This window comes from Paenibacillus sp. FSL R7-277 (assembly GCF_000517965.1).
GTDB classification, from domain to species: domain Bacteria; phylum Bacillota; class Bacilli; order Paenibacillales; family Paenibacillaceae; genus Paenibacillus_AQ; species Paenibacillus_AQ silagei.
In genome coordinates this window covers 1-42,528 of record NZ_ASPX01000064.1, presented here as the reverse complement: position 1 = coordinate 42,528, position 42,528 = coordinate 1, and the positions used below count along the sequence as shown (strand labels likewise).

Annotated in this window: 37 protein-coding genes; 29 read left to right on the top strand and 8 right to left on the bottom strand. The window is 51.1% G+C overall.

Features of this window, described 5'->3' with window-relative positions; translation table 11 throughout:
- The first annotated feature begins 101 nt into the window (after positions 1-101).
- The 18 genes from C173_RS35670 (at position 102) to C173_RS35015 (ending at position 18,683) form a co-directional block, all read left to right on the top strand.
- Positions 102-347 (top strand): hypothetical protein, encoded by a 246-nt coding sequence (locus C173_RS35670; RefSeq protein WP_036727243.1) that lies wholly within the window; start codon positions 102-104, stop codon positions 345-347.
- Positions 295-1,140 (top strand): biotin--[acetyl-CoA-carboxylase] ligase, encoded by an 846-nt coding sequence (locus C173_RS18520; RefSeq protein ID WP_155991554.1) that lies wholly within the window; start codon positions 295-297, stop codon positions 1,138-1,140. Before C173_RS35670 ends, C173_RS18520 begins: the two co-directional genes overlap by 53 nt.
- A gap of 977 nt (positions 1,141-2,117) precedes the next feature.
- Positions 2,118-2,984, top strand: coding sequence for a 3-methyl-2-oxobutanoate hydroxymethyltransferase (panB, locus tag C173_RS18515; protein WP_036727241.1), 867 nt, complete (start codon positions 2,118-2,120; stop codon positions 2,982-2,984).
- Between the two features lies 1 nt (position 2,985).
- A complete protein-coding gene (panC, locus tag C173_RS18510) occupies positions 2,986-3,876 on the top strand; it encodes a pantoate--beta-alanine ligase (RefSeq protein ID WP_036727240.1) in 891 nt (296 codons plus the stop codon).
- Positions 3,869-4,252, top strand: coding sequence for an aspartate 1-decarboxylase (panD, locus tag C173_RS18505; protein WP_036727238.1), 384 nt, complete (start codon positions 3,869-3,871; stop codon positions 4,250-4,252). Before panC ends, panD begins: the two co-directional genes overlap by 8 nt.
- Before the next feature lie 138 nt (positions 4,253-4,390).
- A complete protein-coding gene (locus C173_RS18500; RefSeq protein ID WP_235191944.1) occupies positions 4,391-5,005 on the top strand; it encodes a tetratricopeptide repeat protein in 615 nt (204 codons plus the stop codon).
- 115 nt (positions 5,006-5,120) lie between these two features.
- Positions 5,121-7,982, top strand: coding sequence for an ATP-dependent DNA helicase DinG (gene dinG, locus C173_RS18495; RefSeq protein WP_036727234.1), 2,862 nt, complete (start codon positions 5,121-5,123; stop codon positions 7,980-7,982).
- A 149-nt stretch (positions 7,983-8,131) separates the two neighbouring features.
- The gene (locus C173_RS18490; RefSeq protein WP_036698060.1) at positions 8,132-8,782 is read left to right on the top strand and encodes a redox-sensing transcriptional repressor Rex; all 651 of its coding nucleotides are present in this window, start codon (positions 8,132-8,134) and stop codon (positions 8,780-8,782) included.
- Positions 8,772-10,073 carry an amidohydrolase gene (locus C173_RS18485; protein ID WP_036727231.1) on the top strand — a complete coding sequence of 434 codons (1,302 nt, stop codon included), beginning with the start codon at positions 8,772-8,774 and terminating at the stop codon, positions 10,071-10,073. The genes C173_RS18490 and C173_RS18485 overlap by 11 nt, the downstream gene beginning before the upstream one ends.
- Before the next feature lie 29 nt (positions 10,074-10,102).
- Positions 10,103-10,624 carry a cell wall elongation regulator TseB-like domain-containing protein gene (locus C173_RS18480; RefSeq protein WP_036727229.1) on the top strand — a complete coding sequence of 174 codons (522 nt, stop codon included), beginning with the start codon at positions 10,103-10,105 and terminating at the stop codon, positions 10,622-10,624.
- A gap of 300 nt (positions 10,625-10,924) precedes the next feature.
- Entirely contained in the window at positions 10,925-11,686 is a 762-nt protein-coding gene (locus C173_RS18475) for an aminoglycoside adenylyltransferase domain-containing protein (RefSeq protein WP_036727228.1), read from the top strand.
- 225 nt (positions 11,687-11,911) lie between these two features.
- Positions 11,912-12,454, top strand: a complete 543-nt coding sequence (locus C173_RS18470; protein ID WP_036727226.1) for a hypothetical protein — start codon at positions 11,912-11,914, stop codon at positions 12,452-12,454.
- Positions 12,447-13,949 carry an AAA family ATPase gene (locus C173_RS18465; RefSeq protein ID WP_036727224.1) on the top strand — a complete coding sequence of 501 codons (1,503 nt, stop codon included), beginning with the start codon at positions 12,447-12,449 and terminating at the stop codon, positions 13,947-13,949. The genes C173_RS18470 and C173_RS18465 overlap by 8 nt, the downstream gene beginning before the upstream one ends.
- Before the next feature lie 132 nt (positions 13,950-14,081).
- Positions 14,082-14,954 carry a 3-hydroxyacyl-CoA dehydrogenase family protein gene (locus C173_RS18460; protein ID WP_036727223.1) on the top strand — a complete coding sequence of 291 codons (873 nt, stop codon included), beginning with the start codon at positions 14,082-14,084 and terminating at the stop codon, positions 14,952-14,954.
- On the top strand, positions 14,951-16,159 hold the full coding sequence (locus tag C173_RS18455; RefSeq protein WP_036727221.1) for an acetate/propionate family kinase: 1,209 nt from the start codon (positions 14,951-14,953) through the stop codon (positions 16,157-16,159). The genes C173_RS18460 and C173_RS18455 overlap by 4 nt, the downstream gene beginning before the upstream one ends.
- A gap of 21 nt (positions 16,160-16,180) precedes the next feature.
- Positions 16,181-17,476 carry an asparagine--tRNA ligase gene (gene asnS / locus C173_RS18450; RefSeq protein ID WP_036727219.1) on the top strand — a complete coding sequence of 432 codons (1,296 nt, stop codon included), beginning with the start codon at positions 16,181-16,183 and terminating at the stop codon, positions 17,474-17,476.
- 24 nt (positions 17,477-17,500) lie between these two features.
- The gene (locus tag C173_RS18445) at positions 17,501-18,268 is read left to right on the top strand and encodes a DnaD domain protein (RefSeq protein ID WP_036727217.1); all 768 of its coding nucleotides are present in this window, start codon (positions 17,501-17,503) and stop codon (positions 18,266-18,268) included.
- 166 nt (positions 18,269-18,434) lie between these two features.
- The gene (locus C173_RS35015; RefSeq protein ID WP_036727215.1) at positions 18,435-18,683 is read left to right on the top strand and encodes a hypothetical protein; all 249 of its coding nucleotides are present in this window, start codon (positions 18,435-18,437) and stop codon (positions 18,681-18,683) included.
- A 13-nt stretch (positions 18,684-18,696) separates the two neighbouring features.
- Here C173_RS35015 and proC read toward each other — a convergent pair whose 3' ends face one another.
- The 3 genes from proC to proB are packed head-to-tail and all read right to left on the bottom strand — an operon-like array spanning position 18,697 to position 22,004.
- On the bottom strand, positions 18,697-19,563 hold the full coding sequence (gene proC / locus C173_RS18435) for a pyrroline-5-carboxylate reductase (protein ID WP_036727214.1): 867 nt from the start codon (positions 19,561-19,563) through the stop codon (positions 18,697-18,699).
- A 30-nt stretch (positions 19,564-19,593) separates the two neighbouring features.
- Complete coding sequence (locus tag C173_RS18430) at positions 19,594-20,841, bottom strand: glutamate-5-semialdehyde dehydrogenase (RefSeq protein WP_036727212.1); 1,248 nt, start codon at positions 20,839-20,841, stop codon at positions 19,594-19,596.
- A 59-nt stretch (positions 20,842-20,900) separates the two neighbouring features.
- Complete coding sequence (gene proB / locus C173_RS18425; protein WP_036727210.1) at positions 20,901-22,004, bottom strand: glutamate 5-kinase; 1,104 nt, start codon at positions 22,002-22,004, stop codon at positions 20,901-20,903.
- Positions 22,005-22,446: 442 nt separating this feature from the next.
- Here proB and C173_RS18420 point away from each other — a divergent pair, with 442 nt between their 5' ends.
- On the top strand, positions 22,447-22,644 hold the full coding sequence (locus tag C173_RS18420; RefSeq protein WP_036727208.1) for a hypothetical protein: 198 nt from the start codon (positions 22,447-22,449) through the stop codon (positions 22,642-22,644).
- A 79-nt stretch (positions 22,645-22,723) separates the two neighbouring features.
- Here the strand turns inward: C173_RS18420 and C173_RS18415 are convergent, their stop codons facing one another.
- The 5 genes from C173_RS18415 to C173_RS18395 form a co-directional block, all read right to left on the bottom strand.
- Positions 22,724-23,635 carry a LysR family transcriptional regulator gene (locus C173_RS18415; RefSeq protein ID WP_036727207.1) on the bottom strand — a complete coding sequence of 304 codons (912 nt, stop codon included), beginning with the start codon at positions 23,633-23,635 and terminating at the stop codon, positions 22,724-22,726.
- 541 nt (positions 23,636-24,176) lie between these two features.
- Positions 24,177-26,660: an ABC transporter permease gene (locus C173_RS18410; protein ID WP_036727205.1), complete on the bottom strand. Its 2,484-nt coding sequence runs from the start codon at positions 26,658-26,660 to the stop codon at positions 24,177-24,179.
- Positions 26,657-27,331: an ABC transporter ATP-binding protein gene (locus C173_RS18405; protein ID WP_036727203.1), complete on the bottom strand. Its 675-nt coding sequence runs from the start codon at positions 27,329-27,331 to the stop codon at positions 26,657-26,659. The genes C173_RS18410 and C173_RS18405 overlap by 4 nt, the downstream gene beginning before the upstream one ends.
- Before the next feature lie 58 nt (positions 27,332-27,389).
- A complete protein-coding gene (locus tag C173_RS18400; RefSeq protein WP_051478161.1) occupies positions 27,390-28,538 on the bottom strand; it encodes a HAMP domain-containing sensor histidine kinase in 1,149 nt (382 codons plus the stop codon).
- Positions 28,526-29,200, bottom strand: a complete 675-nt coding sequence (locus C173_RS18395; RefSeq protein ID WP_036727201.1) for a response regulator transcription factor — start codon at positions 29,198-29,200, stop codon at positions 28,526-28,528. The genes C173_RS18400 and C173_RS18395 overlap by 13 nt, the downstream gene beginning before the upstream one ends.
- Before the next feature lie 175 nt (positions 29,201-29,375).
- Between C173_RS18395 and C173_RS18390 the strand changes: the two genes are divergently transcribed.
- The 10 genes from C173_RS18390 to C173_RS18345 all read left to right on the top strand — a co-directional run.
- Positions 29,376-30,125 (top strand): LytR/AlgR family response regulator transcription factor, encoded by a 750-nt coding sequence (locus tag C173_RS18390; protein WP_036727199.1) that lies wholly within the window; start codon positions 29,376-29,378, stop codon positions 30,123-30,125.
- A gap of 170 nt (positions 30,126-30,295) precedes the next feature.
- Positions 30,296-31,720 (top strand): 3-isopropylmalate dehydratase large subunit, encoded by a 1,425-nt coding sequence (gene leuC, locus C173_RS18385; RefSeq protein ID WP_036727197.1) that lies wholly within the window; start codon positions 30,296-30,298, stop codon positions 31,718-31,720.
- 29 nt (positions 31,721-31,749) lie between these two features.
- A complete protein-coding gene (gene leuD, locus C173_RS18380; RefSeq protein ID WP_036727195.1) occupies positions 31,750-32,352 on the top strand; it encodes a 3-isopropylmalate dehydratase small subunit in 603 nt (200 codons plus the stop codon).
- A gap of 191 nt (positions 32,353-32,543) precedes the next feature.
- On the top strand, positions 32,544-34,121 hold the full coding sequence (locus C173_RS18375) for an N-acetylmuramoyl-L-alanine amidase (protein ID WP_036727193.1): 1,578 nt from the start codon (positions 32,544-32,546) through the stop codon (positions 34,119-34,121).
- A gap of 199 nt (positions 34,122-34,320) precedes the next feature.
- The gene (locus tag C173_RS18370; RefSeq protein ID WP_036727191.1) at positions 34,321-35,760 is read left to right on the top strand and encodes an N-acetylmuramoyl-L-alanine amidase family protein; all 1,440 of its coding nucleotides are present in this window, start codon (positions 34,321-34,323) and stop codon (positions 35,758-35,760) included.
- A 105-nt stretch (positions 35,761-35,865) separates the two neighbouring features.
- Positions 35,866-36,525, top strand: a complete 660-nt coding sequence (locus C173_RS18365; RefSeq protein WP_036727189.1) for a GerMN domain-containing protein — start codon at positions 35,866-35,868, stop codon at positions 36,523-36,525.
- A gap of 84 nt (positions 36,526-36,609) precedes the next feature.
- A complete protein-coding gene (locus C173_RS18360) occupies positions 36,610-39,366 on the top strand; it encodes an S-layer homology domain-containing protein (RefSeq protein ID WP_036727188.1) in 2,757 nt (918 codons plus the stop codon).
- A 212-nt stretch (positions 39,367-39,578) separates the two neighbouring features.
- Complete coding sequence (gene nth / locus C173_RS18355) at positions 39,579-40,286, top strand: endonuclease III (RefSeq protein ID WP_036697993.1); 708 nt, start codon at positions 39,579-39,581, stop codon at positions 40,284-40,286.
- A 2-nt stretch (positions 40,287-40,288) separates the two neighbouring features.
- Entirely contained in the window at positions 40,289-40,555 is a 267-nt protein-coding gene (locus tag C173_RS18350; protein WP_036697991.1) for a hypothetical protein, read from the top strand.
- Positions 40,556-40,888: 333 nt separating this feature from the next.
- Positions 40,889-42,528, top strand: a 1,640-nt coding sequence (locus tag C173_RS18345; protein ID WP_235191943.1) for a dynamin family protein, incomplete at its 3' end; no start/stop codon positions are given.

Sequence of the window (42,528 nt, the reverse complement as noted above, 5' to 3'; positions counted from 1 at the left end):
CCCCTGCCGCAGATGCTGGCGCCCCCGCCAGATCGGCAGGCGTCCCTGCCACGGCTCCAGTCGCACCCGCCAGATCGGCAGGCGTCCCTGACGCGCCTACAATGGCAAGCTCAATCCCCCCTGTAACCACCAGACTCCTGCGGTCCTGGACCGCAGAGATGCCGATCCGTACGCTCGCTGAGCTGGCGGTGAGCGGCCATGAGGTGACAGCGGCGCTGGAGAAGCGTCCCGGCCCGTGGCTGGGCGTATTGCTGAACCAGCTTCTTCTGGCTGTCGCGGCAGGTGACCTTGCCAATGACAACCAATTACTGCTGCAAGCAGCGCAAAGGATGGATAGAGATGAATAGCGGTCATGCGCAGCATTCCGGTGTGTTGAAGCGGGAGGCGTTCGTTCCCGGCTGGGCCAAAGACATTCAGCGGCTGGATACTGTCGGTTCCACACAGGAGGAAGCCAAACTACTCGCCGAGGGCGGCGCCCCGGAAGGAACAACGGTCATGGCCGAAGCGCAGACCGGCGGGCGCGGGCGGATGGGCCGTAAATGGCACTCCCCCCACGGCAAAGGAATCTGGATGAGCCTGGTGCTGCGTCCAGCTCTGCAGCTGGCCTTGACTCCGCAGCTGACGCTGCTCGCCGGAGTGGCTGTCTGCACAGCCATCCGTGAGGTTACCGGGGTGCCGGCCGGCATCAAGTGGCCGAATGACCTGCTGGCCGGCGGCCGCAAAATCTGCGGAATCCTGCTGGAATCCTCGCTTCGTGAAGGCGGGCTGCATTATTGCATCGCCGGTATCGGCATCGCTGCGAATTTGACGGAGGAAGACTACCCGGAGGAGCTGCGCGGGATCGGTACATCGCTGCTGATCGAAGGCGGGGGCATTCCTGTAGACCGCACAAGGCTTGCGGAAGCCGTGCTGGAGGAACTCGAATATTTGTATCATGTATATATGGAGCAAGGCTTCCATCCCGTGAAGGAGCTGTGGGAGTCCATGTCGGTGACACTGGGGCGTCAGGTATACGTGAATACTCCCCAAGGCCGCACCGAAGCCACTGCTGTCGGACTGAGCGATAACGGCGGGCTGCTGCTGCGTAACGAATCGGGTGAGGTAGTGAGCGTACTGTCCGGAGAAATTGAAATGATCTAGTAGACCATCAGAATTGAACAAGTGATTTCATTCCATAAAGGGATGAAGCTACGTTCGTAGCGAAAAAATAGGGATAAGTGTATTCTGTACAACTAAAAACAGTGGAACGGGTAGACTTCCTCTTCTAATTGTAGTCTGTACAACTAAATTTGCTCGGATTGGCGAAAATCCAGAAATAGAGGCATTTTAATTGCAGGAAATACAACTAAACAGAGATTCGGCAGCACATCCGGCGATTTAGTTGTACAAATTACAACTAAGACTACTCCGTGCACCTTAATCAGGGTGAGGTAAACCCTCAGCAAGCCATTAGTTAAAGTATTTCTCATACGTATAGATCTGATGAACTACTAGGTGGCTGGAACTGCCGCATTTTAGAGGATTTTAGAATGTTTAAACAGATAGGGAAAAGTGGCGGAGGGGAATTTTGGAGCTGTAGGAGCGGTAGCGTCCGCCTGAAAGCTTTCCGTAGGAAAGCTCGCATCGTAAGCATAAGCTAGTCACCGGATTTCTACCGCGAACAGCGGTTTAAATCAGGGAATCTGGGGACAACAGCGGCCGGAAGCCCAAAACTTCTCTGGAGTCACAACCATCACATTCTGAAATTATTTTGCAATTTATATAGTTCGAAAATTGTCAACAAGGCCGCTCCTCACGACCACGGGAGCGGCCATGTCATATTTTAAGGTGTTTATTTTTGTGTTTTTTTGGTATACTGTCCTCATGAGGCGGCATCGCATGGCGAGCTGTACTCACGCAATTGTATCTTTAATAGGACACCTATTTACCGGATGTACCTTCATAACTGGATGTAACGGTTACGTTGGATTCTGCTCTGAGCCGTAAGGACCGAGACAGAAGGGACGATCGCGAGTGACTCTTTTTTGCCCTTCGGACCTTTTTAGCGGACCATGCTAAAGGGTTTTTTTGTTTGCGCGGATACCGCGTATTTTATGGAAAAGGGGAATGAGAGCGACATGGCAGACAAACACGCACTGAATATTGTCAAAATGAAAAAAATGAAAACGGACGGGGTGCCCCTGAGCATGCTGACCGCTTATGACTACCCTTCAGCCCTGCTGGCGGAAGAAGCCGGAATCGACCTGATTCTGGTCGGTGATTCGCTGGGAAATGTCGTGCTTGGTTATGACACCACGCTGCCGGTTACCATAGAGGATATGGTCTACCATACCCGGTCGGTGAAGCGCGGCGCGCCTAATACTTTTATAGTGGCTGATATGCCGTTCATGACCTACCACGGAAGTGTGGATGAGACCTTGCGCGGTGTGCGCAGACTGATGCAGGAAGGCCAGGCCCATGCGGTCAAAATGGAAGGCGGCCTTGAGATCTGCTCCGCAGTGTCGGCTGTAGTAGCAGCCGGAGTTCCGGTGCTCGGCCATATCGGCCTGACCCCGCAGTCGGTCAATATGATTGGCGGCTACCGGATTCAGGGGAAGGATGCCAAGGATGCGCAGCGGCTGATGGACGAAGCGAAGGCACTGGAAGCAGCCGGGGCATTCGGCATTGTACTGGAGCTGGTCACGGAGGAAGTGGCAGAAGCCATCTCCAAGGCTGTCAGCATACCGACCATCGGCATCGGTGCCGGGCGTTACTGTGACGGACAGGTTCTGGTTTTCCATGATGTCCTGCGGTATGCCTCACCTTACCGGGAGAAAAAGTTCGTTAAAACCTACGCCGATGTAGGCACTCTAATTCGTGAAGGCATCACCAGCTACGTTCAGGAAGTGAAGGACCGCTCGTTCCCTGCGGAAGAGCATGTGTTTCGCGCGGACGAGACTGTCCTGGAATCTTTATACGGCAATGCCGGCAAAGGAGTGAAATAAAATGAGAGTGATCCGAACGATTGCTGAACTGCGCGAAGCGCTCGAATATATGCGTCAAGGGGGCCATGGCCCTGTTGGTTTTGTGCCTACCATGGGATATTTGCATGAAGGACATGCCAGTCTGCTGCGTAAGGCAGGGGAGAAGAGCGGCACAGTGGTGATGAGTATTTTTGTCAATCCGCTGCAATTTGGCCCGAATGAGGATTTTGCTTCCTATCCGCGGGATGAGCAGCGTGATCTGGCGCTGGCTGAACGTGAAGGTGCGGACCTGGTGTTCATCCCAAGTGTAGAAGAGATGTATCCGCAGCCGATCCGTACAGGCGTATCGGTCTCCTCGCTTACGTCGCAGCTCTGCGGCGCTTCGCGTCCGGGACATTTTGACGGAGTAACTACTGTGGTCAGCAAGCTGTTTCATATCGTGCAGCCGGATTACGCCTTCTTCGGACTGAAGGATGCCCAACAGGTAGCGGTTCTCCGCCGGATGGTGTCTGACCTTAACATGAACGTGGACATTATCGCCTGTCCTATTGTGCGCGAGGAAGACGGGCTGGCGCTTAGCTCCCGCAATGTCTATCTGAGCAGCGAGGAGCGCAGACAGGCGCTGGTATTGTCTCGTTCCCTGCGCGAGGTGCGCCAGGCTATGGAAGAGGGCAGTATTCGTACGGTAGATGAAGCACGGGCCCTGCTGGTCTCGGTCATTTCTGAATCGCCGCTTGCGGTCATTGATTATGCGGAGATTCTAACCTTCCCTGATCTGGAAGAGCTGGAAGGCGGCAGCAGGCTGACGGATACGGGCGGAGAGGTTATAATGGCTCTGGCTGTGAAGTTCGGCAGAACCCGTCTGATTGATAATAATGTATTTATTCCTAAGGAGGCACACGCTCTTGTTTAGACATATGATGAAATCCAAAATTCACCGGGCAACGGTCACTGAAGCCAATCTCAATTATGTGGGCAGCATTACCATTGATGAAGATCTGATGGAAGCCGCAGACCTGCTGGAGAACGAGAAGGTGCAGATCGTGGACAATAATAACGGTTCCCGTCTGGAGACCTATGTCATTCCAGGTCCGCGCGGCAGTGGCGTCATTTGTCTGAACGGGGCAGCGGCGCGTCTGGTACAGCCTGGCGATACAGTGATTATTATATCCTACGCTGTCATGTCCTCCGAGGAGCTGGCGGCACACAAGCCGACTGTAGTGTTCGTTGATGCGGGCAACAAGCCGGTGAAGCTGGCGGATCATGAGATTCATGCGACGATTGCCTGAATTCTGAGCTTTGAGCCATGTAATCAATGGCAGGGATGAAGACCCCTGTACTTGCTGATAATGAAGTAAGGCAAGCTTAAGCTGACTTCATTATCAGTAAGGGTGGGATGTCCGGTGTTTCAACATTTATTTGCTGAGATGAACAAGATGCTCCAGGAGATCAAAGCCGACTATCCTACTGCGGAGGGTGCCCGCCGAAGCGATCTTTTATCCAAGTATAATATGCTCCACCGCATCAGTGATAATGTAATGGACGAGTGGCTGGTCTTCGCCGAGAAGCTGAGCGAGTTCCGGGAACAGGCGGATTTTCAGGTTCAGCCGGAGGAGCTGCCGGAAGAGGAGGCACCTGAGCTTGGGATGGATGCTTTTGTCAGGGGCCAGGGCTATTATAAGCTGCTGATGTACCGTAAGTGCATTGAACAGTTCAGGGAGGTTACGGCACAGTATCCGGACAGCCTCGCTGCCCGCCTGTATCTGGCCATGGCTTATCTGCAGGAGGGAGAAGGCGATACCGCCTGGGGACATCTGAATCACATGCTGGGCCTGATCCGTGAGGTGAAGCTGAAGGCGATGATCTATAATGCGCTGGGCTGTATCCGGGCTTCCCAGGAACGCTTCAATGAAGCCAGTGAGCTGTTCAGCCTGTCGCTGCTGCATGATCCTGATCTGCCGGAGCCGAACGTGAATCTGGAGGTGTGCCGCAGACGGGGCGGGAAGCTGGAGTTTGGCCATCAGCTGGTTTCGCTTTTATAATTTATCCTCGGTTTCTTTAGGCGATGCGCCCCACTTCCCGGGGTGTGCATCGCCTTTTTTCGTAACTTCTGTTATGCTGATAAAGAGTCTCAAGTGAAAGGGAATAGAACTTATAATGAAATTTGCCGTGCTTGATTTTGAAACTACGGGAACCCAATCTGTGGGAGAGATCATCCAGGTTGGCCTTGCCATTATAGAAGAAGACGGGACGATCTCCCGGGTGTATGGTTCCTATGTCAAGCCCGGAGCGCCAATTCCTCCTTTTATTACGGGCCTGACCGGAATTACAGACAGCGATGTACAGGATGCGCCTGAGCTCGATGAGATGATGATGGAGCTGGTACCGCTGCTGGATGATGTAGTCCTCGTCGGACACAATGTCGCGTTTGATTTTCATTTTTTGCAGAATGCGCTGGACCGCTGCGGCTACCTGCCGTTTCAGGGGCGGATTCTGGATACGATCGATTTTCTCAAAATATGCTTTCCTTCGCTGAGCACCTATCAGCTTGGCGCGGTAAGCAGCCACTTCGGCATTACGCATGACCGTCCCCATCAGGCGGACAGTGATGCGCTTGCCACGGCTATTGTGCTGCTCAAATGTCTGGAAGAGCTGCAGAGTCTGCCGCTGCTGACGATTCAGCGGCTGAATGAGCTGTTCGCGGACGAAGACAGTGATCTGGCCTGGTATTTCGACGGGCTGCTGCGGGAGCGGGAGATGGAGACCTTTCAGCCGGAAGGTGAGCTGAGCTTCTACCGCCAGCTTGCGCTGGCTGTGGGGGACTGGGCAGAGCTGGCTACGCCACGGGAGGATGGAAGCGTCAATCCGCTGGAGAATATTACCTTTGAAGAATATATGGATGAGGTAACCAAGCGGCTGAAGGCTGTTCTTCCCCAGTATGAGAGCCGAGAAGCCCAGGAGCTGATGATCCATGAGGTCATTACAGCGCTTGAGCAGGACAAGCATCTGCTGATTGAAGCGGGAACAGGCACCGGCAAATCGCTGGGTTATCTGCTTCCGGCCATCTACCATAGTGTGAAAAGCGATCAGAAGGTGATGGTCAGCACGCATACCATTAACCTTCAGGACCAGCTGCGGGAGCGGGATATTCCGCTCTTAACCAGCGTTGTGCCGTTCCCGTTCAAGGCCTCCATCTTTAAGGGAAGAGGGCACTATTTGTGTCTGCGCAAGTTCGAACATAGAATGAACAAAAAGGACTTTACGAGTCCAAGGGAAGAAGCGCTCACCGCTGCGCAAATGCTCGTTTGGCTGACTCAGACGACGACCGGCGATGATGAGGAGCTTAACTTAAGCGGACGGGGCGGCGATTTCTGGGAGACTGTAGCCAGTGATACTGACTCCTGCCTGGGACGCGCCTGTCCCTGGTTCCGCAAATGCTATTACCACCGGGCCAAGCATGAAGCCGGGATCTCCGATGTGGTAGTCACCAATCACTCCAAGCTGTTCGCAGATGTCAAAGCCGGGCATCAGCTTCTTCCGGCGTACGACCATCTTGTGATTGATGAAGCCCATCATCTGGAGGATATTGCCGGCAAGCATCTTGGCATGCAGATGAAATATTTCACATTCGCCCATACCCTCACCCGACTCTATAAAGATAGCCGGAGCGGGCAGCTGCCTGCCCTCCGTCAGAGTCTGCAGTCTTCGGGCAGTGAGCAGGCTTCCGAATGGAGCGGCGTGATCGACCGGATCTATCCCGATCTGCTGACGGTGAAGGAGTCCTGGGATGCGCTCAGCGACCGGCTCTTCAGCCTGCTGCCTGAGCGCAGCGATGCCGGGGCCGGTGAAGCAGGCCAGCTGGTGGCACGCCTGCAGCCGGGCAAGAAGCCGAAGGATTGGGAGGAGCTGGCTGCCCTTGAGAATACACTGAACCTCAGTCTGAGCGATATCATCCGCAAGGGCGACAAAATGCTCAGTGAGATGCGTGACACGGACAGCCAATCCTCCTCAGACAGTCTTGTGACCGATATCGGCGGGTTATTCAAGGATCTGGCATCCATTAGAGAGCAGATCCGCTTCTTCATGAGTCTGAACGATGAGAATATCGTGTATTGGCTGGAGGGAAGCGGTAATTATAAGGGCAAGTCGCTGCAAATGTATGCTGTTCCTGTAGATGTCAGCACCCAGCTCAGGGAGCTGTTCTTCGATAAGAAGAAGAGCATTATCCTGACCTCGGCCACCTTATCCGTGGATAAATCCTTCCAGTTCATGATTGATAACCTGGGTCTTGGCGAGGCTGCAGAGCAGCGGCGTCTGATGACTGCACTGCTTCCGTCGCCATTCAAGTATCGTGAGCAGGCTCTCCTGGTCATTCCGCGGGACTTCCCGAGCGTCAAGGGGAGTATTGGGGATGCCCGCTTTGTGGACACCCTCGTGCACTCCCTTGCTGAGACAGCTGTAACAACACGGGGGCGGATGCTGGTGCTGTTCACCTCCTACAAGATGCTGCGCCAGGTGTATGAACCGCTGAAGGAGGCACTTGCCTCACAGGATATCGCGGTACTCGGACAAGGTGTGGAAGGCGGCAGCCGGAGCAAGCTGATCCGCCGCTTCCAGGACAGCCCGGCTTCGGTCTTGCTGGGTACCAGCAGCTTCTGGGAAGGGGTGGATATCCCGGGAGAAGCATTGACCTGCCTGGCGATTGTCAGACTGCCGTTCCAGCCGCCGAATCACCCGCTGGCAGAAGCGAAGTCAGAGCTGCTTCAGGCACAGAAGAAGAATCCGTTCATGAAGCTGTCCGTGCCGCAGGCTGTCATCCGCTTCAAGCAGGGCTTCGGGCGGCTGGTCCGCACGGCGCAGGACCGGGGCATCGTAATTGTGTACGATACCAGAGTGATTGAATCGCATTACGGAAAGTACTTTCTGTACTCGCTCCCCGGTCCCAAGATGGAGCATATGCTCACCGAGCAGATGGTCCCGAGAATTGCCGAATGGCTGGATGACGGCGGGGTTTCCTAATTCATCTGCTATTGCTATTATTAATAAGTCATGATTATCCTGAAGATCCGTTCCCGCCTGTCCTGCCACTCCGGCAGGCGGCGGGGCACGGTTGCTATAATTGTACGGAATGAAGTGTAGGCTAACAAAACTTTTAAGGAGGAGAATACATGAAATCGGATAAAATATCGGAGGCCGTCGTGCGCAGGCTGCCAGTGTACCTGCGTTTCCTGAACGATCTCCAAAAACGTGAAATCTCCACAGTCTCTTCTCAGGAGCTGGGCCAGAAGCTTGACCTAAATCCCGCCCAGATCCGTAAGGATTTGGCTTATTTCGGTGATTTTGGCAGAAAAGGCATCGGCTATGATGTATCTTATCTGATTGAGAAGATCCGCCATATCCTGAAGCTTGACCAGCAAATTAATGTTGCACTGGTTGGAGCCGGTAACCTCGGTCATGCCTTGTCTAACTACAACGCTTACTTGAAGGATACGATGAAGATTACTGCAATCTTCGATGCCTACCCGCCGAAGGTGGGCCAGCAGATCAACTCGCTGGTTGTGCAGCCGATGGAGGAGCTAAGCAGTACCATCCGCTCGCAGGGCATCCGGATCGGGATTATTACCGTGCCTGACAGCGAAGCCCAGAACGTAGCTGATATTCTTGTGGATTCCGGTATCGAAGCGATTCTGAACTTCGCACCGGTTATTCTCAAGACGCCTGCCAATATCCGGATTCATGCCGCAGATTTCACCACAGATCTGCAGAGCTTGGCCTATTATTTGCATGATGGAAAGGATGAGGCTGAAGATGAGCAGTAAAATCACGATAATCAAGAACGGGCACTTTCTGGTTCCGGGCAGTGACAAGCCGGTTCTGAGCGGGTATATGACCCTGGAGAATGATCTGATTACTTACATAGGTGAAGCTGAGCCGGTAGTGGAGGATGGCGCTCAGGTCGTAGACGGCAGCCGTCTGCTGTTCATGCCGGGTCTGGTCAATACCCATGGGCATACGGCCATGTCACTGCTGCGCGGATACGGCGACGATATGGTGCTTCAGACTTGGCTGCAGGAGAAGATGTGGCCGATGGAAGAGAAATTCACTGGTGATGATGTATATTGGGGAACCTCGTTGTCCGTGCTGGAGATGCTGAAGGGCGGCACAACCACCTTCCTCGATATGTATGATCATATGGACCGGGTAGCGGAAGTGACCGAGCAGTCCGGTATTCGTGCTGTGCTGATGCGCGGCGTAATTGGGCTGTGCCCGGAAGAGGTACAGCAATCGAAGCTCGCTGAGGCGATTGCTTTTGCCCGTAACTGGCACGGCAAGGCTGACGGCAGAATTACGACCATGCTCTCACCGCACGCCCCGTACACCTGTCCTCCAGAGTTTTTCATGAAGTTTGTGCAGGCTGCCCATGATCTGGACTTGCCAATGCACACCCATATGTCCGAGACGCGCCATGAAGTGGAGCAGAACGTGGCCGACTACGGACTGCGTCCGGTCGCACATCTGGAGAAGCTCGGGATGTTCACCCGTCCTTCGCTCATTGCCCACGGGGTTCATCTGAATGATGAAGAGATTGGGATTCTGGCCCGCTATAACGTTGGCGTGTCGCATAACCCCGGCAGTAACCTTAAGCTGGCCAGCGGGGTTGCGCGTGTTCCTGAGCTGCTGCGAGCCGGGGTTAAGGTTTCCCTGGGTACAGACGGAGCGGCAAGTAACAATAATCTGGATATGTTCGAAGAGATGAGGCTGGCGGCTCTGATCCACAAGGGTGTAAGCGGTGATCCTACAGCGGTACCGGCTCCTGAAGCGCTGCTGATGGCGACGGAGTATGGGGCGCAGTCTATTTTCCTAAGCGGGGTAGGCAGGCTTGCCGCAGGGATGAAGGCCGACTTTATTGCACTTGATATTGATCAGCCGCATCTGCTGCCGCATACCGATCTGCTCTCCCATGCCGTATATTCGGCAAGTGCCAAGGATGTGGAGCATGTATGGGTGAACGGCCAGCAGGTTGTGAAGCATGGACAATGCCTGACACTTGATGAAGAAGCCATCCGCCGCAAAGCACAGGAGACGTTCGAGAGCCTGCTTAAACGGTAATTCAGGGGAACGGGAAAGGAAGCAGCGTGGTGAAGAAGAAGAGGAGAAAATGGATCTGGCTGGGGATTACCGTGGTGCTGCTCCTTCTGTTCGGACTAAGCCAGTTCTATGCCTACATTATGAAGGACCAGTGGAACGAGCGGAGTGAGGCCAAGGAGCTGGCCCGGGCGCGTGCCGGACTAACAGAGGTAACCAAGGCCCAGAAATCTATCTGGAATGAGAATGAGATCTACTGGGTGCTGACCGGTAAAAATGAAGCAGGGACCGAACTGATGGTGTGGGTCCGTTTCACCTTGGAGGGCAAGCCTGCCGGAGGCGACAACGACCTGTATGCTGAGGAACTGAGCAATGGCACCTCAGAAGAGAAAATGCGCGGAATCATAGCCGCCCAGCTGCCGGACATTACGATCGAACGGCTGCTGCCCGGTGTATACAACGGGGAATATGCCTGGCAGCTATTTTACAAAAAAGACGGGCGATTCTATTATAATTTTTACCGCTTCAAGGATGGCAGCGCCATCGGTGAGGGGTACAGTCTGCCGAACCGCTAGCGTCACTTTAAGCGGCCGGGCGTTCAGGCTTGAACTATATTTAGAAGCGGGAGATACAGTGATACTGTACTCCCGCTTTTTTGGCGTGTTATATACGAGTAGAGTATAGGCTAGGCTGTTTATGGATTTGAGAGGCGTGGATCTGTGGCTTACTTAATAAAGGGAGGCATTGATCGGAGCTGCTCCCTACTGCTCTGTTGTCAATGTGTACATACACCAGTATATACAGATTGCAGTACCATTCATGTACATGAACTCTCCAATGCTAGGCTAAATCTTAAGACAGAAGGAAGAGATGATATGGAAGTTTTAGCATATTTGGATCAGGCGGTTGATTTGTTTAAGGAAGAGCTGGGGGATAATCTATCGGGGATTTATCTGCACGGCTCCCTGGCCATGGGCTGTTTTCAACCGGATTCAAGCGATATTGATCTGCTGATCGTCATACAGGATAAGCTGCCCGCAGAGGTTAGTCATAGGCTTGCCAGTCGTATTGTAGCTTATCACGACAGTCTGCCGAATAAGCGCGGAATTGAACTGTCTATCGTCCTGAAGACATACCTGCACAACTATGTGTATCCTACGCCATTTGAATTTCACTTTTCAGAAGCTCATTTAGAGCGGTATAGAACCGATGAGAATTATCTGTGCGGCGGCTTTGAGGATGCTGATCTGGCGGCGCATTTTGCAGTAGTCTACGATCGCGGGTTTATCTTATACGGGGAACCGATCCGTGAGGCCTTTGCGCCGGTAGACCGGGGATATTATCTGGATTCCATCGTCCGGGATGTGGAAGATGCGCCGCAGAAAATTGAGAATGCTCCAGTCTATTACACACTGAATCTATGCAGGGTGCTCTATTATGTGCAGGAAGGTCATGTCTCTTCCAAGAAGGAAGGCGGTGAGTGGGGGCTGCAGCATTTACCGGAACGCTATCACGGGCTGCTGAGACGGTGTCTGAAGGAATATAGCGGTGCGGCAGTCGCCGAAGGCTATGAACCGCGCGAATTAACTGATTTTGCGGAATTTATGATGGCTGAAATCAAGCGGACTCCAAACTGAAGATTGACCGGGTAAAAATGATAAGCGCATGAAACATCCAGAAATTAGTATCAAAAATTTTAAATATATTCACAACTTTATGTAAAATCGTATATACACCTATGATATACTACTACTTGTACTAAGACATGCTTAAGAGCATGTCCGTCTCGGATGGGCGCTAGACACGCTGGCTGGTCTTTATTATAGAGTTGTGCTCGGTCATTATTGAGAGGAGGACGTTTCTTGAAACTTCGTCTTGTGCCTGTACTGCTAACGTCTCTGCTGTCTGCTGCATTATTGTTTGGTGGCTGGTATTCCTACCGTACATTCGCGGTGCAGGAGCCGCTGCAGAAGCTGGTATCATCCTACGAGGGAGTGAAGGATTCCCATATTACTATTAAACGCAATGAGGTCACTTTGAAACTGGATTTGCAGCCGGGCACGAAATTACGTGAACTGGTGCAGTATGTATCAAGAGAAGGCAGCACTGCTATTGACGGACGGACCCTGAAGCTGGATGTGGAACAGAAGCCGAGTGAACTGCTGGATGAGTATTGGGATAAAGCGATGTTCTCTGTAGCAGAAGCGATGGAGAGCCGGAAGTATACATTGATACCAGCCAAGCTGGACGGATTGAAGGAGCAGGAGAGCAAGTACAGCGGGGTTACAGCTACCACAGAGATTGACGACAATAATGTATATGTAAGCCTGAGCAACGGCACAGAGAGCAAATTTATCATTCTGCCACGTGCAGCAGCCAAGATGGGAGTGTGGAACAATGCCTAAGTACTGGAAAGAGGTTGTAGCCGGATTCGTTCCGGTCATGCTGATTTTTATGGCTTTTGTGGGGATCAATATCTTCCCTGTAATCATAGCGCTGGGCATGGTTGCCGCGCTCCTGTTCATTGCTCATGCCCGCGGCGGTCTGACGGTTAATGCAGGTGCAGATAAGAAGCGCAAGAAGAACGGCCCTTCCAAGCTGACCTTTGAAGAGATCGGCGGACAGGACAATGCCAAGCAGGAGCTGCGTGAAGCGCTGGACTTCCTGATCCGGCATGAAGAAATCAGCAAGTTCGGGATTCGCCCGCTCAAGGGAATTCTGCTTACAGGTCCTCCGGGAACAGGAAAGACGCTGATGGCTAAGGCTGCGGCACATTATACGGGCTCCGTGTTTGTAGCTGCCTCGGGTAGTGAATTCGTTGAGATGTATGTCGGTGTGGGTGCGGGACGCGTACGCGATTTGTTCAAGGATGCCCGCACACGCGCACTCAAGGAGAATAAGCAAAGCGCCATTATTTTCATTGATGAAATCGACGTCATCGGCGGGAAGCGCGAAGGCGGACAACAGCGTGAATATGATCAGACCCTCAATCAGCTGCTGACAGAGATGGACGGGATTTATAACAACGATACCCCGCGCATCCTGCTGGTAGCCGCAACGAACCGCAAGGAGATGCTTGATTCTGCGCTGCTGCGCCCGGGGCGTTTTGACCGCCATATTCAGGTCGATATGCCTGACAAGAAGGGCCGCAAGTCGATTCTCGACCTGCATGCCAAGAACAAGCCGCTGCATGATACCGTGGATCTGGATAAAATCGCCGAAGAAGCTTACGGCTTCTCGGGTGCGCAGCTGGAGAGCGTGATGAACGAAGCCGCGATCTACATGATGCGCGAGAATCTGACTCTGGTAGAGCAGCGTCATCTGTCGATGGCGATCGACAAGGTCATGATGGGTGAAAAGACCGACCGTGAGACCAACCATGAAGAGAAGAAGCGGGTAGCGATCCATGAGCTTGGACATGCTATTATGGCTGAGCTGCTGCGCCCCGGAAGCGTTAGCCAGGTAACACTGACCCCGCGCGGTCAGGCTCTAGGGTATGTCCGGCATAATCCGCAGACCGAGCAGTATCTGTACACGAAGGATTACCTGGAGAACCAGATCATGATTGCTCTTGGAGGAGCGGCTGCCGAAGAGATGTATTACGGGGGACGCAGTACCGGTTCCCGTGGAGACTTCGATCAGGCACTGAATATCGTGGAGACCATGATGAAGTCAGGGCTCACTTCGCTGGGTATTGCGAATCTGCAAATGGTTACCACCGAAGAATTAATGAAGGAAAACAGTAAAATACTGGATGATCTTATGATCCGCACAAATGACCTGCTGGACAAGCAGAGAAATATATTTGATTACTCCCTTGACATTTTAATGAAGGAAGAAGTCCTCTCCGGAGAGCAATTTCGTTGTCAATTTCGTGACAGTGTCCTTTTACCGGCATAATTCTTTATGCCGGTTATTTTTTTTTACTTTTCAGACATGCTAAGATATCATTATATGTCGGGCTACTTATTTTTTTCGACAGACAAGGTACAATACAGAAGTATAGATACCTGAAAGGATGGAGACTTTTACATGAATTTTAAGAAGATCGGTGTCATCGGCGGAGGCACAATGGGACAAGGGATTGCTGAAATGCTGGCAGCCAAAGGCCTGGATGTCATGCTGGTGGAAAAAACTGCAGAACGGCTGAACTACTCCTACGAAATGATCGAGACCAGTCTCGACAAGCAGCTGGAGAAATGGGCGATTACCCAGGCGGAGAAGAAGCTCATCCTGGCCCGTATCCAGAAGGTTACACACTTCGCTGAACTGAGCTCCTGCGATATGGTCATTGAGACCATCGTTGAAGATCTGGAGGCCAAGCAAAAGGTATTCAATCAGCTCGATCAGGTGTGTCCGAGCCACATTATTCTTGCCAGCAATACGTCAACGCTTAGCTTGACTGAGCTTGCAAGCTCTACAATGTATCCGGAACGCGTTATCGGCATGCATTTCATACACCCTGTAGGTAAGGTTGATCTGGTTGAAATCGTGCGCGGTCTGAAAACCTCGGACAGCACATTTGAAGATACTAAAGCCTTTGTCGATGAGATTGTTGAGAAAAAAGGCGTTATGATCTACGAATCCCCCGGATTTGTATCTTCACGCCTCATTTGCCTGTTCATCAACGAAGCTATGCATGTCCTGCAGGAAGGTGTCGCTTCTCCCGAAGATATTGACGACGCTATGCGCATCGGCTACCAGTTCCAGAACGGGCCGCTTGAAATGGCAGACCGCTTCGGTCTGGATTCCGTTCTTGCCGCGCTTGAGAACATGTTCCGTGAATACGGCGAACTCAAGTACCGTCCATCGACCATTCTCAAGAAGATGGTGCGTGCAGGACAACTGGGTGCGAAATCGGGCGAAGGCTTCTTCAAGTATGACAAGGATGGTGACCGTGTATGAATATCTTAGTAATTAACTCCGGCAGTTCCTCATTGAAATATCAGCTGTACAACATGACCGATGAATCTGTGCTCGCCAAGGGTCTGGTAGAACGTATCGGGATGGATTCCTCTATTCTGAACCACAAGCCAACCGGCAAACAGGAAGTAACTGAAGTCAGCGAAATTCTGGAACACAATACAGCGATCCGTAAAGTGCTTGCTTGTCTGACCGACAAGGAACATGGGGTTATTGGCTCTACTGACGAGATCAATGCTGTGGGACACCGTGTAGTACACGGGGGGGAATTCTTCAAGGCTTCCGCTCTTGTGGATGCAGATGCGAAGACGAAGATCCGCCAGCTGTTCGACCTTGCGCCGCTGCATAATCCTGCTGCGATGATGGGGATTACCGCGTCTGAAATTAATATGCCGGGTGTGCCGCAGGTTGTGGTATTTGACACTGCTTTCCACCAGACCATGCCTGAAAGTTCTTATATGTATGCCATTCCTAGAGTGCTGTACAACAAATACAAAGTCCGCCGCTATGGTGCGCATGGTACTTCGCATGATTTCGTCAGCAAAGCTGCTGCTGAGTATCTGGACCGTCCGCTTGGCGACCTCAAAATTATCACCTGTCATATCGGTAACGGTGCCAGCGTAACTGCAGTTAACGGCGGCATTTCTGTTGACACTTCGATGGGGATGACTCCGCTGGAAGGTCTGATGATGGGTACACGCAGTGGTGACCTTGACCCGGCTATTGTTCCTTATGTAATGAATAAGGAAGAACTGTCTGTCGGTGAAGTGAACTCCATGCTGAACAAGCACAGCGGACTTCTGGCAATCTCTGGCGTGAGCAGTGACATGCGTGATATTATTGACGGTGCGGAGAAAGGCGAGCCTAACTCAACGCTTGCTTTTGAAATGTACGAGTACCGTTTGCGTAAATATATCGGTTCTTACGCAGCTGCCATGAACGGTGTAGACGTAATCGTGTTTACAGCCGGTGTGGGCGAGAATGCTTCCCTCCTGCGTGAAAAAGTACTGAACAATCTTACGTTCCTCGGAATTGAACTGGATGCAGAAGCCAACAAGGTTCGCTCCGGCGATCCGCGCCGCATCTCTACGGCTGATTCCAAGGTTCAGGTGCTTGTGGTTCCGACAAACGAAGAGCTTGTCATTGCACGTGATACGTACAGTATTGTGCAAGGAATTAACGGCTAAATTAGAGGAGAGATCTTAGGCATGGCTAATAAGAGTGTAATCAAGAACGTGAATGAGCATGTTGGAGAGAGTGTTGTCATCGGATGTTGGGTTAACAACAAGCGCTCCAGTGGTAAAATTCAGTTCCTGCAGCTTCGCGACGGTACCGGTTATATCCAGGGGGTTGTGGTGAAATCAGAGGTCCCTGAGCAGGTCTGGGATGATGCCAAGAGCCTGACTCAGGAAAGCTCGCTGTACGTGACCGGAATTATCCGCGAGGAGCCCCGCAGCCAGTCAGGCTTTGAAATGACGGTTACAGGAATCGAAGTCTTGCATATTACCGAGAATTACCCGATTACTCCCAAGGAGCATGGCGTCGATTTCCTGATGGATCACCGTCATCTCTGGCTGCGTTCCTCCAAGCAGCGGGCGGTAATGGTCATTCGTGCGGAGATTATCCGCGCGGTTCAGCAGTTCTTCAATGAGCGCGGCTTCACGAAGGTGGACCCGCCGATTCTGACCCCAACGTCAGCAGAAGGCACGACCAACCTGTTCCACACCAAGTATTTTGATGAAGACGCCTATCTGACCCAAAGCGGGCAGCTGTATATGGAAGCCGCAGCCATGGCGCTGGGACGCGTCTATTCGTTCGGCCCTACCTTCCGTGCAGAGAAATCCAAGACCCGCCGCCACCTGATCGAGTTCTGGATGATTGAGCCGGAAATGGCCTTCACCGATCATGAAGAGAGCTTATGCGTGCAGGAGGATTTCATCAGCTTTGTCGTGCAGTCCGTGCTTACGAATTGCCGCGCCGAGCTGGAAGCAGTGGGCCGCGATGTCTCGAAGCTTGAGAACATCAAAGCACCATTCCCGCGTATCAGCTATGACGATGCGATTAAGTTCCTGAATGAAAAGGGCTATGAAATTGCCTGGGGCGATGATTTCGGGGCTCCTCATGAGACGGCGATTGCCGAGATGAGCGACAGACCGGTATTCATTACCCACTATCCGGCTTCCTTCAAGGCTTTCTATATGAAGCCGCATCCTGATCGTCCGGAAGTGGTGCTGTGTGCGGATATGATCGCTCCTGAAGGCTACGGGGAGATCATCGGCGGATCACAGCGTATTGATGATCCGGCGCTGCTGGAAGCCCGCTTCAAGGAACATAACCTGTCGATGGACACCTACAAATGGTACATGGATCTGCGCACCTACGGCACGGTTCCACACTCCGGCTTCGGTCTGGGGCTGGAGCGTACAGTAGCCTGGATCTGCGGTCTGGACCATGTTCGTGAGACGATTGCCTTCCCTCGTACACTGTACCGTCTTTACCCTTAAAGAATAGGGAAAGGGGGCTTAAGTATGGACGGAAAAGGTTGGAATACCTGGGGCGAGGGCGTAGCCTTCGGCCTGGAGAACGGAATGGCCGTCATTCCTTATGCACTCCTGAAATATTACCGGAAGCTGAATCTGACCGGCAGTGAATCCATGCTGCTGATTCACCTGCTCTCCTTCAGACAGGTAGAGGGGATTGATTTCCCTTCCCTGGAGGAGCTGCAGGCAGTAACCGGGCGCAGTATTCCGGTGATTGCCGGAGAGCTGCAGAAGCTCATGAAGGAGGGGTTCATCAGCATCGACGGAGATAACGACGAGCTGAGGGACATCCATTATGAGCGCTATAACTTCTCCGGCCTGTACGCGAAGCTGGGAGCTTATCTGGCAGAACTCTCGCGGGAGAATGCCCAGGAGAAGCCCGGCCAGAGCGGGCGGGAGCCGGGGGCCCGGGCAGTGGCTCATCACTCTGGGGCTACCGCACCGGGCGGCGGCTATGGCCGCCCGGCTGTGCCGGGTGACAAGGAATCAGAAGACGGACGGAGTCTGTTCAGCATTTTCGAGAAGGAATTCGGACGTCCGCTGTCCCCCATGGAATGTGAATCTATTTCCGGTTGGGTGGATGAAGACCGCTATCCCGAGGAGCTGATTCTGCTCGCGCTGAAGGAGTCGGTCTTTGCAGGAAAGCTTCATTTCCGTTACATTGACCGCATTCTGCTGGAATGGGCCCGCAACCGGGTGAAGAATGCCCAGGATGTCAAAGCCTATTCCCAGAAATTCCGGGGCGGAGGCAGATGAGCGGAGCGAGTTAGTGATATACGCCGGTCCAGGGCAAGTCCCGGCCGGTTAAGGTGTCCCTTAAGTCATGTATGTGGCTTAAGGGGCACTTTTTTTTACTTTTGTTGCTAATGAGTTAGCCGAGAGTGGGCGGGGAGCGGGGGGGAGGGGCATAAATGCACTTGATTTGAGTAAAAGTCGCTTATTGAGCAAAATGAAGGGTATAAATGCACTTGATTTGAGTAAAAGTGGCTTATTGAGCAAAATGAAGGGCATAAATGCACTTGATTTGAGCAAAAGTGGCTTGATGAGCAAAATGAAGGGTATAAATGCACTTGAAGCTGGCGGAATTATGCCTCACAACCCGCAAACAGCCCGCAGTCCCTTCATATGGAAGGGACTGCGGGCTGTTTGTAATGTGGAAAGTTATCAATAACTAGGCCGAAAAATTAGTGCAGCTCCTGCTCCAGAGCCGAGCCCATCTCGCGGGAACGTTCCGCACAGCGGTTGACGGCGGAAATGACGGTCTCGAAGAAATCGCCGCGCTCCAGTACTTCAATGGCCGCCTGGGTAGATCCATTCGGCGAGGTGACCTTTTTGCGCAGGGCGGCAGGCTCTTCACCGGTCTGCTGCACCATCCGGGCTGCGCCAAGCACGGTCTGGACGGTCAGCTCACGGCTCTGCGCAAGCGGCAGCCCTCCGCGGATACCGGCAGCGATCATCGCTTCCATCATGTAATAGATGTAAGCCGGTCCGCTGCCGGAGATCCCTGTTAAGGTCTCCATCCGTTCTTCGTCAATGACCGCCGTCAGGCCGATCGCTTCGAAGATATTAAGCGCTGTACGGCGGCTGTCTTCGCCAACCTCCTTGGAGAAGGCAATCCCGGTAGCCCCAAGGCCGATGGAGCTAGAGGTGTTCGGCATGGTGCGAACCACAGGCTGCGGATTACCCAGTAAGCCTTGCATCGTACGGATGGTCAGCCCGGCAATGACGGAGATGACGAGCTGATCCGGCGACAGCAGCGGTCCCAGTGAACGGAGCGCTTCGGCAGCGTCTTTGGGCTTCATAGCTAGAACGATGACCGGCGCAGTGCGCAGAGCCTCGAGCTTGGACTCGGGAGCATTATAGCCGAGCACGCCGTACCGGCTGCGGAGCTCAGCCAAGCGTTCGCTGCTGCTGCGGTTCAGCATAATAATTCGGCCCGATTCCACTACATTCCGGGCGATCAATCCCCGCACAATGGCCTCAGCCATCGAGCCTGCGCCGTAAAAAACGATATTATGATTGATGAGCGGAATTGCTGGTTGCTGGCACATGGCTGGCAGTCCCCCTATAAGTTGAGTGAGTTAACCCCTGATTTGGCCGGAGCCGTGAATCATATATTTGCTTGAAGTCAATGCAGGCAGTCCCATTGGCCCGCGGGCATGGAGCTTCTGGGTGCTGATGCCGATCTCGGCACCGAAGCCGAACTCAAAGCCGTCCGTGAACCGGGTAGATGCATTGTGATATACCGCTGCAGCGTCAATCTCCTGCAGGAAGCGTGCAGCATTCGCCGCGTCTTCAGTTACAATACATTCGGAATGCTTGGTGCCGAATTCCGCGATATGTCCGAGAGCCTCTTCCAGCGTGTCAACGATACGAATATTTAGAATATAATCGTTGTATTCTGTAGCGAAGTCCTCTGGTGTGGCAGGCACAGCCCAAGGGATAAGAGCAACGGTATCCTGGCAGCCGCGCAGCTCCACACGGGCCTCGCGGAAGGCTTCGGCAAGTGCGGCGAGGTGTTCTTCGGCGTAAGCACGGTGAACCAGCAGTGTCTCCATTGAATTGCAGACCGAAGGCCGCTGGGCCTTCGCATTCACGCTAATACGCCGGGCCATTTCCGGATTGGCACTTGCATCCAGATAAGTATGGCATATGCCTGCTCCTGTTTCAATAACCGGTACGGTGGCGTTCAGAACCACATTCTGAATCAGAGAGCTTCCTCCGCGCGGGATGATCACATCCAGCAGTCCGTTCAGCTTCAGCATTTCATCCACGGAGGAACGGTTAGGATCTTCGATCAGCTGCAAGGCATCCGGCGGAAGGGCGGTACCTGCAAGTGCGCGGTGCAGCACCTCGGCAATGGCACGGTTGGAGGAGAGGGCGGAGGAGCCGCCGCGCAGCACCACGGCATTGCCGGTCTTAAGGCACAGTCCGGCAGCGTCAACGGTGACGTTGGGGCGTGCTTCATAGATAATGCCGATGACTCCAAGCGGAACCCGTACCTTCTCAATGTGTAGGCCGTTTGGCCGTTCGATCGTCTCCAGATTGTCTCCAACCGGATCGGGCAGAACGGCAATCTGCTGCAAGCCTTCGGCTATGCTGTCAATCCGTCCCGCATCCAAGGCCAGCCGGTCGAGCATCGACTCCGGTGTCCCGTTCAACCGGCCGCGCTCCAGGTCTTCGGCGTTGGCGGCAATAATGTAATCAGCTTCGGCACGCAGGGCGGCAGCCATCACCAGCAGGGCTTCATTCTTCTGGGCGGTAGTCAGGCTTGCGAGTACCCCTGTGGTTGCTTTGGCCAGCGTTGTCTTGTTAACCACTTCACTCATGGCAATTCCTCCTCAAAAAAATTATGTTGGCACATGGATATACAATAGGTTGTGCAAGATTAACGCAGTGTGATCCATTCGTCCCGGTGGATCACCTCCAGCCGGTGCACTTCACCGAGCTTGGGCACAATCTCGCGGCTCGGAAGCCCCTGAATGCTGCGGAGCTGGCTATCATCATAATTGACGATGCCCCGCCCAAGCAGCTTCGCATCCGGGCCGAGCACTTCGACGACATCCCCTGAATGGAAGCTTCCTTCAATCCGTCTAACCCCGACCGGCAGCAGGCTATGGCCCCCGTGGAGCAGCGCTTCAACAGCACCGTCATCGACATACAGTGATCCGAGCGGGGTAGACATGAAGCCCAGCCACTGTTTTTTGACCGGCAGAGAGGAGAGTGTGGTGGCAAAATAAGTGCCCTTGCCCGTCCCGGCTGCGGCCTGTGATAAATCCCCTGGCTCCTTAACCTGGCCCACGAAGACCGGAACGCCGCCCCGCGTGGCGATCTTAGCCGCGTCGATCTTGGAGCGCATGCCGCCGGTGCCCACGCTTGAGCCCGCACCGCCTGCAATGGCATAGATCTCAGGCGTAATCTCTTCTATGTGCTCATACCGCACAGCATCCGGGTGCTTGCGGGGATCGCCGCTGTAGACGCCGTCCATATCGGTCAGCACCAGCAGGTGCGAGGCCTTCAGCAGATTGGCAACCAACGCCGATAAGGTATCGTTGTCACCGAACTTCAGCTCATCCACCGATACAGTATCGTTCTCGTTGAACACGGGCACGGCGCCTTGGCGGAGCAATTCTTCAACCGTCATCATGGCGTTGTTCATGGCCCGGCGGCTGCAGAAGTCCGTACGGGTCAGGAGAATCTGAGCAGTGGGTATACCGTGGCCTGCGAAGGCCTCCTGATAAGCCTGCATCAGCATAACCTGTCCTACCGCCGCCGCCGCCTGCTTCTCATGCAGCAGCCTTGGGCGGGAAGCATAGCCGATGCCCCGGAAGCCGGCTGCGACCGCCCCGGAGGTGACCAGCAGCACTTCACAGCCGTCCTTGCGGAGCGCTGCAATCTCGGCGGCGAAGAAGGCGACCGCCTCACGATTAAGGCCGCCTTCGGGACCTGTGAGTGAGCTGCTGCCGATTTTGACCACAATTCTTGACGTCATTGTCCTTCACTTTCCTCTCGAATTGAAATGCCTGTAACACCCGGAAATGACAAAAAGCCCCCATCCTTAGACTTAGCAAAGGACGAAAGCTTGATTAACTTCCGCGGTACCACCTTCATTGATGAGGGTTCATCCGACTTCATTCTCATAACGGGAGTATCCGTCCTGCAGGGCAGGCCGCTCAGGGGTAGGATTCAGAATGACCTTCGCGGTAAATTCTCCCAGCCTTCAGGAATTTACTCTCTGCACACGAATATACGTCCATTCTTACTGGTCCCGTCAGCACGTTTCACTATTTGTCATTTAGAATACCATGCGGAAGCAGGGTTTGCAAAGAGCTCCGGACGAATATTTTTCTGCTGGGGCAGGGAGCGGATTTCCTGGTTGTCCTTCAGGGGAACGGGTAAAGTATTTATAATCAGTTACCAGGAGGTGGATTGAATTGAGTAAGAAGACTAATGTCCGACAGGAACAGAATCAGAATTCCAAAGAAGCCGCCGAATTTCAAAACAAAGCGATCCGAGAATTTGTCGAGGAAAAAGCCGGAGATTCCCGCACAGAAGGACCGGTTGACGAGAGTACTACCCGTATGCCCGATGACCAGAACCGTATGATCACGCAGTATAATTTGCGCAAATAAATAATTGCTTCTGCCAAAATACAGCAAATGCCCATCCGGCCTCATGATAAGAGCTGGATGGGCATTTGTTTCCGCCGGCTTATTCGCCTGCCAGTCCGGCGACCGTTGTCTGGAAGGTTTCAATGAAAGCTTCCGCAGCACGGGACAAATAGCGTCCGCGCCGGTAAGCGACAACCAGAGTACGGCTGGGTACCGGTTCAGCCAAAGGCAGGTAGACAGGCACGAATTCACTCCGCGGTGCCCGTGCAATGAAATGTGGCACGAGCGTTACGCCCATTCCGGTGGCTACAAGCGATTGGACGGTCTCCATATTGTTGCTCTCGAAGACAATCCGCGGCTCAAATCCGGCTCCACGGCATAGCTCCACCGTCATTTTGCGGAAGCCCTGTCCTTCTTTGAGCACGATGAACGGTTCATCCTTAAGCTCGGTCAGCGAAGTTCGTGTACCCAGCAGCATCCGCGCCGCCAGCGGATGCTCAGGCGGGACTGCCAGGTCGATCCGTTCCTCTCCAAGAACCTCATGAGCTAGAGTCGGAATCTCCAGTGGTAGGGATAGCAGGCTGAGATCTGTCTGGCCGCTGGCTGTCAGCTTCTCAAGATTCATGGAGGAGTCCTCCAGCAGCGTGATTTCAATCTCGGGGTATTTGCGTTTGAAGGCAGGCAGCACATGCGGCAGCAGATGCGCACCGGTGATCGGCATGCTGCCAACCACAACCCGTCCGGTGCGCAGCTGGGATATATCCGACATCTCCTGGCGCAGCAGTTCTACGGCATCAATGATGGTCTGAGCCTGCTCGACGAATTTCTTACCGGCATGAGTCAGCTCTACTGAACTGGTATTGCGCTGGAAAAGAAGGACACCCAGTTCTTTTTCCAGTTTGGAGAGTTGCTGGCTGAGTGAAGGCTGAGCGATATGCAGCTTGTCTGCTGCCCGGGAAAAATTACGCTCAGCCGCAATTTGCAGGACATATTGCAGTTGACGCAGTTCCATTTCAAACCTCCTTACAGGTTAGGTACCATCAATAGTAATCCGCTTTCTTATAAGTATATCCTATAAATCGGTCTGATTACATCGGTTTTTACAAGGGTTGCAGTAGCTGTCATATTGGGGAAATGATTTAAATTTGGCATAACCAACCATTGGGTGAGAAAAAAGCACCATTCGGTCGAGGGATATGGCATATTTCTACATTTATGTTTATTATGAGTGTATTGAAAGAAAATGATTGTCTTATAGATAATAATAATGTTAAAAAGTAAAATAATACAAAAATCGAAGGGATAAAACTCCGCAGAGCAACTAGCGAGCACTAAATTAATTGATTTATTGTATCCAAATGATTTTTTTGAGATTTTAAAAGAAATAGAAGCGATTACAGGTGTCAGCATTAATTATAATGGTGTTGATTATAGAGTTTTTAGTTCAATAAGCACATTAACCAAATTTATTGAACATACTAAAGAAATGAATGACGAATAAAAAAATACATCAGGAGTATTTCTGCTGATGTATTTTTGAAGTTGTTCATCCGCTATTGAACGGTCTCTATGGAATCCACAATACTCATGTCTGCGATTTTGCGGAGTGGAATACATGTTGCGGTTAAGCAAACCACAATAGAAATAAATGCAGCTCCCATAATGGGGAGAAATGGAACGGGGATAAGCTCTATGGTGTCTGTTTTAGCAGCACTTACAAAGATTGAACATGAATACCCTGCTATAGAACCGGCGATAGCTGCGATAATTCCGTAATAGGCGCCTTCCCAAAGGAAGGTCTTGTATAAGCTTGAAATGCTCATGCCTATCGCTCGCTGAACCCCGATTTCAGTAATACGGGTATGAATATTTGTGTACACGGTATTAATTATATTTAGAATTCCTATAAGCCCGATAAACAGAATCAATCCCCATGCTAACCATTTGATCTGCTGATAGCTTTCTGCAAGCTGTGTATCTGTATCTTGATAAGAAAGCCATTGGCCCCCTCCAGCTTGTTCACTTATTTGAGTAATAACTTTCTCAACATTTTCCTTATCAGCGTTGGGTGACAAGACAGGATACAACTCCGAATAATTGATTGTTTCTGTAATCTGATCGTAGATCGTATCATATACAATGATTTGAACCCCGTTTACAAATCCGTCATTATCCAGTGTGATTGAATTACTGCTTTCATGCAGAACTTGTAACGTCAAGTTATTGACAGATATATTATCGCCTACGGAAATTAAGGTACTGCTTAATCGGGTATCTCCATAATTTATGGCGATGGGATTTTTGATAATACAGGCTTTTCCTGCTTTTAAATCCTGGAGTTCCGGTTGGGTAAGTGCTGGTGCGATCATTTTTAACCGATCTTCATCAACACCAATAATATGCAGCGCCTCGCCTGGCTGTAGTGAAAAAGATGTGGAAATTGGCATCTGCCCCTTGCTATCCTGTGTATACAGGCTATATTTCAAGGTGGAAACGGAAGTTATATCTGCTAAGGATTTGAGTTCCTTCACCACTTCTGGAGAAAAACCAGTTGTCTTATTGGTAATGGAGTAATCACCAATATGCATTTTTTGTACGGCAGTGCTCGTATCCAATAATGTGGAAAAACTCTGTAATGCTATAAATACCGTTATACTCATAAATAATGATAAGATAGTAATTGTCGTTCTGCCTTTATTTCGCTTCATATTCATTCTTGCGTAGAAGGCTTCGAAGGAACGTATACGCCGAGCCTTTCGATTTTTTCGTCCAACCCGTATTGACGGACCTGACATTGCGAGCGTCGGAGAAACCTTTGCCGCATATCTTGCGGCAGGGAATGCTGCAAGATAGGCAAACAATAATGTAATTACTGTACTGATGAGCAGAGGAAGTATTTTCCCGGAACTATTTTTGGCTATCAACAGGGCTAATTCTTCCGATGAACTTGTTAGAAACAGGTCCGGAGACAAGAGGCTGGTTGCGGAGATGGTAATTCCTTTGGCAAACAATATGCCAAAAGTGATCCCTGCAGGAACACCTATTCCACAGAGTAGGGCAAGCTGTAGCGATACTAATATATATAGTTTACTGCGTTCCGCACCAAGAGCGCGTAATGTACCGTATTCGCGGATGCGTTTCGTTACAGAGATTTTCAAAATGTTATAAATAACAAGACCGGAGGCTAAAAGAACAAGAGTACCAACGAGAACGCTTGCAACGGCCATAAAGGGAAAACCGGAACCATTGTCTGAGTCATCGCTCTTATGGGTGTAATCAATACCCACTGCTGCTAGAAGGATGTCGTTGTACTGAATGCAATATTCAGGCAGAGCAAATTGAGCGGCGATATCATCAACCGTGTTCTGGAAGTGATTTTTGTTTATCATACGAACATCTGTGGAGTACAGTTGGTATTTTTTCGGCAGCAGCTGTTCCGCTGTTCCTTGACCGGCAATACCGTTAACACCGCCGGATACATACCCTAAGTAATTACTTTTTAAAATGCCGGTTAAAGTGAAGGTAGTCTTATATTCAAAGGGAGCCTGATCGTCCCGTATAAGCGAGATACGGATCGGCAATGTAATGTGGTCTCCAAGTTTGCCGGAAAAATTCAATAGATTTAATGCATCTTGTGGTAAGGCAACTTCATGGGGTGACTGAGGTAAGCGTCCGGATGAAAGTTGTGTTATGGATGGGTAGACTGAAAGTGTATCATCTTCATATTCACGAAGCCAAATAGAAAGTTTAGTATTCGGTATTACTGAGGTGCCGATATTCATAAAGCTACCTGAGAACGACAATCTATTATCGAAGTTAAGCTTCTCTTTTTGCTCTTGTGTAAGTTGATGAAAAGTAACATAACGGTTGCCATTAAGTGCTGCAGCCTGCTGTTGACGCAAAGCACTTAATATACCAAGGGATTGGCCGATAACCGTAGTCATAATTGTAGATAGAATAATTGCAATTAAAATTAAGACGGAAGTGATCTTTTGGTTATTCAACTCTTTCCATACAAGAGAACGATAGGATTTCATTTCGCCGCCACCTCCGAAAGGAGGCCGTCTACAATAACAAATTGTCGTTCCGCCATGCGTGCGATCTGGTTGTCATGGGTAATAACCACAAGGGTTTTGCGCATCGTACGCCAAATATCATAGAGTAAACTCATAACCTCGTTGCCGCTTTTACTATCTAAGTTTCCCGTGGGTTCGTCAGCAAAGACAATGTCAGGTTTTGCAATTAGTGCTCGGGCAATGGCGACACGTTGCTGCTGGCCACCAGAGAGTTCGCTGGGCAAGTGGGTCATTCGACTTTTGATTCCAAGCATATCTGTTAGGTCTTTAAGATAAGCCTCATCCACCTGGCGTTTGTCCAACAGCAGAGGCATGATAATATTTTCCCTTGCGGTCAGGACAGGTAAGAGGTTGAATTGTTGAAAAATAAATCCGATTTTCTGGCGACGAAAAGCGGAAAGCTCCTTGTCACTGGTGAGGTAGATATCTTTCTCATCGTAGATAACACTGCCGGATGAAGGTTTGTCCAGACCGCTTAACAGATGAAGCAATGTGCTCTTCCCGCTACCCGAAGGCCCCATAAAGGAAATGAAATCTCCAGGCGCAATTTCTAAATTAACATGATTAAGGGCAATGACACTGTTTTCGCCGTTGCCATAAAGTTTTGAAAGGTCTTTTGCCTCAATATACATACACAACTCTCCTTTTCAATTGATAAGGAGAGTGTAGAATATAAATCTCAAAAAATGCTCAAGATTTCAAAATATTAAATGAAGCCGTTGCCATTGCACCATTCTCTGTATTTTGTAAGGCTAGGGTGCCTCCGTGTTTTTCACAGAGCAGCCGGCAAATGTACAGTCCCATCCCAAAATGCCCTGAATCCCCAGAAGGATGATCTCCGCGTAAAAACGGTTCTGTACCGCGGGATAACATATTTTGAGAATAGCCTTCACTATCATCCTGAACAGTAAGAAGCATACTGGAATCATCGCAGGTGACAGCAACACTAATTTGCTTACGGGCGTACCGGACGGCATTCGAAACGAGATTTTCTGCCACATTATAAACAATGGACCGATCAACCCAAATCCACTCGTTTTTGTTGGCGTTATTATCATGCAGATTAAGCTTCTTGTCTTTACGTAATATCGTCAGACTTACCGAAAGCTCTTGGATTAGAGCCGACCACTGAACCTGTTTTAAATTGCATTGCATTTCCTCTAATCTCTGGGCACTGCTCATCGTTTCTATAAAAGCTTCAATCCTGCCGGAATACTCTTCAAGTAATGAAAGTGTATCACCGATCTCTTCTTTTGTTTGTTTTCCACTTGTTATTCCCATTTTAAGCAGCTTTACCGAGCCTTTGATTACGGTTACGGGATTCCGCAAGTCATGAGAAAAAGCAGCATTTAACCTCTTTCGCTCCTCAGTTTGCCGCCACAGTTCCCTGTTGTTTTTCAGAAGCTCACATCGCATCGTTTCAAATGCGTCACAGAGCTGTCCAAGCTCATCACTTGCAGAAGATACAATCGAGAAGTCCAGGTTGTTGTGCATAATTTGCCGGGCTCCATTTTGCAGAGCGGCCAAGGGCATTTTAAGCTTAATCCTATAAAAAAGCCAATCAGCTAAAAATAATCCTGTTAGTACATATAGAGTGGGAAGCGCAAATTGCAGGATGCTAAAAATGTGATACCATGCCGGGTAAGCAGGTTCTGGGGGCACTGGTGTGGCTCTGACATCATTGCCATCCATCTTTAATTCAATAGACGGCCCATAATGCCTGGAAATTTCGCTGATCCCCCAAATTGATATGACGCTCAGGAGCAAAGCGATAAGTAAAAATATGGCCGATAGAAAAAAGAATGCTTTTTTTAAACTCATATGGTTTATCCGTTCCATTTATAGCCTACCCCCCATACCGTATCAATGTAGCTTTTCTGAGTAAATACCGCGAGTTTCGAACGAACTTTACGAATATGTTCCATAATCGTATCGCTGCTTCCTTCTCCGTCAGTTCCCCAAATGGCTTCATAAATGTGGTCGCGGTCAAAAACTTGCCCGGCATTCATAGAAAGCAGTTCTACAATTTCAAATTCTCTCTTTGACAGTGGTACAACAAAACTGGAGACAGAAACTTCCCTGTTAGAATAATTTACGGTAAGATCTCCAAAAAAACGGATTATAGATTGCTTATGCATACGATTTTCGCGACGTAAATGGGCTTCTACTCTTGCCCCCAATTCATCAATATCAAAGGGCTTGAGGATATAGTCATCTGCTCCTGCGCGAAAACCGATAATTTTATCGTTACTTTCAACTCTAGCCGTTAGAAAAAGGATTGGACAGGAAATATACTTGCGAATTCGCTGACAAACTGTAATACCATCGATGTCTGGCATATTGATATCAAGCAGGATAATATCGGGCTGACAATGGACTCTTTCAAGTGCTTCATTTCCGCTAAGAGCTGAATATACCTGATAACCTGATGACTCAAAGTAATTCTTCAGAATAGAGATAATTCCTTTTTCATCATCAATGAGCAAAATTTTACTCTTCAATCTAAAAAACCTCCTTAAGAATCTTTAATTATGACTAGTATCTTGACCAATGTTGATTCTGATTTTATGCTATTATTATAAGGAAAATATGGTAAGAATGGCAGATGGATGAAGAATAATAGATTCGACTCGAACCAAATTTAATGCCACAAAAATAATGAAGGGTAGTGGTTGAATGCTAAATGTTGCATTTTGTGATGATGATGTTAAATTTTTGAATAGCATTGTATCTGAAGCAAAAAGAATATTCAAAAGGCTAAAAGTCAATACAACCATCTACACTTATACAAATGGTAAAAAACTAATTGATGATTTTGAGCAATATCATTCGTATTACGATATCATTTTTTTGGAGTTAGACTTGCCGGTAATGGATGGGAAAGAAGTGGCGAGAAAACTGCGCCTTTTCGATAAAAAATTCAAGCTGGTATTTGTTACTTCTTCCGAACAAGAGGTTTTAAATACCTTCCAGTATGATATAAGCGGTTTTTTACCTAAAAGACTCATGAACGAAAGATTATTTTTAATAATAGATCGTGTGGTAACTGCTATAAAAGATGATAACCCGCAACTTCAAGTTTTTAAAGTTACCATCACAGGCGATAAAAGAGCGTTAATCAAAGTTCCCTTAAATGATATAATGTTTTTTGGAAGTGTAAACAGGAAAAGCTATTTACATACCAAAAGGAGAACCTACTTATTGCACGGATTTAAATTTATAGATTTAATAGCGCATTATAGCGAGCAGGGTTTTGTTGATATACATAGAACTTGTATAGTAAATATTCAATATATTTTTTCGGTTGATGATATTGAAATTCGTCTTGATGATGGAACCTTGCTTCCCTTAAGCAGGCGGAAAAGGTCTCTGGTGCTGGACAAGTTCCTTCAGAAGGTTAGTGAGGGTATGAATATTAGGAAGTGAAATCCTGCAAGAGCCTTTTGTTAAAATCTTGTGTCTCATAGGTACAGCCTATCAGCGCTATAGAAATCATATCTTGGAATTATAAACGTGGTGATGTTATATTTAGAACATTCAAGAGAGACTCCACGCTCTCTTCATAGGAACGATTCTACTATTATGAGGTGAAATTCATGGGCAACAAGACAATGTTTGAGAAGATTTGGGATAATCACGTTATTCATCAGGAAGAAGGCAAGCCGAGCATTATTTATATCGATTTGCATCTCGTTCATGAGGTTACTTCTCCGCAGGCGTTTGAAGGGCTGCGTCTGAGCGGCCGTAAAGTCCGCCGTCCGGGACTTACCTTTGCCACAATGGATCATAACGTGCCTACCAAGGACCGTTACAATATTACCGATCCGATCTCCAAGCAGCAGATTGATACGCTCTCGCAGAACTGCCGTGATTTCGGCGTAAGATTGTTTGACCTGAATGATATTGACCAAGGTGTCGTTCACGTCATGGGACCTGAGATTGGCCTGACCCATCCCGGCAAGACGATTGTCTGCGGGGACAGCCATACCTCCACACACGGAGCCTTCGGTGCACTGGCCTTCGGGATCGGCACCAGCGAAGTGGAGCATGTGCTTGCCACCCAGTGTCTGCAGCAATCCAAGGCCAAGACCATGGAAGTGCGCTTCACCGGCAAACGTAATCCGGGTGTGACTGCCAAAGACATGATTCTCGGCGTAATTGCCAAATACGGAACGGACTTTGCAACTGGCTATGTTATCGAATATACCGGCGAAGCTATCCGTGAGCTGTCGATGGAAGAGCGCATGACCGTCTGCAACATGTCGATTGAAGGCGGAGCAAGAGCGGGCCTGATCGCACCGGACGAGACAACCTTCAACTATCTGCGCGGACGTCAATATGTGCCGCAGGGTGAAGCGTACGATGCCGCCGTTGAGACCTGGAAGGGCCTTGTTAGTGACGAAGGCGCCCAGTATGATACTGTGGTCGAATTCGATGTAGAAACACTTATCCCGCAGGTTACCTGGGGAACTAGCCCTGGTATGGGAACGGATATCAACTCCACCGTACCGAACCCTGCTGATTTCACTACCGAGAATGAACGCAAAGCAGCCGAGAAGGCGCTTGAATATATGGATCTGGCTCCCGGGACACCGATCTCCGAGATCGGAATTGATTATGTCTTCATCGGCTCCTGCACCAACGGCCGGATTGAGGATCTGCGGGCTGCGGCTGAAGTAGCCAAAGGCTATAAGGTATCTGACAAAGTTACAGCTATTGTTGTGCCAGGCTCCGGGCGTGTGAAGATGCAGGCCGAGAAGGAGGGTCTGGACAAAGTATTCACCGAAGCTGGATTTGAATGGCGTGAAGCCGGCTGCAGTATGTGCCTGGCGATGAATCCGGATGTTCTGCAGCCGGGCCAGCGCTGCGCTTCTACTTCTAACCGTAACTTCGAAGGACGTCAGGGACGCGGAGGACGCACGCATCTGGTCTCTCCTGCCATGGCGGCTGCGGCAGCCATCAAAGGACGCTTCACGGATGTGCGTGACTGGAACTACAAGACGGAAGCCGTCAACTCATAGAATAATTGAGAGAGCAGGAGGATTCAGCAATGGAAGAATTCAAGAAGTTAACAGGGATTGTAGCCCCGGTAGACCGGGTTAATGTAGATACGGACGCGATTATCCCCAAGCAGTTCCTGAAACGGATCGAGCGCACAGGCTTTGGCCAATTTCTATTCTACGAATGGCGTTTTGATGAAGCAGGGAATGACAATCCGGCATTTGAGATGAACAAACCGCGTTATGAGGGAGCCTCTGTGCTGATTTCCCGCGCGAATTTCGGCTGCGGCTCCTCCCGGGAGCATGCGCCTTGGGCCATCATGGATTACGGGTTCAGAGTGGTCATAGCGCCATCCTATGCCGACATTTTCTATAACAACTGCTTCAAGAACGGCATTCTGCCGATCAAGCTCTCGGAGGCCCAGGTAGACGATCTGTTCAGCCGTACAGCAGAGCATGAGGGTTACACGCTTACAGTGGATCTGGAGAACAACAAGCTGAGTGATGAGTATGGTCTGGCCATGACCTTTGAGCTGGATGAGCACCGCCGCCAGTTCCTGCTGCAGGGGCTGGATGATATCGGCCTGACACTTCAGCATGCCGATGAGATTGCTGCTTATGAAGAGCGTCATGCAGCCAAGCTTTTTGCCTAAGAGCTAAGTTAAGTTAACGGCTGAAGCATATTTATTCTTAGTATTTACACAAAACTTCTATTTCCGGGTGTCGGAAATAGAAGTTTTTTTGCTATAATCGAGATATTATTGCCTGCGAAGGCAACTTTTGGGGATTATTGTCGTCTTAATCTTATCTGCAAATCTATCAATGGACCAAAGGAGAGGAAAGGATGAAGAAAGCCGGACAACGGGTGTTGCTTCTACTGCTGCTGCCACTGCTCCTCCTGTCATTCGCCGGCCACAAAGCTGCGGCAGCCGGAACAACCCCCGGTAAGATCGTGATGGACAGCAAGGAGCTTGCACTGCCTAAGGGGGTAATCCTCGAGAACGTGAATGGAAGCGTTATGATTCCGATCCGTGTAGTGGTGGAGAATCTGGGCTTCGAAGTGCTGTGGGAACAGAGCAGCCGCAAGGTAACTGTCCAGCAGGACGGCAAATCCGTACAGCTTGCAGTCGGCAGTACTACCGCACAAGCCGATGGAGTGAACCTGACGCTCAATGCTGCACCTAAGCAGAACGGCGGGACGGTACTGGTGCCTATCCGCTTTGTCAGTGAGCAATTCGGTCTTAGCGTCGGGTGGGACAATACAGATAAGACGGTGTACTTGAGCGGAGGAATAACGGAGACAGCGCCAGTCGCTTCAGATCCGCTGCCGTCAGCCACCCCAGATCCATCAGAATCAACCGAAGCGGCTCCAGGGGCAGTTCAGTCCCCGTCACCAACCACTCCGCCTCAGAGCGGCACAGAGACTCTGGAGGAATTGGACGGAAGTGTTATAGTTGCTCCGACTCCGCCAGCTACATCCCCTGTAGTGAAAGGGGCGGTATTCAGCGAGAACCGGCTGATTGTAGCCGCTGCCGGAGGAGCCAAGGCTACGGTTACGAGAGTTACCGGACCCGACCGGATCGTAGTGGATTTTGCCGGAGCGGCATTTGCCCCTGATTTCAGCGGGAGCTTCCCGGGCGTATCTACTGGAGGAAGTCCGCAGGGCAAGCTGGATGTGAGCGGCTACCCGCTTGTAACTGAAATACGTTATGCATTATTCAGTACGAATCCCCCGACGGTCAGGTTCGTAATCCAGACTACGGGCTACCAGAATTATCAGGTAAGTACAGATGAGAGTACAGGATTAGTCACAATCGATCTCAATGTAACGGGCAGCGAAACGGGGGCCCCCGTGAATCCGGTATTCACCGGGAGACCGGTTATTGCGCTTGATGCCGGACACGGGGGAAAGCAATCGGGTGCGGTTAGCCTTACAGGCAAGCTGGAAAAAACCTTCAATCTCGCGGTCATCCTGAAAGCCGGAGCTATTCTGACGCAGGAAGGCTGGGCTGATGTCGTCTACACCCGTACATCGGATATTACATTGGGTCTTCAGGATCGTGTGAAGATTGCCCAAGCGGCGAATGCTACGCTGTTCGTATCCCTTCATGCGAATTCACTGGATGTATCCTATCCGAACCGGAGCAAAGTTAACGGAAGTGAGACGTACTATAGCCGCAGTGAGAGCCTGCCGCTTGCCGAGATTATGCAAAAGCATCTGGTAGCGGGAACCGGCTTCAAAGACAACGGCGTCCGCTCTAAGAGTCTGCATGTCACCCGGGAGACCCGGATGCCTGCGATTCTGCTGGAGGCGGGGTATCTGACCAATGCGGGGGATGAAGCAGGCCTATATAGTGAACAGCTGCAGAATAATCTGGCCCGCGAAATCGTAGCTGGAATTAAGGAATATCTTGGTTTGTAACACTGCATAAGCGGAGTTGTCTGTAACCGCACTACATACCTTTTAACTATAGGGAATACACAGACATTTCCACTTTGGTTGGGATTTATTCGCAACTTTTAAGTTCTAAAGGCGTCTACACTATGTCGAAGGTTGTCAGTTGGCATGCCATCAAGAACGCTCGATTGGGGGCGGAATACTAGAGTCTTAGAGGTGAAGAATGAAGAAATTTGCTTTTATGCTGTTGCTGCTGCTCTTTGTTGTGGTGCTGCCAGGGCATGGACAAGCCGCTGCTGGCCAGAACAAGATCTTCCTGGATGGCCAGGAACTGAATGCAGGACAAGACGTTCCGGTGGAAAATGTAAATAACTCCATCATGGTGCCGCTAAGAATGATCGCTGAGAACCTTGGATACAAGGTGGATTGGAATCAGACAAGCAAGACCATCAAGATTGAACAGCAGGGAAAGGCCATTCAGCTGATCGTAGATCAGACTGCGGCATCCGTCGATGGCAAGACGGTAATTATGTCAACGGCCCCTCTCCTGCGGAACGGCACGACGCTCGTACCGATCCGGTTCATTGGTGAGCAGTTCGGACTTACGGTCAAATGGGATAACACGAAGAAGGTTGTAGATCTTATTACCCCGCCGGTTTCCGAGCCTAACATTGACCCGGAACAAAGTAATGGGGACGGAGGGACGGTTGTAGTGCCGCCGGGAGAACCCTCAAGCAGCCTGAGCATGATCAACGGCATCAGCTTCAATGAGAACCGGTTCACGATTGCCATAGACGGCAATGCCGAGCCTAAGGTCTCTAAGATCAGCGGACCGGACCGAATCATCGTTGATCTGCCGAATGCCACGTTCTCGGATATATTCGGAACAGGACAAATACTTGATCCTGACCTGAACGGGAACCTGACAGTTACGGATTATCCGGATGTCTCCGGTATCCGCTATTCGCTGTATAGCACTAATCCTTATACTGTCCGATTTGTAATTGATCTTAATACTCCCAAAAATTATAGCGTAGAGGTATCGGGAGATTCCTCCAAGCTCATTGTCATTGATTTGAACGCACAGGCTCCAGGCGACACTTCAACGCAGCCCGGCAACAGCGGGCGTAAGCTGGTTGTGCTCGATGCCGGACATGGCGCGAAGGATTCAGGGGCTGTAGGCGTTACCGGCAAATATGAGAAGAATTTCAACCTGGCTGTGATTCTGAAGGCGGCTGCGCTGCTGAGGCAGGAGAACAAGATTGACGTGGTGCTGACGCGCAGCGATGATACCTTCCTGGAACTGAAGGAAAGGGCGGCAATCGCCAATAACCTCGGTGCAGATTTGTTCATATCCGTTCATGCCAACAGCAGCGGATCAGCGGCTGCGAGCGGAACGGAGACCTACTATCAGCGGGACGCGAGCAAGGCTCTGGCCAATGTGATGCACAAGTATCTTGTGCAGGCGACCGGGCTTAGCAACAGGGGAGTGCGTTACGGCAACTTCCATGTGATACGCGAGACGAAGATGCCTGCGGTACTGCTTGAGGTGGGCTATCTCAGCAATAAGAAAGACGAGGCTCTGCTGTTCACTGAAGCACTGCAGAACAATGTAGCCGCATCGATGGTCAGCGGAATTAAAGAGTATCTCGGGATTCAATAACAACGGGCGGCAGCAGGGGCCGCAGAGTCGGATAAAGACCCTATATTGCGGTCAAAAGGACTTTGCGGTCCCTCCTGCCCATATTCATCTGAGGGGGTTAATCAAATGAACAAGAAATTGACATATGCAGGGATCGCTGCGCTGCTGCTTCTCGTAATTTCGGGCTGCGGCGACAAACCTACTGCTGCACCGGCCGATGCGTCCGGTCAGGATTCAACCTCGGTATCCAGCGGCGCTGAAGGAAACAATGCCGGGAATGACAGTACCGCTAGTCCCGCTGCCACACCGGGAGCTACAAGCACGCCTGAGCCTGCAGCAACGGTTACTCCGGCGGCTACGGAGGCACCGGCAGTGCCTGAGAAGCAGAGCCTCAAGATCAAGACGTATTATACAGACCTGCAACAGAACGACTTGATTCCTGCTGATGTCTCCATCACCTTCAAGAATGCGGAGGAGAAATATAAGGAAGCCTTCAAAACACTCCAGAAGAGCGATAATGCTGACCAGATTCCGCTGTGGAACAAGATTGAACTGAAATCACTTGAGTTCTCCAATGGACAGATTGTGATGGATATTCATAAGCCGGATGAGGCACAGCTTGGCGCAGGCGGCGAGGCTCTGGCGATCGACGCATTGTCCAAGATGTTCTTCCAGTTCGATGAAGTGAAAAATATCGATGTGCTGGTAGACGGAGAACAGGTGGAGAGTCTGATGGGGCATGTGGATCTTGTGCATCCCATCACCCGCGAGAACAACGGATTGTAGGCTATTTGGCAGGAATAAGCCGGATGGCTAACGAAATTAACAACATAGAAAATCCAGATAAGCCATAGAGAGGGGAATATCGAATTGTCCGGTCCAAAACGATTAAAGCGTACGGTTCAATCTTATTCTGTAAAAGCGGTATCTGCCGTTCTGGCCGGTGCGATGGTGCTTGGCGGGGCAGGCGCTGCCTTTGCCGACAACGCTTCAACCGGAGCAACCGTTGCTGCAGCGACTTCGCAGACGGCTGCAACTAGTTCAGGGATCTTCAGTGATGTCAAGACAGGCTTCTGGGCCGAAAAGCATATCTATAAGCTGGCAACCCAGGGAATTGTGGTCGGCAATAACGGCCTGTTCCGTCCTGGCGATTCTGTGACCCAGCAGGAAGCGGTGCTGATGGCGCTACGCTTCATGAAGCTGCAGGGAAATGTGAACACCAGTACCGAAGTTGCGCTGCCTAATGATTTCCTTGTTACGAACTATTATAAGCCATATGTAATCCTGGCCTTTCAGCAAGGACTGCTGGATAAGACCACGGAGATGGCTGCAGATAATCTAAAAAGCTCGTGGGGCGAGCGAAAGGCCAGTCGTGAATGGGTCGCTGAGCTGCTGATTCGTGCGCTTGGCCAGAGTGCATCCGCTTCTGCGGCTGCGGGCCGGCCGACAGGCTTTGCTGATGATGCCAAAGTGTCCGCGAACAAACGCGGCTATATTAACACAGCGGTGGAGCTGGGACTGGCTAACGGGCTAACCGGCAACCGCTTCGATCCGCAAGGCGCTGTGACCCGTGCACAGCTGGCTACCTTCTTCAGCCGTGCTGAAGCGCATAATAGCCTGGAATACGACAATACGTTCAAAGGAACAATAAGTGCTCTCAAAGACGGCAAGCTGGGATTGTACACTAACGGCAATACGCTGGAATTCACTCTGAATGCCAATACCGCCTACTACACCAGTACCTCCGAGAATCGCATCACATTGAACGAGATCCAGCCCTATACGAAAGTAACTGTAATTGGAGCTACCTATAGCGCAGCATATGTAGAGCTGACAGACCCGGCAGTTCAGGTTGAGCAGGCGGAAGGTGTATTCACCAAGCATACGCCGGGTATCATCTGGGTCGATTCCGCGAACGGATATGATCAGTATCCCTACGATTCAGGCACGGCTTTCCTGGATGTGAATGGAGCCGTTATTCAGCCTGCTTCGATTACCGCCGGCAGCAAGCTTACGCTGCTGCGTGAAACCTTCACCGGTTCCCGCAAGGTTGTGAAGGTGCAGGTCACTTCCGGTATTGTGAACAAGACGGCTAAAGGCACGGTTCAAAGCGTTGACACTGCTGCCAAGAGCATTACATTCAAGAATGCCGACGGCACAGTTGAAACCTTCAAATGGGAAGAAGGGACTACGCTGTTCAGCTCCCAGAGCTCTATTATTCAGCCCGCAGAGCTGAAAGCCGGTGCTGCTGTCTCGTATACCATCAAGGATAATGCGATCCGTTCCGTGGAAGTAACCTCGGGAGTGGAACGCATAGTGAAGGGCTTCATCTATGAGCTGACAGATTCGACGATAGTCTATCAGAAGAGCGATGGCACCCGTGAGGTTAATCTGCTTGCTACTAATCTGGCCATTGTGATTCCGAACGCCGTAAGTCCGGTAATGACTGATCTGATTGCTGACAAAACAGGCGGAGACAATGTGCAGCTTACGCTGAACAGCAATGATCAGGTGACCAAGATTGAGGTGCTCAGCCGTCAGATCGAACAGTACGCGGCTGCTACCGTTGTGGATTATAACACTAAGACCCAGTACCTGACCTTCACGGACAATAACGGCAAGGCTCATGTGGTCAAAATGGATGAGAAAACAAAGATGTCGTACGGCGGACTGCTTACCACTTCGCTGACCACGATGGGGTCCAGACTGGTGGAGAACCGCAAGATTGATGTGACCTCCATTAATGAGCGTGCAATGTCTGTTGATTTGACGACCAAATATTCCGGCACCCTGACGGCTATCAATACTTCGGCCAGAACGATTGTGTTCAAGCTGGGCAACGGACAATTGCTGACGATGTCTTATCCGCAGGCCATTGAAATGTTTGGCAAAAGCGGGGCAGTCATCACCGATGTTCCGCTCAATGTGCCGGTAACGGCAGTGCTTGCCAGCAATCAGGAGCTTATCTCTGTGCTGCGTGTGAACGGGTCGTCCCAGTTCGAGATTGCTACGATCAATGCGGGCACTAACAAAATGACCGTGAAGCTTGAGGATGGCAGCAACAGCAGCGAGCTGAACCTGGCGAATGTGCCGCTTACCAACGAAGCAGGCCAGAAGATCGCGCTGACTGAGCTGAAGGCCGGAGATTTCGTGAATCTCAGCTTCGACGGTTCCACACCGCTGTCCCTGCAGACGGTTAAACAGGTTGCCGGACAGGTAACGGCAGTGGATGCCGCAGCAGGTACATTCACCGTGAAGGATTATACGGGAGCCTCCCAGCCTTTCACTGCGGGCAGCGGAGTGAGAATCCTCCGGGACGGTGTTGCAACGAACGCTCTGAGCGGACTTACCACAGCAGACCGGGTATTGGTGCGTAAGGATGCCAGCGGTGTAGTGATCATCTCCGTGTTCAGTCAGTTGAACCGGACGTTCTCCCGTTATGACAGCGCAACGAATGAAATATTGACCAAACGCGCCACGCTGACTGAGAATTATACGTTTGGTCTTGCCCCAAATGTATATATTCATCAAGGTGACACGACTTTATCCGTGCAATCTCTCAAAGAAAATGATAATATTATAATGTATTTCAACAACGGCAAGGTTGTAGAAATTGTGAAACAATAATCATTTTGGTGATTTTCCGTGTGAAACACCGTCTTGATCCTTGGTTTTGCCTTGGATCAAGGCGTTTTTTTTGAAATATAAGGGCAGCAGGGTGTTCGCTTGAACGCTATGAAAGTATACGATATAATGTATCTTTGCTTATATTTCTTTAGATTTGAGAAGATATGCTGTAAGAGAACTTGCAGTCATACCTGCTCCGTGGAGGGGACGCTATGAAAGCTGCAGAGGTCCGCCACATCCTGGACACTATCGGAGGCATGTTCCCTGATGCACATTGTGAGCTGAATCACAGCAACGCTTTTGAGCTTACTATAGCCGTGCTGCTCTCAGCTCAATGTACGGATGCAACAGTGAACAAGGTGACCGAGGACCTGTTTCAGAAGTACAAGGCTCCGATCGACTATATCTCAGTGCCGCTGGAAGAGCTGGAGCTGGATATCCGGAGGATTGGTCTATTCCGCAACAAGGCCAAGCATATTCAGAACCTCTGCGCAATCCTGATTGAGCAGTACGGGGGTGAAGTGCCGCAGGCCCATGATTTGCTGGTAACCCTGCCTGGTGTCGGACGCAAGACTGCCAATGTGGTCGTCTCTAATGCGTTTGGCGTTCCGGCGATTGCCGTGGATACTCATGTGGAACGGGTAGCCAAACGGCTCGCACTTGCGGGCTGGAAAGATTCCGTGCTGGAAGTGGAGAAGAAGCTGATGAAGGCGGTGCCGCGTGACGAATGGACGCTGACGCACCACCGGCTGATCTTTTTCGGGCGCTATCATTGTAAGGCTCAGAATCCCGGGTGCCAGATCTGCCCGCTGCTGGATGTATGCCGGGAGGGCAAAAAACGTATGAAAACTGCTGTAATCAGGAAAGCTAAGGATCATACGAAAGCTAACCAAGAATTAGAGAAGAAGAGGATGGGATAGAGATGAAGTGCATTTCTGTATATACTGATAATTTTGAAGCGTTCTCTGATATTTTTGACCGCGTTGTGGACAGCCCGATGGAAGAGAACGAAGAGCAGGAAGTGGAAGGCATCACAATCAGCCATTCCGGCGATGTGCCTGAGTTCTACCTGGAGCGTATGTCCGCGAAGCCAGAGGTTGTCGTAATGAAAGACAAATCCCGTGGCCTGACCATTCTGCAGCACGGCAAAGTCTTTGAAATCCTGCTTCCTGTGCTGGAAACAGCTTAATTCGGTTGAAGTTGATTAGAGAGGTTGTCCCATAGCCACGAAGTGGCAAACGGGGCAGCCTCTTTTTTTGACAGAGAAGAATGTATATGTTTTGGGGTCCCCGCAAAGTACCTGAGTCATCACCTACGCTAAAGCCCCACTTTGTGGGGTTATTTTGCGAACCCATATAAGCAGGATTTACGGGCGAGATTGGAATGCCATCTGCGAAATCTTGTTTTTCGTGAAGGTTTATAGCTGATTTTGTAAATGTGGACATTTGATTTGTGACGATCTGATGATAAAATATAATTGTTCTATTCTTGCAGTGAGATAAATCATACAAATGTAATAATAATGAAAGAAGCTATAGATCGCAGTGGAGGCGGGGATGTTGTGGGAGCAGAACGGGAAAGAGTGAAGCAGGTTACAGCGGGGTCGTCAGCGCTTAGGCTGCTTGAGGAGCGGCTGAGGCAATGGGGAGAACAGAAGAGTGCGCAGATCGTAGCGGATCTAAAGGTCAAGGAGCAGGCAGATGAGCTGACACTCGCATTCTGCGGACATTTCTCGGCGGGGAAGTCGAGCATGATTAACAAGCTCTGCGGTAAGGCCGTACTGCCTTCGGGTCCGGTTCCAACCAGCGCCAATATTGTATCGATCCGCAGCGGAGCACCACAGGTGCTGCTTCATCCGGTGGACGGAAGCACCGGAGGGAATCCCGGGGTGATCAAGACTACGCCTGACCGGCTTCAGGATTACTGCCGCCAGGGAACTGAATATTCAGCGATAGAGGTGTGGGAGGATGTCCCGGTGCTGGGTAATCACGGGGTGCTGATGGATACGCCCGGCGTAGATTCGACAGACGAGGGCCATCAGGCGGCGACCCGCTCGGCGCTGCATCTGGCAGATGCGGTGTTCTATGTGATGGATTACAATCATGTGCAGTCGGAGAATAATCTGGCGTTTGCCAAAAGCCTTAGCGACTGGGGCAAGCCGCTGTACCTGATCATCAATCAGATCGATAAGCACAGGGAGCAGGAAATTCCGCTGGAGGAATACCGGCAGCAAGTGGAAAGCGCTTTCCGGGAATGGGGGATTCATTCCGCGGGACTGTTGTTCACTTCGCTTAAGGTGGAGGAGCATCCGCTGAATCAGTGGAAGGATCTGCTGGCGGTGATCTCCGGTCTGCTGGAGCAGCGGCAGGGGCTGCTGGAGTATAGCTTGTCCCGCTCCATGCATCATACGGCGGATGCTGTCCTGGCGGATTATCGTGAGCAGCAGGAGGAGGAGCGGGCTGCGCTGCTGGAAGAGGCAGGCGGTTCAGCAGCGGAAGCTGTGGAAGCAGAGATCCGGGCAACGATGCAGGAGGAAGCATCGCTGGAGGAGCTGCCTGAAGAGGCGCGGCTTGAGCTGCGCAGCAGGCTGGATGCCTTGCTCGGCAACACGAATCTGATGCCGGCCGATCTGCGGGACGCGGCGGGCGCATACATCGAGAGCCTCCAGCCGGGCTTCCGGCGCGGCCTGTTCTTCACCGCTGCGAAGCGGGAGAAGGAGCAGGGAGCGCGGCTGCTGCACTGGCACAGCCTTCAGCAGAGAGAGATCACTGCCCAGCTGGAGTGGCACACTCTCCAGCTCGTGCGCGAATGGGCGGAAGGCCTGGAGCTGTGGCAGGAGGAGGCGGAGCCTCGGCTGAAGCAGGCTTTCCCGGCGGTGAGCCAGCAGTGGCTGGCGGATCAGGTGAAGCCGGGGACCGGGGCTTCGGGCGAGGCACTGCTTAATTTCTGCCGCACGCTTGCGGCAGAGATTAAGGCGCAGTTCCGCCGCGCGGTCCTGGCCTTCGGCGAGCCGCTGCTGGATGCGCTGCCGCCGCTGGTGGAGGAGCGGCGCGCGGAGCTTGCGCGCCGCGAAGCTGCCCTGCGGCGGCAGGCTGCGGCCCACGCCGCGCTGGCCGCCCTGGACCGCGCGGCTGCCGCCCGCGCGGACGCCCTTGCGGCGCT

Excerpts from the sequence above, each read along its gene's own strand:
- C173_RS35670 (WP_036727243.1), top strand. The coding sequence starts at position 102 with ATGGCAAGCTCAATCCCCCCTGTAACCACCAGACTCCTGCGGTCCTGG.
- C173_RS18520 (WP_155991554.1), top strand. The coding sequence starts at position 295 with ATGACAACCAATTACTGCTGCAAGCAGCGCAAAGGATGGATAGAGATG.
- panB (WP_036727241.1), top strand. The coding sequence starts at position 2,118 with ATGGCAGACAAACACGCACTGAATATTGTCAAAATGAAAAAAATGAAA.
- panC (WP_036727240.1), top strand. The coding sequence starts at position 2,986 with ATGAGAGTGATCCGAACGATTGCTGAACTGCGCGAAGCGCTCGAATAT.
- C173_RS18500 (WP_235191944.1), top strand. The coding sequence starts at position 4,391 with ATGAACAAGATGCTCCAGGAGATCAAAGCCGACTATCCTACTGCGGAG.
- dinG (WP_036727234.1), top strand. The coding sequence starts at position 5,121 with ATGAAATTTGCCGTGCTTGATTTTGAAACTACGGGAACCCAATCTGTG.
- C173_RS18490 (WP_036698060.1), top strand. The coding sequence starts at position 8,132 with ATGAAATCGGATAAAATATCGGAGGCCGTCGTGCGCAGGCTGCCAGTG.
- C173_RS18485 (WP_036727231.1), top strand. The coding sequence starts at position 8,772 with ATGAGCAGTAAAATCACGATAATCAAGAACGGGCACTTTCTGGTTCCG.
- C173_RS18475 (WP_036727228.1), top strand. The coding sequence starts at position 10,925 with ATGGAAGTTTTAGCATATTTGGATCAGGCGGTTGATTTGTTTAAGGAA.
- C173_RS18465 (WP_036727224.1), top strand. The coding sequence starts at position 12,447 with ATGCCTAAGTACTGGAAAGAGGTTGTAGCCGGATTCGTTCCGGTCATG.
- C173_RS18460 (WP_036727223.1), top strand. The coding sequence starts at position 14,082 with ATGAATTTTAAGAAGATCGGTGTCATCGGCGGAGGCACAATGGGACAA.
- C173_RS18455 (WP_036727221.1), top strand. The coding sequence starts at position 14,951 with ATGAATATCTTAGTAATTAACTCCGGCAGTTCCTCATTGAAATATCAG.
- asnS (WP_036727219.1), top strand. The coding sequence starts at position 16,181 with ATGGCTAATAAGAGTGTAATCAAGAACGTGAATGAGCATGTTGGAGAG.
- C173_RS18445 (WP_036727217.1), top strand. The coding sequence starts at position 17,501 with ATGGACGGAAAAGGTTGGAATACCTGGGGCGAGGGCGTAGCCTTCGGC.
- proC (WP_036727214.1), bottom strand. The coding sequence starts at position 19,563 with ATGTGCCAGCAACCAGCAATTCCGCTCATCAATCATAATATCGTTTTT.
- C173_RS18430 (WP_036727212.1), bottom strand. The coding sequence starts at position 20,841 with ATGAGTGAAGTGGTTAACAAGACAACGCTGGCCAAAGCAACCACAGGG.
- proB (WP_036727210.1), bottom strand. The coding sequence starts at position 22,004 with ATGACGTCAAGAATTGTGGTCAAAATCGGCAGCAGCTCACTCACAGGT.
- C173_RS18415 (WP_036727207.1), bottom strand. The coding sequence starts at position 23,635 with ATGGAACTGCGTCAACTGCAATATGTCCTGCAAATTGCGGCTGAGCGT.
- C173_RS18410 (WP_036727205.1), bottom strand. The coding sequence starts at position 26,660 with ATGAAATCCTATCGTTCTCTTGTATGGAAAGAGTTGAATAACCAAAAG.
- C173_RS18405 (WP_036727203.1), bottom strand. The coding sequence starts at position 27,331 with ATGTATATTGAGGCAAAAGACCTTTCAAAACTTTATGGCAACGGCGAA.
- C173_RS18400 (WP_051478161.1), bottom strand. The coding sequence starts at position 28,538 with ATGGAACGGATAAACCATATGAGTTTAAAAAAAGCATTCTTTTTTCTA.
- C173_RS18390 (WP_036727199.1), top strand. The coding sequence starts at position 29,376 with ATGCTAAATGTTGCATTTTGTGATGATGATGTTAAATTTTTGAATAGC.
- leuC (WP_036727197.1), top strand. The coding sequence starts at position 30,296 with ATGGGCAACAAGACAATGTTTGAGAAGATTTGGGATAATCACGTTATT.
- leuD (WP_036727195.1), top strand. The coding sequence starts at position 31,750 with ATGGAAGAATTCAAGAAGTTAACAGGGATTGTAGCCCCGGTAGACCGG.
- C173_RS18375 (WP_036727193.1), top strand. The coding sequence starts at position 32,544 with ATGAAGAAAGCCGGACAACGGGTGTTGCTTCTACTGCTGCTGCCACTG.
- C173_RS18370 (WP_036727191.1), top strand. The coding sequence starts at position 34,321 with ATGAAGAAATTTGCTTTTATGCTGTTGCTGCTGCTCTTTGTTGTGGTG.
- C173_RS18365 (WP_036727189.1), top strand. The coding sequence starts at position 35,866 with ATGAACAAGAAATTGACATATGCAGGGATCGCTGCGCTGCTGCTTCTC.
- nth (WP_036697993.1), top strand. The coding sequence starts at position 39,579 with ATGAAAGCTGCAGAGGTCCGCCACATCCTGGACACTATCGGAGGCATG.
- C173_RS18350 (WP_036697991.1), top strand. The coding sequence starts at position 40,289 with ATGAAGTGCATTTCTGTATATACTGATAATTTTGAAGCGTTCTCTGAT.